Below are 56190 nucleotides of genomic sequence, written 5' to 3'. Positions count from 1 at the left end.
AAGGCCCTCGACCAGCTCGACGCGGTCATCGCGCTCATCCGCAACAGCCCCTCGGCCGACTCCGCCCGCACCGGCCTCATGGAGCTGCTCGAGGTCGACGAGGTCCAGGCGACGGCGATCCTCGACCTGCAGCTGCGCCGGCTGGCCGCCCTCGAGCGGCAGCGGATCATGGACGAGCTGGCCGAGATCGAGGCCCGCATCGCCGACCTGCAGGCGATCCTCGACTCCCCGGATCGGCAGCGGCAGATCGTCCGCGACGAGCTGGCCGAGATCGTCGACAAGTACGGCGACGACCGGCGCACCCAGTTCGTCGCCAACGAGGGCGACGTCTCGGTCGAGGACCTCATCGCCGAGGAGGAGGTCGTCGTCACCATCACCCGCACCGGCTACGCCAAGCGGACCAAGAGCGACCTCTACCGGTCGCAGCGCCGCGGCGGGAAGGGCGTGATGGGGGCGGCCCTCAAGCAGGACGACCTCGTCGACCACTTCTTCGTGGGCTCCACCCACGACTGGATCCTGTTCTTCACCAACAAGGGCCGGGTCTACCGGGCCAAGGCCTACGAGCTGCCCGAGGCCAACCGCACCGCCCGCGGCGCACACGTGGCCAACATCCTGGCGTTCCAGCCCGACGAGCGGATCGCCCAGGTCATGCAGATCAAGGACTACTCGGTCGCGCCGTACCTGGTCCTGGCCACGGCCAACGGGCAGGTCAAGAAGACGCGGCTGTCGGACTTCGACAGCCCGCGCAGCGGCGGTGTCATCGCGATCAACCTGCGCGAGGGCGACGAGCTGGTCGGGGCCGCGCTCATCGACCCCGACCTGGACCTGCTGCTGGTCACCCGGGCCGCGATGTCGATCCGGTTCAAGGCCGACGACGCGACCCTGCGGCCGATGGGCCGGGCCACCGAGGGCGTCCGCGGGATCTCGCTGTCCCCCGGGGACCGGCTGCTGTCGATGATCGTGGTCGAGGAGGGCGTCGACGTCCTCGTCGCCACCGAGCGCGGCTTCGCCAAGCGGACCGGCATCGAGAACTACCCGCCGCAGGGCCGCGGCGGGAAGGGCGTGCTCACCGCCGACCCGAAGGCCCGCAAGGGTGCCCTGGTCGGGGCCCTGTCGGTGCGGCTCGGCGACGAGCTCTACGCCATCACGTCCGGCGGCGGGGTGATCCGGACGCCGGTCAACGGCGTGCGCCACAACAAGGATCGCGCGACCATGGGCGTCAAGCTCATGAACTTGCCCGAGGACGTGACGATCGTGGCGATCGCCCGGACGACGGACAACGACGAGCCCGCCGCCTAGGGTGAGACCGGGAGCACGGTGGGGCGTGACGGCAGGTCACGCCCCACCCCCGGCTCCCAATGACGGACACGACCGGCGCCCGGGCGCCTCCGGCACCGCGCCGGGGCACCCGGACGCGAGAGCGCGGCGAGGGCCGCAGGCGAACGGGAGAACGGCATGAGCGACCGGCCGCAGGCGGTGCGCACCGGGGTCCGCCCGGAAGGCGCAGCCGGAGCGGACGGAGCCCCGGCGACGGGTTCGGCGCCCGTCACCGGTCAGACCCCCGGTCCGTCCGGAGCCTCGCCCGCGGGCGCGAGCGCGGCCGGCGGGGGCGCGTCCCTGACCAAGCCGGTCACCGGCGGGCTGGCCGCGCAGCAGGCCCCGCCGCAGCCGCCGTCCGCTGCCCCGCAGCAGGTCGCGCAGCAGCACCAGCGGCCGGCCGACGCGACGATGCCGCCGCCGTCGGGTGTCACGCAGGTGGCACCGCCGGCCACGGCCGCCCCGCGGCCCCCGCAGCAGGCGCCCGCGCAGCAGGCCGTGCCGCAGCAGGCGCCGCCCCAGCAGGCGGGCCAGCAGGCCGGCCGGCCCGCCGCCAAGGGCCGTGGCAACCGCGGTCCGCGCCGGGCCCGGCTGCAACTGCGGCACATCGACACGTGGTCGGCGCTGAAGATCTCGCTGGTCCTGTCGATCGCGCTGTTCTTCATCTGGATGGTGGCGGTCGGGGTCCTCTACGGCGTCCTGTCCGGCCTGGGCGTCTTCGACACCCTCAACGACCTGTTCGGCCAGCTCGGCACGTCCTCGGGCGGCGAGGGCGGCGGCGACGTCATCACGCCGGGCATCGTCTTCGGCGGCGCGGCGGTCATCGGCGCCATCAACATCGTGTTGATGACGGCGCTGGCCACGATCGCGGCGTTCATCTACAACCTCTGTGCCGACCTCGTGGGCGGTCTCGAGGTCACCCTCGCCGAGCGGGACTGAGCGGCCGGGGCCCCGCCCGCCGGGGCCCCGGACCGGCCTTGTAAGCTGGTCGAGGTCCACGGGCCTGTAGCTCAGGCGGTTAGAGCGCATCCCTGATAAGGATGAGGCCGGAGGTTCAAGTCCTCCCAGGCCCACCCGTGAACCGGTGCCCACGGCACCGCGGCAGCGCGGCCCCGTCCGTGGCCGCGGTCGTTCCCAGGAGGTACCGAGTGCTCAAGCAGCTGGCCCTGGTCGCCGCGGCGGCCGGCGCCGTCGCCGCCCTCCGTCGTCGCTCCGCCGGCACCGGCAAGGCCGAGGCCGACCTCTGGCACGAGGCCACGAGCGGCCCGGACGCCGTCAGCCGCCCCACCACCCGCTGACCCGCGGCCCCGTTCCGGGGCCACTCCGGGCAGCACCCCCGGGGACGTAGCTCAATTGGCAGAGCACCGCCTTTGCAAGGCGGGGGTTAGGGGTTCGATTCCCCTCGTCTCCACTCCTCCGACGCGCTCCTGACCTGGCCCGGCCCGCCCGGCGGCGGGGATGGGAGAGTGGGGGCGTGACCGAATCGACCTCGCCCGCCCGCCGCGCGGTGCTGCACACCAACCACGGCGACATCACCGTCGACCTGTTCCCCGACCACGCGCCCAAGACGGTCGCGAACTTCGCGGACCTGGCCGAGGGCCGCCGTGAGTGGACGCACCCGGCCACCCGCGCGAAGACCACCGACCCGCTCTACGACGGGACGATCTTCCACCGCGTCATCAGCGGGTTCATGATCCAGGGCGGGGACCCGCTCGGTCAGGGCTTCGGCGGCCCCGGCTACCAGTTCGGCGACGAGTTCCACCCCGAGCTCGCCTTCGACCGCCCGTACCTGCTGGCCATGGCCAACGCCGGGCCCGGCACCAACGGCTCGCAGTTCTTCATCACCGTCGGCCCCACGCCGCACCTCAACCGCAAGCACACGATCTTCGGCGAGGTGGCCGACCAGGCCAGCCGTGAGGTCGTCGACCGCATCGCCACCGTGCGCACCGGCCGCAACGACAAGCCGGTGGAGGACGTCGTCATCCAGTCGGTCGAGGTGCAGCGCAGCTGACCAGCTCCCCACCCGACGAGGGCACCGGCGGCGCCGCACCGCCGCCGGTGCCCCCGCCGGCCACCTGTTACCGGCACCCCGACCGGCCCACCGGCATCCGCTGCACCCGCTGCGACCGGCCCATCTGCCCGGAGTGCATGACGCCGGCGTCGGTTGGCTTCCAGTGCCCCGACGACGTCCGCGCGGGCAACGCGGGGGTGCGCCGGCCGCGGCCGGTCTCGAGGTGGAGCGCCGCGCGCCGGCGCTTCGGCCCCGTCACGGCCACGCTCGTGGCGGTCAACCTCGTCGTCTTCGTCGTCACCGCCGTCTCGGCGGTCTCGGTCGGTGAGAGCCCGCTGGACAACTTCCGCTCGCCGGTCTTCGCCGACTTCTCGCTCGTCCCCGTGCTGGTCGACGTCTACGGCCAGGACTGGCGGCTGATCACCGGGGCGTTCCTGCACATCGGGATCACCCACCTGCTGCTCAACATGCTCAGTCTGCTGCTCTTCGGCCCCGAGATCGAGGCCCGGCTGGGTTGGTGGCGCTACCTGTCGGTCTACCTCCTCTCCGCACTCGGTGGCGCCGTGGCCATCGAGCTGTTCGGCGACCCCGCCCGGCCCGTCGCCGGCGCCTCGGCGGCGATCTACGGGCTCCTCGGCGCCCTGGGCGTGCTGATGGTCGCCGCCCGCCAGGACTTGCGTGGCCTGCTGACCCTGCTGGCCATCAACGTCGTCATCAGCTTCCTGCCCAACGTGTCCCTGCTCGGGCACCTCGGCGGCCTGGTCGCGGGCCTGGTCGCCACCACGCTGCTCGTGCTCACCCGGCGCCGCGTCGCGCTGCAGGCCGCCGCACTGGCCGCCCTCGCGGTCGTGCTGGTCGTCCTGGTCCTCGTGGTGCCCGTGCCGGTGACCGTCCTGGGCTGACGGCCCGCGTCACCCCGGGCGCAGCGCCTCCAGGGCCAGCGCGACGGCGGCCGGGTCGGCGCCCAGGTCGCGGCGGCCCAGCAGGACCAGCGTGCCGTCGTCGTCCGGGCCGCTGGCGGTGTCGAGCTCGAGCAGCTGCGAACGCACCCCCAGCCGGCGGGTGTCCCGCAGCCGCACCCTCAGGCCCGGCCAGGCCAGCCGGGTGTGCCCGGCCAGGGTCCGGACCACGACGCCGCCGGGACCGGCCGACAGCCGCGGCCGGAGGACGACGTCGCGCAGCACCAGCGCGAGCAGCAGGACCCCGGCGGCGCCGACCAGCACCCGGCCGGCGGTGTCGAGGGTCAGCGCGGCCAGCACCAGCAGCACGCCGCCCGTCCCGAGCACGACCGTCTCCGCCGTCCGCGCCGACCACTGCACGTCCCCACCCTCCCAGGCCGGTGGACACACCGCCGTCGGCTCCGTCCACAGGGACGCGGGGCTGGGGACGAGGGGTCGTCACTGGGGATATGCCCTGTTCGGCGCGCGTGTCGACTCCTCGACAGCACCCACCCGCTCGCGGTGCGTGACCGTCCGGTGCCTGCGGTCATGTCGACTCGTCCACAGCTGGGTACACAGCTGGGGACAAAGCACAGACCTGTAGTTATGCGGCCGTCCTCCAGGCCACACGAGTCCCACCTCTGGCATAGGCGCAGGTCAGCGCGGTGCTGTCGAACAGGCGTTCTCCACATGTGGTGGACAACCCTGGGGGCGGAACGTCATGTCGATCTGTGGATCCACCGACGGCCTGTGCACAGCGGTCCACACCCCCCGGCCGGGCCCGGCGCAGGGCTGGTGTAGGGGTCCCGGGACGCACCAGGCCCCCGTCCCGGGAGGGACGGGGGCCTGGTGACGTGCCGGAACGGGGCGGCAGAGGCCCGGTGTCAGCGCCAGCGCATCGACATGACGAGCCCGACGACCATCGCCCCGAAGCCGATGGCGAAGTTCCACGCCGACAGCGAGACCATGAAGGGGATCCGGTCACCGGCCACGTAGTAGACGACGATCCACAGCAGGCCGAGCAGCATGAGCGTGACCATGAGCGGCGCGTACCAGCGGGGGCTGGGCTGGACGGCGCGGGCGGCCGCGGAGCGCGACTGCAGCACGCCCTCCGGCGGCGTGTAGACCGACTTCTTGCGGACCTTGGACTTGGGCACCGGGACCGACTCCTGCTGACTCGCTCGGGGTGCCGGTCCGTCGCGACCGGCACGATCGCCTCCCAGCCTAAGCTGCGAGACGACCACCCCGGTCGCGCCGACCGTCCTGCCGGGCGTCGCGCCGTCCCTCCCGTCCTCCTGGAGCCCCCGTGACGCCCTCGGAGTCCCCGGCCGCGGGACCGGGACCGGTCCGGCGCCGGCGGACCGCCTGGGGCGCGCTCGTGCCGGTGGTCGCGCTGGCCGCGGGGCTGCTGTTCGCCACCTCGGGCCAGACCGCGCAGGGGTCGGACCTGCGCGCCGGCGACGTCACCGAGCTCTCGGCGCTCATCGCCGAGCGCAACGAGGTCATCGCCGAGCAGGAGACCCAGCTCGCGGAGCTGCGGCGGCAGGGCCAGGTGCTCACCGACCAGGCCGCCGGCCGCGACGGCGCGGTCGCCGCCGCGCAGGCCGACGGCGATCAGGGCTCGGTCTCGGCGGGCGTGGTGGCGCTGCGGGGCCGGGGGGTGGAGATCACCCTGGACGACGCCCCGCGCCGGCCCGACGGCAGCCTGCCGGCCGGTGCCCGTCCCGACGACGTCGTCATCCACCAGTCCGACGTCCAGGCCGTGGTCAACGCCGTCTGGGCTGCCGGTGCCGACGGCGTGGCGATCATGGACCAGCGGCTCATCGCGACCAGCGCCGTCCGCTGCGTGGGCAACGTGCTGCTGCTGCACGGCCGGACCTGGTCGCCGCCGTTCGTCGTGACCGCCGTCGTGGACCCCGCCGCCGTCCGGGCCCAGCTCGACGCCTCCCCGCAGGTGGCGGTCTTCCGGCAGGCGGTCGAGGACTTCGGTCTCGCCTTCGCCGTGCGGGACCGGCCGGAGGTCCTGCTGCCGGCCTACACCGCGCCGCTGGACATGGCCTACGCCACAGCCGCTGACGGCTGAGCCGCGCGCGTGTACACAGGGACCGTGAGCCGCCCGGTCCTCGTCGTCGACAACTTCGACAGCTTCGTCTACAACCTGGTCCAGTACCTCGGCCAGCTCGGTGTGCAGTGCGTGGTGCGCCGCAACGACGCGGTGACGGTCGACGAGCTCGCCGACCTCGACGTCGCCGGGGTGCTGCTGTCCCCCGGCCCGGGCACGCCCGCCGGTGCCGGTGTGACCGTGCCGATGGTGCGCGCCGCCGCCGAGGCCGGCACCCCGGTGCTCGGCGTGTGCCTGGGCCACCAGGCCATCGCGGAGGCCTTCGGCGCCGAGGTGGTCCGCGCGCCCGAGCTGCTGCACGGCAAGACCAGCGAGGTGGTGCACGACGGCGTGGGCGTCCTGGCCGGCCTGCCCTCGCCGTTCACCGCCACCCGCTACCACTCCCTCGCCGTCGACCGGGAGACCGTCCCCGCCGAGCTCGAGGTCACCGGCACCACGCCGTCGGGCATCGTCATGGCGCTGCGGCACCGCGAGCTGCCTGTCGAGGGGGTGCAGTTCCACCCCGAGTCGGTGCTCACCGAGGGGGGCCACCGGATGCTGGCCACGTGGCTGGCCGCGTGCGGCCTGGCCCCGGACGAGGCCGTCGTCGAGGCCGCCGCGGCCGGTGCGCGTCGCCTCTCCGCCGCCGTCTCCTGACGCCCCGGTGACGCAGTGAGGGCCCCTCCCGTCCGGGAGGGGCCCTCACTACGTCTCAGGGACGATCAGTTCCCGCTGGGGGTCTCCGTGCTCGGGTTGCTCGGGGTCCCGGTCGGAGGGGCTCCCAAGGTCAGGACGATCTGCTGGTCAGCAGCGACCGCGGTGCCGGGCGGGGGGGTGACGGACACGACCACCCCCACGTCGCCCGGGTCGGTGGCGGGTGTCGTCGCAACCGTCACGTTGGTGAAACCGGCAGCCTGCAACGCCTGCTGAGCTGCCGCCTGCTGGTCACCGACGACGTCGGGGACCTCGATCGGTGCCGGTCCGCCGGACACCTGCAGGGTGATCTGGTCGTCGGCGGCGGCCTGCTGGCCGGCCGCGGGAGCGGTGGCGACGACGGTCCCGGCCGGCTGGTCGGAGTCGACCTCCTCGGTCGTGACGTTGGTGAACCCCTCCGCGCGCAGCGCCTGGGTGGCCGCGCTCTGCTCCTGGCCGGTGACGTCGGGGACGGCCGCGGTGCCGTCGGAGACCGACAGCGTCACGGTGGTGTCCGGGTCGACCGCCGTCCCCTCCTCGGGGTCCACCGCGACGACCGTGCCCTCGGCCTCGAGCGAGTCGGCCTGGTCGGAGTTGACGTTGCCGGTCAGGCCGGCGTTCTCCAGCGCCGTCCTGGCCCGGTCCTCGTCGAGGCCGACGACCTGCGGCATCGTCGCGGTGTCGGGGGCGACACCGACGGTGAGGGCCACCGTGGTGTCCTCCGGGACCTGCGCCCCGCTGTCCGGGTCGCTGTCGAGCACCGTGCCGACGGCGGCGTCGTCGTCGGTGACCTGCTGGGTCACCTCGCCGACGGTCAGGCCGGCCTCCCGCAGCGCCGCCTCGGCGTCGGCCTGCTGCTCCCCGACCAGCGCCGGGACGGTGACCTGCGTGGTGGTGGCCTCCGGTGCCGGGTCGTCCTCGCCACCGGAGTCGACCAGCAGCGCGACCCCGACGACGGCGCCGATGAGCACCAGGGCCCCGACGACGGCGGCGATGACGCGGTTGCGCCGGCGCCGGCCGGCCGCCTCGTCGTCGTCCCAGTCGCCGGCGCCGTAGCCGGCCGGGGTGGCGCCGAGGATGGTGGTCTTCTCGTCGTCGCCCATGACGGGGGTGGCCTCGACCCGCTGCCCGGCCAGCGCCCGGAGCAGGTCGTTGCGCATCTCCGCGGCCGACTGGTAGCGGTTGGCCGGGTTCTTGCTCAGCGCCTTGAGGACGATCGCGTCGAGGTCCGGCGGCACCCGCGGGTTGATCGACGACGGCAGCCGCGGGTCCTCCCGCACGTGCTGGTAGGCCACCGACACCGGCGAGTCGCCGGTGAACGGCGGCGCCCCGGTCACCAGCTCGAACAGCAGGCAGCCGACCGAGTAGACGTCGGAGCGGGCGTCGACCGACTCGCCGCGGGCCTGCTCGGGGGAGAGGTACTGCGCGGTGCCGATGACGGCGGCCGTGGAGGTCATCGTCGCGGCGGAGTCGGAGACGGCGCGGGCGATGCCGAAGTCCATGACCTTGACCGAGCCGTCGGGCGTGATCATCACGTTCCCCGGCTTCACGTCGCGGTGCACGATGCCGTTGCGGTGGCTGAAGTCGAGGGCGGCGCAGATGTCGGCGGTCAGGCTCATCGCCCGCTCCGGCGCCAGGACGCCGTCGCGGCGCAGCACGTCGCGCAGGGTCTCGCCCTCGACGTACTCCATGACGATGTAGGGCGTCGCGCCGGTGCTCGTGCGGTCCTCGCCGGTGTCGTACACCGCCACGATCGCCGGGTGGTTGAGCGACGCGGCCGCCTGCGCCTCCCGCCGGAACCGCACCTGGAACGAGGGGTCGCGCGCCAGGTCGCTGCGCAGCACCTTGACCGCGACCTCGCGACCCAGCCGCAGGTCGCGCCCGCGGTGCACCTCCGCCATGCCGCCGCGGCCGAGCACCCCGCCGATCTCGTAGCGCTCGCCGAGAACCTGGGGGGTGGTCATCGGTGGTCCTCTCGGGCGGTGCGGTGGTGCGGCGCGGGCGGACCCGGACACGGAGGAGCGGCGGGGCCGTCCCCGGTCCCGGCGGGCAGCCTAACGGCGGGGGAGCCCGTGACGCGGGCACCGCGGAGGAGCGGTGTCACTACTGCGTACCGCCGGCCCCGGCAGCCCCAGCGGACGCCGGGCCGGGCGTCCAGGACCCGGCCCCCGCGCCGGCTCCGGCCCCGGTCCCCCCGCCGGTGTCCGGGTCGGTGCCGGTCCCGTCGGTCGTCCCGTCGTCCCCGGTCGTGGGGTCCGCCGTCGGTGGCGGCGCCGTGGTGCCGCCCTGGGTCGCCGGCGGACTGCTCGGCGTCGTGGTCGACGGGGCCGACGACGAGCTGCTGCTCGCCGACGACGAGGTGGAGGACCGGGTCGGGCCCGACGACTGGGTCTGACCGCCGCCCCCGCCGCCGTTGCCCTGGCCGCCGGTGCCGTCGCCACCCTGGTCGCCGGTGTCCTCACCGCCCTGGTCGTCGCCGCTGCCGGAGTCCTCCGGCTCCTCGGCCACCTCGGGGCTGTAGTCCTGCTGGGCCACCGACAGCGTGACGGTGGTGCCGCGGGGGACCGGGATGCCCGCCGGGTCGACCGCGGCGACGTCCCCGGCGCTCAGCTCGATCCCTGCGGCGGCGAGGTCCTCGTCGGTGGCGTCGACACGGGCGACGTCGAGGCCCGCCTCGCGCAGCACGGCCTCGACGTCGTCGGCGTCCTCCCCGAGGTACTGCGCGGCCGCGGGGATGGTGACGAGGTCCTGGGTGGGGTCGGCCGAGCCGCCGGTCGGCGCGCTGCTGGTCGCGGTGGGGTCGGCGGTGGTGCCGCCCTCGCCCTCGCCGTTGCCGGACAGGAGGAACCAGGCGCCGGCGACGAGCGCCGCGACCAGCGCGAGCGACGCCAGGACCACCGCCCACCGGCGGTTGCCGCCGCGCGGCGCGCCGGCCGCGACCCGGCCGCGGTCGTCGTCATCGTCGACCGGCGGGCCCTGCAGCGGCGGCATGGTGCGCGCCCCGGCCGCGTGCCGGCCCCCGGTGCGCGGGCCGGCCACCGCGGCGGCGCCGGCGGCGGCACCGGCCACCGGCCCGCCCAGCACCCGGGTGCCGTCGCCGTCGACCTCCGGGATCACCTCGGTGGTCGCCGCCGCGAGGCCGGTGGACGGCGCCCCGGTCGCCGCGGTCGCCGGGCCTAGCCCGTTGCCGCCGGCCACCGAGCGGATCGCGGCGGCGAAGGCGGCGCCGTCGGCGAACCGGTCGCGCGGGTCCTTCGCCAGCGCCCGCTCGATGAGCAGGCGGACCTGCGGGGGGATCTCCGCCGGCAGCGGCGGGGGCGTCCGGTTGATGTGCGCCAGCGCGATGGCGACCTGCGAGGTGCCGTCGAAGGGCCGCCCGCCGGTGAGGCACTCGTAGCCCACCACGCCCAGCGAGTAGACGTCGGAGGCGGCGGTGACCTCCATGCCCTGCGCCTGCTCGGGGGAGAGGTACTGCGCGGTGCCCACGACCATGCCGGTGCGGGTCAGCGGCGTCGCGTCGCGGGTGCGGGCGATGCCGAAGTCGGTCAGCTTGACCACGCCGTCGGGCCGGACGATGAGGTTGCCCGGCTTGATGTCGCGGTGCACCACCCCGGCGGCGTGCGCTGCGGACAGGCCGTCGGCGGACTGCCCGAGCACGTGCAGCGTCCAGTCGACCGGCAGCCGGCCCTCCTCGTGGAGGATCGTCACCAGCGGCTTGCCCTCGACCAGCTCCATGACGAGGAACGCCAGCTGGTGCCCGCGCTCGTCGGTGCTCTCGCCGTAGTCGTAGACCGAGGCGATGTTCGGGTGCGAGAGCGCCGCGGTGTGCCGGGCCTCGTTGCGGAACCGGGCGACGAAGCTGGGGTCGCCGGTGAACTCGCTGCGCAGCACCTTGGCGGCGACGACCCGGTCCAGCACCCGGTCGCGGGCGCGCCACACCTCGCCCATGCCGCCGGTGGCGATGGGCTCGGTGATCTCGTAGCGGCCGGCCAGGATGGTGCCGGTGGACAGGGCCATCAGCCCCCCTGACCCTCGAGGTAGGCCTGCATCACGTCGCCGGCGATCGGTGCGGAGACGTCCCCGCCGGTACCCCCGCCGTTCGCGACGAACACCGCGACGGCGATCTGCGGGTCGTCGGCCGGGGCGAAGCCGACGAACCAGTTGTGGTCGGGGACGTCCCCGGAGACCTGCGCGGTCCCGGTCTTGCCGGCGACGGTCACCCCCGCGATGCGGGCGGCCCGGCCGCTGCCGTTGGCGACGACGCTCTCCATCATCTCCTGCAGCTGGTCGGCGACCTCGGGGGTGACCGGCTCGGAGAACGTCTCCGGGTCGGCCTGGTCGAGGACCGTCAGGTCGGGGGCGCGCACCTGGTCGATCAGGTAGGGCGTCATCAGGGTCCCGTCGTTGCCCACGGCGGCGGCGACCATGGCCGCCTGCAGCGGGGTCATCCGCACGTCGCGCTGGCCGATCGAGCTCTGCCCGAGCGCCGCCTCGCTCTCGATGTCGCCGACGCTGCTGCCGGCCACCTCGAGCGGGATGTCCAGTCCCTCGCCGGTCATGCCGAAGGCCTCGGCCATCTCGCGCACGCGGTCCTCACCGAGGTCGATGCCCAGCTGGGCGAAGGCGGTGTTGCAGGAGATGGTCAGCGCGTCGATCAGCGACTGCTCCTGGCTGCTGCTGCACGAGGAGTTGCCGAAGTTGCGCAGCTGGGTCGAGGTGCCCGGCAGGGTGAGCGTGTCCGGCGCCGGGACGACGGTGTCGGGGGTGTACTCCCCGGTCGCCAGCGCCGCGGCCGACACGATCACCTTGAACACCGAGCCGGGCGGGTAGTTGTCCTGGATCGCGCGGTTCAGCCGCGGGTCGGCCTCCAGCGCGTCGAGCTCGGCGGCGTAGTCGCGGATCGCCTGCGGGTCGTGGCTGGACAGCTGCGCGGGGTCGTAGGTGGGCGTGCTGGCCATGCCCAGCACCGCGCCGGTGGACGGGTCCAGCGCGACGACGGCGCCGGTCACCCCTTCCAGGCCGGCCATGGCGGCCTCCTGGACGCCCGGGTCCAGGGTCAGGACGACGTCGCCGCCGGCCGGGTCGCGGCCGGTGAACAGGTCGGCCAGCCGGCGGGTGAACAGCCGCGCGTCGGAGCCGGTGAGCACGTCGTTGGCCGCCCGCTCCATCTGCCAGCTGTTGTAGATGAGCGAGTAGTAGCCGGTGACCGCCGCGTACGTGGGCCCCTGCGGGTACTGGCGCAGGTACTTCAGCGTGTCCTGGGTGGGCACCGACAGCGCCACCTCGGTGCCGTCGACCACGATCGACCCGCGCTCGCGCGAGTACTCCTCGGTGAGCACGCGGGTGTTGCCGGAGTCCTCGCGCAGCTCGTCGGAGCGCACGACCTGGATGTAGTTGACGTTGACGATCAGCAGCGTGAACAGCACCAGCACGCTGATCGCCACCCGTCGCAGCGGGGCGTTCACGAGCTCACGACCTCGGTCGGGGCCTCGCCCAGCGCCTGCTTCGGCGGGGCGGGCGGGGTGGCCGGGCGGCGGGCGGCGTCGCTGATGCGCACCAGGATGGCGACCAGGCCGAAGTTGGCCACCAGCGACGAGCCGCCGTAGGCGACGAACGGCGTCGTCAGGCCGGTCAGCGGCAGCAGGCCGGTGACGCCGCCGAGGACGACGAAGAGCTGCCAGGCGATGGCGAAGGACAGCCCGCCGGCGAGCAGCTTGCCGAAGGCGTCACGCACGACCAGCGACGTCCGCAGGCCGCGCTCGACCAGGATCAGGTACAGCACGATGACCGCGACCAGGCCGAACAGGCCCAGCTCCTCGCCGAGCGCGGAGGCGATGAAGTCGCTCTTGGCCACCGGCACCTGGTCGGGGCGGCCGCCGCCGAGCCCGGCGCCGAACAGCCCGCCGGTGCCCAGGCCGAACAGCGACTGGACGAGCTGGTAGCCGCCCTCGTCGCGGTAGGCGAAGGGGTCCAGCCAGGTGTCGACGCGGACCCGGACGTGCCCGAACAGCTGGTAGGCGAGGAACGCCCCGGCGGCGAACAGGCCCAGGCCGATGAGCAGCCAGCTGGCCCGCTCCGTGGCGATGTAGAGCATCACCACGAAGATGCCGAACAGCAGCAGCGAGCTGCCCAGGTCGCGCTCGAAGACGAGCACGAGGATCGACACCACCCAGACGGCGAGCACCGGGCCCAGGTCGCGGCCGCGGGGCAGCTCCAGCCCGGCGACGCGGCGGCTGGCCAGGGCCAGGACGTCGCGCTTGTCGACCAGGTAGGCGGCGAAGAAGACGATCAGGCAGATCTTGGCGAACTCGCCGGGCTGGATGCTGAACCCGGCGACGCGGATCCAGATCTTGGCGCCGTAGACCTCCGAGACCGACGCGGGCAGCACCGCGGGCAGCGCGAGCAGCACCAGGCCGACCAGGCCGAGGGTGTAGGCGAAGCGCGACAGCAGCCGGTGGTCGCGGAGGACCACGAGGATGGCGACGAACAGCGCGACGCCCACGGTGGCCCACAGCAGCTGGACGGGGGCGTCCTCGCGGGTGGCCTCGGCGTCGACCTGCAGGCCGGCCAGGTCGAGCCGGTGGATCATCGTCAGGCCCAGGCCCGAGAGCACCGCGACGGCGGGCAGCAGCAGCGGGTCGGCGTAGGGCGCGAAGCGGCGGACCACCAGGTGCACCACCAGCCACAGCGCGGCGAACCAGCCGCCGAAGGTGGCCAGTTCCGGGCGCAGCGAGCCGGTGAGGGTGATGTCGACGATGCACTGCGCCGCGAGGGTGATGAGCACGGCGAAGCCCAGCAGCGCCAGCTCGGTGTTGCGCCGCTTCGGGACGACCGTGCCGGGGAGCGCGGCCCGGGGGTCGGTGGAGGGGCTGCCCATCACTCCGCCTCCCGGCAGTCCACCCCCGGCTCGGGCCCCGTGGTCGAGGAGGACGTCGAGAGGCTCGGCGACGTCGGGGAGGACTCGGACGGGGGGACCGGCAGGCCACCCTCGGTGGGGAGCGGGGACAGGTCGGACGGCGCCGCGCTGGAGGCGGGGCTGTCGGAGGACCGCTCCTCGGTCACCCCGGCCGGGCACTCGGGGACGGCGGCCGCGTGCAGGTCGTCGACGATGCGCTGGGCGTCGTCGACGTCGTCGGCGTCGATGCCCTGCCGGACGCTGTTCTGGTCGTAGGACGACAGGTCCTCGAGCGGGATGTCGGTGACCTCGTCGACGCGGTAGAGGTCGAGCCCGAGCAGGTCGGCGTTGAACCCGCGGAAGACCGCCACGTGGTCGCTGCCGTCGGCGGCCGCCGCCACGCCCACGAACCAGTGCGTGAGGACCCACAGCCAGGTGGCGATGCCGGCGCCCACCAGGAGGAGCACCGCGCCCCCAGCGACGAACAACCGCCGCCGGGAGCGGCGACGGTCGGGGGGAGCAGCGGCCGTGGGTGCGGTCGGCGCGGGTGGCGGGACCGGCGGCGGATCGGCGAGGGCCGCCCGCCCCGCGGCCGAGCGGGGGTCGACCTCGCGCTGCCCGCGGTTGTCGCCGGCGGCGCCGTCGACGACCGGGTCCATGCTGCCCGAGCCGTTGTCCTCGACGACGTCGGCGACGATCACGGTGATGTTGTCCGGGCCGCCGCTGCGCAGCGCGAGCTCGACCAGCCGGTCGGCGGTCGACTGGGGGTCGGGGTCCTCGAGCGCGTGGGCCAGCGTCTCCTCACTGACCACACCGGACAGCCCGTCGGAGCACAGCAGGTAGCGGTCGCCGGCGCGGGCCTCGCGCATCGACAGGTCGGGGTCGACGTCCTGGCCGTTGAGGGCCCGCAGCAGCAGCGAGCGCTGCGGGTGGTGGTTGGCCTCCTCGGGCGTGATCCGGCCGTCGTCGATGAGCGTCTGCACGAACGTGTCGTCGTGGGTGATCTGGGTGAGGACGCCGTCGCGCAGCAGGTAGGCGCGGGAGTCGCCGACGTGGCACAGGGCGATCCGGCCGCCCGCGAACAGGACGGCGGTGAGCGTGGTGCCCATGCCCTCCAGCTGCGGCGACTCGCGGATGACCTCGCGCAGGTGCTCGCTGCCGTCGAAGACCGCCTCGCGCAGCGCCTGCAGCATGTCGCCGCTGGGCGCGTCGTCGTCGAGGTGCTCGAGGGCGGCGATCACGACCTTGCTGGCGACGTCGCCGGCCGCGTGGCCGCCCATGCCGTCGGCCACGGCCAGCAGCCGGGGCCCGGCGTACACCGAGTCCTGGTTGTTGCCGCGGACCAGACCGCGGTCGGAGCGGGCGGCGTAGCGCAGCGCGAGACTCATCGGACCCTGCTCACGTCTGCTCGGTCGCTCCCCGTGGTCGTCGCGCCCGTCGTCGGCGCGTGCGTCGTCGTGGTCGTCAGCGAGGTCATCCGCGCAGCTCCAGGGCGGTCTGGCCGATGCGGATCGGCTGGCCGGGAGCCACCAGCAACGGCCCCTGCACCCGCTGCTGGTCCAGGTAGGTGCCGTTGGTGGAGCCGAGGTCCTCGACGTACCACTGTCCACCCCGGTTGGTCAGCCGCGCGTGCCGGGAGCTGGCGAAGTCGTCGGTGAGGACGAGCGTGGAGTCGTCGGCGCGGCCGATGAGGATCGGCTGCTCCCCGAGGGTGATCTTGGTACCGGTCAGCGGGCCGGCGGTCACGACCAGCGTGCGCGGGCCGCGTCCGCGCCGCCGGCCGGGGGCGGCGGCGCGCGGGGGCACCGAGGCCACCCGCCCGGCGCGGCCGCCGAACAGGTCGGCCCGCACCACGCGGAACGCGGCGAAGATGAACAGCCACAGCAGCAGCAGGAACCCGAAGCGGAACAGCTGCAGGACGATCTCGGCGGTCACGACCGGCGCCCGCTCACGTGCCGTCCTGCCGGTACACCAGCACGGAGTGCCCGATGCGGATGACGTCGCCGTCGGACAGTGCCTGCCGGCTGATCCGGCGGCCGTTGACCAGCGTGCCGTTGGTCGAGCCGAGGTCCTCGGCGACGGCGGTGCCGCTCTCCAGGACGACGTCGACGTGCTTGCGGCTCACGCCCGTGTCGGGCAGCCGGATGTCGGCGTCGGTGCCGCGGCCGATCACGTTGCGGCCGGTGGTCAGCTCGTGCCGGGTGCCGGGCCCGTCGACGACGAGCACGTGCGTCACGCCGGGCCGGGAGCCGGCGCGGCCGACCACCGACGGGTGCTGCCGGCCGGTGTCGGTGGCGACCCGCCCGGGCAGCGGCGGCAGCGGCGGGACCGCGCCGGAGCCGGTCATCGGCGGGGGCGGCGGGACAACGGCGCCGTCGGCGCGGGAGCCCGGCCGCGCGGGGTCGGCGACGTGCGAGCTGACCTCGAAGACCCCGGTGGGCAGGTCGTCGTCGCGCTCGAGGCGGACCTGCACGGTGCCGAAGACCTGCCAGCCCTCGCCCTCGATGTGCTCGGAGACCATGTCGGCGAGCTGGGCGGCCAGCTGCTCGGACCACTCGGCGAGGTTCTCGTAGTCGGTGGGACCCAGCCGCACGTCGTAGACGTTGGGCGCCAGCACGCGGCCCTCGCCCATGACGGAGCGCTGCTCGTCGGCCTCCCGCTGCAGGGCCTTGGCGATCTCGGCGGGGTGGACCTTGCCCTTGAACAGGCGGGCGAAGGCGACGCCGACCATCCCCTCGAGGCGTCGCTCGAAGCGCTGCAGCACGCCCACAGTCGCTCCTCCACCTCACCCGGTACCGATGGTCCTCCCGACGATCCTAGCCGTGCCGACGGGCGGTGACCGGCCCGCGACGCGACGCGCCACGCGGGCCGCCCGCCGCGACGGGGCCCCCTCCGCCGGCTGCGGCCGGCCGGCTGCTAAGGTCGTTCCTCGCCAGGGCAAGTGGCGGAATGGCAGACGCGCACGGTTCAGGTCCGTGTGTCCGGAAGGACGTGGGGGTTCAACTCCCCCCTTGCCCACCAGCACGTCGAGACCCCGTCCGGACCACCGGGCGGGGTCTCGCGCGTCCGGCCCGGTGCCCGGTCCCGGGGATCAGAGGTCGCGGCGGCTGACCACCCGGGCAGCGGCGGCCAGCAGGACGGCGGTGTAGGCGGCCAGCACCAGGACGCCCGCGACCGGTGGGAGGTAGCCGGCCGGGTCGCCGAGCTGGAGGACCGCCTGCCCGGCCTGGCTGGGGAGCCACGGTCCGACCGCGTCCGCGATGGCGGCCGGCAGGAGCCCGACCAGCACCGGGAGCAGGAACAGCGCGCCGGTGAGCAGCACCACGGTCGCCGCGGTCGAGCGCAGCAGCGTCCCCACGGCCAGGCCGAGCAGTGCCACGAGGACCAGGTAGGCCGCTGCGCCGAGGACGGCTCGGGGGACGCCGGCGTCGGTCAGGCCCACGGTGAGGCCCTGCCCGCGGAGGATGCCCAGGCCGACGGCGGTGCCGACGGTGGTGGCCAGGACGGCGACCGGCACGGTGAGGGTCAGCAGGAGCAGCGCCTTGGCGGCCAGCAGCACCCGCCGTTGCGGTACGGCGAGGCCGGTGACGGTGATGGCGCGGGAGGAGAACTCGGCGGTGACCAGCAGCGCGCCGAGCAGGGCCAGGGCGACCTGACCCATGAACACGCCGCTGAGCGCCTCGGCCACCGGCTCGACCCGGGCCCGCTCGGCCGGTGGCAGCGACCCCAGGTCGCGGGTCAGGGGGATGAGCACCGCCAGGCCGAGCATGATGCCGAGGAAGGTCCCGAGCGCCGTCCAGGTGGACGGCAACGACCGGGCCTTGACCCACTCGGCGGAGACGGCCCGCACCAGCTGGCGGCGCCGCCCCGGTGCGGCCCGCGCCAGCCGGTCGGCGAGGACGGCGGCCCCGGCGGCCGGGCCGGCGTCGGAGGCGCTCACGCGGCGGCCCGCCCGGCGCCGGCACCCGTCGCCGCGTTGCCCGGGACGTCGGTCGCGGGTGGCCGGCCGCGGTACTGCGCCACCTCCGCGGTGAGCTGCAGGTAGGCGTCCTCGAGCGACCCCTGCCGGGCGCTGAGCTCCAGCAGGGTCACCCCGTGCTCGGCGGCGATCCGGCCGACCTCGTCGGTGCTGACGGCGCGCACCCACAGCGCACCGCGGCCGTCGTCGGCCGGCGGCCCGTCGGGAGTGACCTCCAGGCCGCGCGCCCGCAGCAGGTCGGCGAGAGCGCGCGGGTCGGGCGTGCGGACGCGCACACCCGACCCCTCCGCGCGGGCGGTGACGTCGGCGACCGTGGTCTGGGCGAGCAACCGCCCGCGCCCGATGACGACCAGGTCGTGCGCGGTCACGGCCATCTCGCTCATCAGGTGCGAGGACAGCAGCACGGTGCGGCCCTCGCCGGCCAGCTCCCGGAGCAGCTCCCGGATCCAGATGACGCCCTCGGGGTCGAGGCCGTTGACCGGCTCGTCGAGGACCAGGACGGCAGGGTCGCCGAGCAGGGCGCCGGCCAGGCCCAGGCGCTGGCTCATACCGAGGCTGAAGCCCCCGACCGGGCGGCGTGCCGCGTCCTCCAGCCCGCAGGTGGTCAGGACCTCGCCGACGCGGCCGGCGCCGATGCCGTTGCTGCGCGCGAGCGCCAGCAGGTGCGCGCGGGCGCTCAGCCGGGGTGCGACCGCCCGGGCGTCGAGCAGGCTGCCCACCAGGTGCAGCGGTGCGCGGAGGTCGGCGTAGCGCCGGCCCGCGACGGTCGCGGTGCCGGCGTCGGCCCGGTCCAGGCCGAGCAGGATCCGCAGGGAGGTGGACTTGCCGGCACCGTTCGGGCCCAGGAAACCGGTCACGGTGCCGGGACGGGCGGTGAAGGAGAGCCCGTCCAGCGCGCGCGAGGGCCCGTAGTGCTTCACCAGCCCGTCGACCTCGATCACCGAGGGGGCCCTGCCGACCCAAGTGCTTCCATGATGGAAGTAGTAGCATCCCGCGGGTGGACGCGCAACGGGCGGGGGACCTGGTGGCCCTGCTGCGCGAGTTCACCCTGGTCAGTGACCGCTTCGCCGACGTCGTCGCCCGGCGGCACGCGCTGCACCGCACCGACCTCGAGGCGCTGGGGCACCTGTGGGGGGCCCAGGCCCGCCGCGACCCGCTGACCCCGAGCCGGCTGGCCGCGGCCCTGTCGCTCAGCGCGCCCGCGACCTCGGCGCTCATCGGCCGGCTGGAGCGGGCCGGCCACGTGGTCCGCGTCCCCGCCGAGCACGACCGGCGCAGCAGCGTGCTGGTGCTCCCCGAGCGGGCGCGGGACCTGACCGCCGCTGCCTTCCGCCCCCTGGGTGGGCGGTTGCGCGGGGTGGCCGGCGACCTGCCGCCGGACGAGGCCGAGGTGGTCGAGCGGTTCCTGCGGGCCTGCGTCGACGCGGCCGAGGCGGCCACGGCCGACGCCGCGGCCACCGGAGAAGCCCCCGGAGAGACGACGGCCGGCTGAGGCGCGCGCCCCTACCGGCCGCGCCCCAGCCCCGCCTCGCGCGCCCGCACCACCGCCTCGGCGCGGTCGCGCACCGCCAGCTTGGCGAAGATCGACGTCACGTTGTTGCGGATGGTCTTCTCCGACAGGAACAGCCGGGAGGCGATCGCGGTGTTCGGCAGCCCGGCGGCGATCAGGTCCAGGACCTCCCGCTCGCGGTCGGACAGCTCCGGGAAGGGCTTCGCGACCACGCCGGACCCCGCGGTGAAGAATGCCCGCAGCCGCCGGGCGACCTCCGCGCCGTAGACCGCCTGCCCGGCGGCGACCGACTCCAGCGCCCGGCCGATCTCCGCCTGGCCGGCGCCCTTGAGCACGTAGCCGAGCGCGCCGGCCTGCACGGCCGCGAACACGGCCTCGTCGTCGGCGACCATGGTGAGCACCAGCACCCGGGCCTCCGGCCACTGCTCCACCAGCTGCCGGGTCGCCTCGATCCCCGACAGGCCGGGCATCTGCACGTCCATCAGGACGACGTCCGGGCGCTCCCGCAGCGCCGCCTCGACGGCCGCGGTCCCGTCCGGGGCCTCGGCGACGACGTCGACGCCGAGGTCCTCGAGCAGGACCCGCAGGCCCTGGCGGAACACGGGGTGGTCGTCGGCGACGACGGCGCGCACGGGGTCCTCCTCAGTCGGCTGCCGGCAGCGGCAGGACGGCGTGGACGCGGGTGCCCGACGGCTCGCCGGGACCGACGGAGCAGGACCCGCCCAGCTCGGCGGCGCGCTCGCGCATCGACAGCAGGCCGACGCCGGCGACCGGCCGCTCGGGCAGCCCGCGGCCGTCGTCGGTGACCTCGACCTCGACGGCGTCCGCGCAGGCCCGGACGTGCACGGCGACGGTGCGCGCGCCCGCGTGGCGGACGGCGTTGTGCAGCGCCTCCTGGGCGATGCGCAGCGCGGCGACCTCGAGGGCGGCGGGCAGTCCGGTCAGCTCGCCCTCGCCGGTCACCGTCACCCGCGGTCCCCCCTCGACCAGCGGCGCGGCGCCGGCGCGCAGCGCGCCGAGCAGCCCCAGGTCGTCGAGCGTCGGCGGGCGCAGGCCGTGCACCAGCCGCCGGACGTCGGCGACCGCGTCGGCGGCCTGGCTGCCGGCGGCGGCGACCAGCGTGGCGGCCCGGGCGGCGTCGTCGCGCCGCAGCGCGGACCCGGCGGTGTCCAGGGTCATCACCACCGCCGACAGCTGCGGGCCCAGGCCGTCGTGCAGGTCCCGCCGCAGCCGGCGGCGCTCCTCCTCGCGGGCGGTGACCAGCCGCTCCCGTGACTCGGCGAGGTCGCCGGTGAGCCGCACCGCGTAGGCGGCGGCCGCCAGCCGCCCGGCGAGGTCGGCGAGCACCCGGTCGTCGGCGGGGTCCAGCCCGGCCGCGGCGGCCCGCGGCGCCACGAGCAGCTCGCCCACCGGCTCGCCGTGCAGCGCCAGCGGCACCCGGCGGGCGCCGTCGGGCACCCGGCCCGACTCCTCCCGGACGACGGCGCCCCCGGGCAGCGGCACCTCGACCGCCGCTCCGCGCAGCCGCAGCCCGGTCGCCACCGCGGCGGCGCCGTCGCGCAGCGCCTGCCGCGGGGAGGCGGCGGCACCGAGGGCGGCGTCGACCCGGGTGAGCAGCGTGTAGGGGTCCCCGCGGTCGCCGTGGAGCAGCCGGTCGACCAGGCGCTGCACGTGCAGCCGGGCGGGGTGGAAGGCCAGCGCCACCGCGAAGGCGGCGAGGAAGGGGGCCCATCCGCGGCGGTCGCCCAGCAGCGCCCCGGCCCAGCCGACCACGGCCGCGTACACCAGCGCGGTCAGGCCGAGCAGCACGCCGCCGACGACGGTGCGGTTGACCAGGACGTCGATGTCGTAGAGCCGGTACCGGAACGCGGCGACGGCGAGCCCGGCCGGCACGAGCAGCACGGCCAGCGAGACGCCCCACCACGGCGCGAGGAAGGTGGCCGCGATCGCGGCGACGACGCCGTAGCCGGCCCAGGCCAGCTGTCGCCGCTGGACGCCGTCGGCACGGCGGACCCGGACCGCCAGCGAGGCGACGCCGGCCAGCACCAGCGTGCCCAGCAGGACGGGGAAGGCGGGGACGCCGAACGGGTCGCCGATGCCGAGGGGCAGCGCCAGCGCGGCGGTGGTGAGGACCGTCAGCGCCAGGGCCGCCGCGTGCGGGAGCCGCCACCAGCCGGGCAGCGGCCGGCCGGAGGGGAGCACCTGCGGCAGGACCGTCGTGACCAGCAGCAGCGCCGGCACCCACACCCAGCCGCGCACCCAGCCGGCCGGCCCGGTCTGGCCGGCCGCGGCCCACCAGGACGTCGCCAGCACGTACGCCGACGCCGAGCAGCCGACGGCCACCAGCAGCCAGCCCAGGCGCCGCGCCTGCGGAAGCCCCACGAGCAGAGCGCCGGCGACGGCGAAGCTGGGGCCGGCCACCGGCTCCGGCGTCCGGAAGAGCTGCGGCAGCCAGTCCCCGCCGCGCAGGACGGGCAGGGCCAGGGCAGCGGCGGTGGCGAGCACCGCGGCGACGGCGAGCAGCCGGGCCGCCGGGAGGGCGACCCGGCTGCCGCGCCGGTTCCGGTACACGTCGGGGGACCGTAGGGGTCGGGGTCGGTCCCGGTCAGGAGGCGAGGCCGCGCCGCTCGCCCGAGCGGGCGATGTGCACCGCCAGCCCCAGGGCACCGGCCAGCCACAGGTAGTGCGGGTCGACCGGGCCGACCGCGCCGACGGAGAAGTCGAGCACGATGAACACCAGCCAGGCCGCCGGGATCCACCGCGGGACGACGCCCGAGCGCAGCAGGCCGACGGTGAGCGTGACCATGCCCAGCGTCGTGCCCAGCAGGAAGGGCGCGAGGAACAGCGCGAGGAACACCGGGTGCGCCTCGGCGGCGTACAGGAGCTCGGCCGCGCCGTCGAGGTCGCCGGACTCCGACGCCGGCAGCTGCAGGTAGCCCATGAGGTGGATGCCCACGAAGCCCCACGTGCCGGCCAGCAGCAGGGCGCCGGCGGCGTACGCGGTCTTGCGCATGCGGGTGGCCAGCAGGCCCGCGGCGGCCAGGAAGGCGATCGCCATGAACGGGATGGCGAGCGTGCCGGTGACCAGGCGGGTGGTGAACAGGGCGGTGTGCTCCCCGACCAGGGCGAGCTGGTCGACGATCTCCTCCGGGCGTTCGGGCAGGAACTGCAGCAGCGCCGCCTCGGCGGTGTTGAGCACGGCGCCGACGACCAGGCCGGTGACGGCCAGGCGGCGGCCGACGGGGCCGAGGGTGCGCGCGGGCGCCGGCGCGGCCGGGGCGGGGGTGGGGGCGGTGGTGTGCACTTGAGGGACCTCCGGGTCCGCTGCGGCGGGACGTCCCCGCCGGTGTGCCCTCACCGTCTGCTCGGACCGGTCCCGGGCACACGGGAGCGGTGTCCCCTCCTGACCGGGACCGCGACCGGGAACCGTGACCCTTTCGTGACCTCCCGCCGTCGCGCATCGTGGCCTCCCACCGGGTCAACTGGTCAGGGACACCACGGGAGCGGGTGGACATGGGCGCCGACCGGGACGAGTTCACGGCGTTCGTCGTGGCGCACGAGGCAGCGCTGCTGCGCACCGCCTACCTGCTCACCGGCGACCGCGGCCACGCCGAGGACCTCGTGCAGACGGCGCTGGCCCGGACCTACCGGCACTGGAGCCGCGTGCAGCGGGCCGACGTCCCGATCGCCTACGTGCGGCGGCTGCTGCTCAACTGCCACCTGGACTGGCGGCGCCGGCTCTGGCACGGCGAGCAGGTGCTCGAGACGCTGCCCGACCGCACCGCCGGGGACTGGCAGGACGCGTACGCGCTGGGCGACGAGCTGCGGCGGGCCCTGGACCAGCTCTCCCCGCGGGCCCGCGCGGTGCTCGTGCTGCGCTTCTACGAGGACCTCACCGAGACCGAGACCGCCGCCCTGCTCGGCTGTTCCCCCAGCACCGTGCGCACGCACACCGCCCGCGGCCTGGCCGCCGTGCGCCGGGTGCTCGGCCCCGAGACCGCCTCCTCGACCGACAGGAACCCGTCGTGACCCACCCCGACCTCGACGTCCGCGACGCCCTGCACCGGCTGGCCGCCGAGGCCGGCCCGCCGCGCGGGGCCGACGCCGCCGACGCGGCCGTCGCGCTGGCCCGTCGGCAGCGGCGGACGCGGGCCGCCTGGGTCGCCGGGGCGCTCGCCGTCGCCCTGCTCGGGGCCGCGGCGCCGGCCCTCGTGCCCGACGCCGGCCCCGGGGCGGGGGAGGTCGCCGGCGCCGGGCAGCGCACGCCGCAGGCCGCGCCGCTCCTGTACGACCTCCCCACCCGCGGCTCGCTCGCCGTCGACGAGGACTTCGTCGCCGGGGTGGCGGCCATCGACTGGTCCGCGCCGCTCGGCCCGGGCGGGACCGAGCTCAGCCCGCCGGAGTCGGCACGGCACGTGGCCTTCGCCGGCGAGCTGCCCGACGGCCGGCGCTGGGCGCTGGTCATGGGCGAGGACGAGGGCCAGCTGCTGCACGCCTGGTTCGGCGGCCCGCCCGGCGCGGCGCCCGGCGAGCTGACCCTGCTCGCCCCGCCCGAGCGCAGCGGACGGGGTGCGACGGTGGCGCTGCTCGACACGACCGGCGTCGCGCCGGTGCTGGCCGTCGTCACCCGGCCCGGCGAGGGGGGCCGCTACTCGCCCGGCACGGTGCGCTTCGGCGACGGTGCGATCGGCCGGGAGTGGACGGAGCTGCCCGAGGACGACGGCGCGCTGGTCGCCGAGGTGCCCGCGCCGGTGTACCCCGGTTCGGAGGTGGTCGAGCTCGTCCGCGACGGGTCCACGACCGGCCTCCGCTACATCTCGCGGACGGAGGGGACCCCCGCCCCGGTGTCGTGGGCGTTCGCCTCGGCCGCCGATCCCTCGCTGTCGGCCGACCCCGCCGTGGAGGAGCGCTTCGTCGCCTGCCTGCTGCCGCACGGGTTCGTGCTGCGCTTCGCGGCCGACGGCGGCCTCACCTACACCTACCCGATGGCGGTGGGACGGCGCAGCGACGTGGAGCTGGTCCAGGCCCGGGCGGGCTGGGACGCCGTCGTCGACGACTGCGCCGCCCGGGCGCGGACGGGGGAGTGAGTACCGGTCAGGCGGTGCCGGCGCTCTCCTGCACGAACGCGGCGGAGTCGTAGTAGGTGCGGACGCCGGTGAGCGGGCCGTCGTGGGAGCCGTCGCTCTCGATCACGGTCACGCCCTTGTAGCGGAAGGGCTTCCCGCTGCGCAGCGTGCCGCGCGACTCCCACTCCAGCGCCGCGGTCCTCTCCCCCACGGTGCTGGAGGTGAACGTCGTCTCCAGGTCGCCGAAGACGTTGCGGTAGTCCTCCCAGAAGCGCTTGGCGCCCTCCGGCCCGCGGGCCTCGTGGTCCTCGTTGAGCTTCATGAGGACGGCGTCCTCGCCGGTCAGCTCGACCATCGGCTGCGCGTCGCGCTCGGCGTCGAGGTGGTGCAGGGCGGCGGTGAAGCGCTCGGTCAGGGTGTGCACGGCGTCCTCCGGGTGCGTGGCTGGGGTCGGGGGACCCCTACCCGGGCGGTCCGGACGACACCCGCCCGGATCAGGCGGGGAGGCGCTGCTGCCGGTCGCTGCGCCCCGGACGCCGCTCGCCGAGCGTGCGGGCCAGCAGCACCACGCCCCACGGACCCACCACCCACACCGGCCACGGGTACTGCAGGTCGCCGGTGGCCAGCATCGAGACCAGCCAGATGCCGACGACGACCACCGCGGTGACCGCCCACTGGCTCCAGGCCGCGCGCAGGTCGGCGCCCCACGCGCCGTGCCACGGACCGCAGGTCACCGCCCGCGCGACCGGGGCGGGGCGGCGGTCCGGCTGCCGGGCCGCGGCGGGCAGGTCCGCGGTGAGGTCGGCCAGCTCGCCATAGGTGCGGGCGGCGTGCGCGCGGGCCGAGCGGTCCTCGTAGTCGGCCAGGGTCAGCCGGCCGTCGGCCAGGCCCTGGTCCAGGCGGGTGACCACGGCGGCGCGGTCGGCGTCGGCGGCGAGCAGGTGCGGCTCGGGCATCGGGGGCTCCTCGTCAGGCGGTGTGCCCGAGTCTTCCCGCGGTCCCGGGGCGTGCCCATTGACAGACGTCATCGATCGCCCGTGCGTCCTGCACACGGTCAGCCGTTCGCCGGGGTGGCCTCCTTGGCCAGGTGCTTGCCGATGACCATGCGCTGGATCTGGTTGGTGCCCTCGAAGATCTGCATGACCTTGGCCTCGCGCATGTACCGCTCGGCGGGGTGGTCGCGGGTGTAGCCGGCGCCGCCGAGCACCTGGACAGCGTCGGTGGTCACCCGCATCGCGGCGTCGGTGGCCACGAGCTTGGCGATGCTCGCCTGCCGGGAGTAGGGCAGCCCGGCGTCCTTGCGGCGCGCGGCGACCAGGTAGGTGGCGCGGGCGGACTCGACGGCGGCGGCCATGTCGGCGAGCAGGAACGCCACGCCCTGGTGGTCGACGATGCGCCGGCCGAAGGCCTCCCGCTCCATCGCATAGGCGACGGCGACGTCGAGGGCGGACTGCGCCAGCCCGACGGCGACGGCGCTGACCCCGAGCCGCCCGGAGTCGAGCGCGCCCAGGGCGATGGACAGGCCGCGGCCGGGCTCGCCGACCATGCGGCCGGCCGGCACGGCGACGTCGTCGAGGCGCATGGCCGCCGTCGTCGAGCCAGTCAGGCCCATCTTCTGCTCGGGCGGGGCCGCGGTGAACCCGGCCAGGTCGGGGGTGAGGTGGAAGCAGGAGATGGCGCGCTCGCCGTCGTCGGGGGTGCGCAGGAAGGTGGAGTAGAAGTCGGCGTGCCCGCCGTGGGTGACCCACGCCTTCTCGCCGGAGGCGACCCAGCCCTCGCCGTCGCGGACGGCGCGGGCGCGCATGGCGGCGGGGTCGGAGCCCGCGTGCGCCTCGGACAGGCAGTAGGCGCCCAGCAGCCGGCCGCCGACCATCTCCGGCAGCCACTGCTCGCGCTGCTCGGGGGTGCCGAAGCGGTCGATCGGGCCGCAGGCGAGGGTGTGCACGCTGACCCCGAGCGCGACGGTGGCCCAGCGCATCGCCAGCTCCTCGACCACCTGCAGGTAGACGGCGTAGGGCTGGCCGCCGCCGCCGACGTCCTCGCCGAAGGGCAGCCCCAGCAGGCCGACCTCGCCCAGCTTGGCGAACACCTCCCGCGGGAAGCGCTCCTCGCGCTCGTACTCCGCGGCCCGGGGCGCCAGTTCGGCGTCGGCGAGCTCGCGGGTGAGCGCGATCAGGTCGGCGGCCTCCTGGGTGGGCAGCTCACGGTCGACGGCCACGGGGTCCCCTTCGTCGCGGACGGCAGTACTGCGAACGGTACCGCGGTACTGTTCTCCGTCCAGGCGTGAGGTAGGGAGACGTGGTGACCACGACGGAGCAGCGCGAGCGGCGGCTGACCGTGCGCCAGGCCGAGCTGCTCGACCAGCTGGAGGAGCTGTTCCTGGCCGAGGGCTTCGCCGGGTTCACCCTCGAGGACCTCGCCGTCCGGCTGCGCTGCTCGAAGACGACGCTGTACGCGCTGGCCGACAGCAAGGAGCAGCTCGCCGTCCGGGTGGTGCGGCACTTCTTCCGCCGGGCCACCGCCGAGGTCGAGGCGCGCACCGCGACCGAGGACGACCCCGCGGAGCGGGTGACGGCCTACCTGGAGGCGGTGGCGCGGGCGCTGACCCCGGCGTCGCGGGCCTTCCACCGCGACCTGGAGGCGTTCCCGCCCGGGCGCGCGGTGTACGAGCACAACACCGCCGTCGCGGCGGAGCGGGTGAGCGCGCTGATCGCCGAGGGGGTGGCCGCGGGCCGGTTCCGCGAGGTGCACCCCGCGCTGGTGGCCGACACCGTCACCACGCTCATGCTGCGGATCGGCCGGGGGGACACCGCCCGGGTCACCGGCCTGGACGACGCCGCCGCCTACCGGGAGCTGGCCGGCCTGCTGCTGCACGGGATCAGCCGGTGAGGGTCATCCCGGCGGCCTGGGACGACGCGGACGTGCAGCGGCTGACCGCCGCGCAACAGGCCGAGCTGCGCGCGCGGTACGACGGCGAGGGCGAGCCCGGGACGCCGCCGTCGGCGGCCGACGTCAGCGTGGTGCTGGCGGCACTGGAGGCCGCGGCCCGGTCGCGCGGGTGGACGACGCTGCGGCTGGAGACCGGTCCGCGCCAGCCCGAGGCCATCGCGCTGTACGAGGGCGCCGGGTACCGGGCGATCCCGGCGTTCGGTGCCTACGTCGACCATCCCGACGCCGGGTGCTCGCTGTACTACGAGCGGGTGCTCGACGGGTCGTGAACCCGATCCGCCACTCCGGACATGGAGGGGTGTGACGAGCCCACCCTGCGCTGCCAGATCATCGCCGGTCGTGACCGCCCTGTCCCGCCCGGCGGAGCAGCCGGACGCCGTGCCGCTGCGCGCGCTGCCCTCCGCCCTGCCCACCGACGCGGAGCTGGTCGCGGCGTCGCTGGCGGACCCGGAGCGCTTCGCGACGCTGTTCGACCGGCACGCGACCGCGGTGCACCGCTACCTCGGCCGCCGGGTGGGCGAGCTCGCCGACGACCTGCTCAGCGAGACGTTCCTCGTCGCCTTCCGGCGCCGGGCCGGCTACCGCCCCGAGCACCTCGACGTCCGGCCGTGGCTCATCGGGATCGCGACCAACCTCGTGCGGGGCGCCGCCCGGGCCGAGCGGCGCCGCTACCGGGCGCTGGCCCGGGCGGCCGGCGAGCGGGACGTGCGGCCCGACGACGACCCGGACGGCCGGCTGGACGCCCAGGCGCTGCGCGGACCGCTCGCCGCCGCGTTGGCCGGGCTCCAGCGGCGCGACCGCGACGTCCTGCTGCTGGTCGCCTGGGGTGACCTGTCCTACGAGGAGGTCGCGGCCGTCCTCGACGTGCCGGTGGGGACGGTCCGCTCCCGCCTGCACCGCGCGCGCCGCCAGACCCGAGCTGCTCTCGAGGAGATCCGGTGAACGAGACCACCCTGCTCCGCGCGGCGGGGCCCGAGGCGCCGGCCCTGACGCCCGCCGCCCGTGCGGCGGCCCGCGCCGCGCTGCTCGAGGAGATCGGCACCGCCCGGACCGGCCGGCGCCCCCTGCGGCCGCCGGGCCGGCGGAGGTCGCTGCGCGTCGGTGCGGGGCTGGTGGCCGTCGCGGCCGCCTGGGCGACGGCGGTGGTGGTCGCCGAGCCGACCTCCCCGGCCCCGCCGCGCCCGGCTCCGTCCGTCGCCGCGCCGGCACCGGGTGCGATCGTGCTGGTCGCCGCCGAGGCGATCACGTTCCCGGTGTCCCTGGACCCGGTGCCCGAGGGGCTGACGCCGTCCTACAGCCACCGGGGCGGGATGCCGCAGTACGGGAGCACGCCGCCGTATTCCATCGCCGACCACACGTCCCCTGGCGGGGACCGGGTGCTGCTCGGCGTCTACCCGGAGGACCCGCGCACGTCGGAGGACTACGGCTTCTGGCACGAGGGAGTTCCGGACGGCACGGCGACCGTCGACGGGGTGGAGGCGTCCGTGTGGCGGCACGACGGCGTGGTCACCCTCCTGTGGAAGCGCCGGGACGGGCAGTGGATCCAGCTCTCGGGCGAGGGCGTCCACGCCGACACCGGGGCGCTGGTCGCGGTGGGGGAGACGGTCGTCGACCGGCCGCAGCCGGTGGGCCTCCAGTTCGGGCTCGCGCCGGCGGGCTGGTCGGTCGGCGGTTACGAGGAGAGCCGCAGCCTGGACCTGGTCAGCGACACCGACCCCGGCCTGTCGCTGCGGCTCAGCGCGGTGGGCCACGAGTACCCGGGGACGATCGACGGGCTCCTCGACGGGCTCCCGCTGGCGGCGCCGGTGGAGACGGTGACGGTCCAGGGGCGGCCCGGACGGCTGGCGCTCGTCGAGGGTGACGCCGGTGCCTCTCCCTCCTGGATGCTCCTCGGCCGGCTCGCCGACGGGCGCTTCTTCCAGCTCCTCGCCCCGCAGGCGCTGACCCGGGAGCAGGTCCTCCAGATCGGCGAGCAGGTGACCGCCGCGGCCTGACCGCGGGCATGCCGGCACGGCCGTCCGCGGGGGGTGCGGGCGGCCGTGCCGGCGTGCGCGGGTCGGTCAGGCGGCGGGGGCGAGCGGTGCGGGGACGGTGATCTCGGTGCCGTCGGGGCGCCAGGTGCGCCATCCCCCGCCGGGTTGTCGTTCGACGCGGAAGCCGTGGTGGACCTGGGTGTGGTGCCGCTCGCACAACAGCGCCGAGTTGTCGAGTGAGGTCTCGCCGCCGTCGATCCAGTGCACCAGGTGGTGCACGTCGGCCCAGTGACTCGGGGCGTCACAGCCGGCGAAGACACAGCCCCCGTCGCGCAGCTCGACCGCGCGGCGCAGCTGCCGGCTGACCAGCCGCCGGCTGCGCCCGAGGTCCAGCGGCACCCCGTCGGGTCCGAACACCACCCGGGAGATCGCCCCGTCGCAGGCCAGCCACCGCGCCCGCGCCGCGGAGATCCTCGCCCCGAACCCCATGGTGGCGGCGCCGGGCCCGGTGGCGGGGTCGGCCAGGTCGTCGAGGTCGACCCGCACCGCGACGTGCGGCTTGACCGTGCGCAGCACCGGCAGCTGACCGGACGCCAGGCTGGTGTCGGCCAGTTGCACCAGCGCGTCGCCCTGCCGCTGGGCGCGGGTGCGCTCGTCGCCGGCCGGGCGGTCGCGCTGCACGAACGGCTCCAAGGCGGCCTGGAACTTCTCCCCGCCGACGGCGTCGAGGTGCCGGCGGAACGACAGACTGCCGTCGCCGTGCTTCGACAGCGTCAGCGACCGGCCCTCGGTGGGATCGGGTTCAGGTCCGTCGGGGTCGCAGGCGTGCTGGTAGTGCTGGACCACCGCGACCAGCGCGGCGTGGTCCTGCTCGACCGCCACGCCGGTGAGCACCCCGTCGACCTCGCCCAGGTCGATCCCGGCGGCGGCGAACGCCGCCCGCCGCTTCGGGGTGAGCAGCCCGGCGGCCTCGGCGACCTGCGCCGCGGTCACCCAGCCCGCGTCATGGGCCTCGGCCAGCACGGGCAGGTGCTCCAGTGCCCGACCATTCGTGACCAGCCGGGCGGCGTCTGATCCGGACAGCCGGCAGTGCCCGCGCAGCCAGGACGCCATGCTCTTCTGCCCGTCCCGCTCGGGCGCCTGGGCCAGTTCCGCGGCCCGCACCCGGCGGGCCAGCGCGGCGTCGATCCGGTTGCGCTCGGCGATGAGCGCGGCCACGTCGTCGAGGACGTCACCGGTCTCCCACCCGCTCGAACGCATGATCGAATACTAGCTCATCGAGAATCCCCCCACCACTCGAATCACCAGGTCAGTGCCCTGCTCAGAGATCAGGTGGAGGGCTTGACGACCGTCTGGAGACCGGGAGTCGGGCACGGGCGCTCCGCCGGGCCCCAACGCCCTTCCGTGACCGTCGGTGCTCGCTTGCCGAGGACGCGGCCGGCGACAGGCCCGGCGGCCGAGATCGGCGATGTCGTGGTCATGAGCTGCTGATGGCCACGAGACCGCCGATCTCGCGATCCCGAGCGGGACCACTGGGCTGACGGAGCGCCGGTGTGGTGGGCTGCCGGGCATGAGCGTCCCGCCGATGACCGCGTGGCCCGCGACCGAGCCGGCGGAGGTGGAGCTGGTCAGCGGGGACGCCCGGCTCGCCGTCGACCTGCGTGGCGGTGGGCTGCGCGCGCTGACCGTCGGCGACTGGGGCGTCCTCGACGGCTACCCCGCCGGCACGGTGCCCACCGGGCGGCGCGGGGGCGTGCTGCTGCCCTGGCCCAACCGGCTCCGCGACGGGCGGTGGACCTGGGAGGGCCAGCAGCTCCAGCTCGACACCGCCGGCCCCGGCAAGCCGGCCGCGCACGGGCTGGTCACCTGGCAGCGGTGGTCGGTCCTGGCCCGGCACTCCGACGCGGTGAGCGTCGGCACCGTCGTCGAGGCGCGGCCGGGCTACCCGTTCCGGCTCGCGGCCGCCGTCGACACGCACCTGACCGGCGACCGGCTGGCCGTCACGGTGCGGGTCCGCAACGCCGGCGAGCGTCCCACGCCGCTCGGTGCCGGCATGCACCCCTACCTGTCGGTGGGCGCCACGGCCGACGGCGGGATCGGCGACGCCGAGCTCACCGTCCCGGCGCGCACCACCCTCGACCTCGACGGCGGCCTGCCCACCGGCACCCGGCGGCCCTTCGACGGCGACGTCGGCCGGATCGGCGACCGGCCCCTCGACGACGCCCTCACCGACCTGGTCCGCGACGACGACGGCCGGGCCCGCGTCCGGCTGCGCGGCCGCGCCGGCACCCTCGAGCTCGCCGTCGACGAGGCGTGGCCGTGGCTGCAGGTCTACAGCGGCGACACGCTGCCCGAGGGTCAGCGGCGCCGCAGCCTCGCCGTCGAGCCGATGACCTGCCCGCCCAACGCGCTGGCCGACGGCGTCGACCTCGTCGTCCTCGGCCCGGGGGAGACCTGGTCGGGCACGTGGACCCTCGCCTGGACGGCGGCCTGACGTGCGCGTGCTCGAGCTGTGGCGCTACCCGGTCAAGTCGCTGCAGGGGCAGCGGCTCGACGCCGTCGACGTCGGCCCGCAGGGGCTGGCCGGCGACCGGCAGTGGGCGCTGTTCGACCGCTCGACCGGCTTCGGGCTGACCGCCCGCCGGGTGCCCGACCTGCTCTTCGCCGCCGGCCGGCTCCGCGACGACGGCGGCGTCGAGGTGGTGCTGCCCGACGGCACCGTCACCACCGACGACGGCGTCCTCTCCGACTGGCTGGGCCGGCCGGTGACGCTGCGCGCCGCCGAGGCCGAACGCGGCCCGCGGCACTACGAGAGCCCCGACGACGACGAGGACGTCTGGGACGCCTTCGAGGGCGCGACCGGCGCGTTCCACGACAGCTCGCGCATCCGGGTCTCACTGGTCTCCACCGGCACGCTGGGCACCTGGGACCGCCGCAGGTTCCGTGCCAACGTCCTGCTCGACGGCGCCGGCGAGGACGCCCTGGTGGGCAGCACCGTGCGCCTGGGCACCGCCGTGCTCGACGTGCTCAAGCCGGTGAGCCGCTGCGTCATGGTCACCCGGCCCCAGCCCGGCGGGATCGGCCGCGACACCACCGTGCTCAAGACCATCCACCGCGAGCGCGGCAGCATGCTGGCCGTCGGGGCGCTGGTCCCGGTGCCCGGCCGGGTGGCGGTGGGCGACGAGCTCGTCCTCGCCTGATCATGGGACCGTGCGCACCGTCGAACTCCGCCCCGGCGAGGACTCCATCCGCCTCGGCCAGCTGCTCAAGCTCGTCGACGCCGTCCCCACCGGCGCACAGGTGAAGGACGTGCTGGTCACCGGCGCGGTCCGGGTGAACGGCGAGCCCGAGGACCGGCGCGGCCGGCAGGTCCGCCGCGGCGACGTCGTCTTGATCGACGGCGGCGAGGACGTGCGCGTCGCGTGAGACCCGACGAGCGTTCCACGTGGAACGGACTGCCGCCGCCCCCGCTGCTGGTGCCCCGCTGGCCCGCGGCGGCCCCCACCGGACCCGACTTCGCGGCCATCCGGGCCGAGTTCGACGTCCCCGAGGAGTTCCCCACCGGCGTGCTCGCCGAGGCCGAGCGGATCGCCGCGGACCGGCCGCTGCCCGACCTCGACGCCACCGACCTGCCGCTGGTGACCATCGACCCGCCGGGCAGCCGCGACCTCGACCAGGCCGTGCACCTGGCGCGCGACGGCCGCGGCTACCGGGTCAGCTACGCCATCGCCGACGTCGGCGCGGTCGTCACGCCCGGCGGCGCGCTCGACGCCGAGGCGCGCCGCCGCGGCCAGACCCTCTACGCCCCCGACCGGCGCACCCCGCTGCACCCGACGGTGCTCAGCGAGGACGCGGCCAGCCTGCTGCCCGGCGAGCTCCGCGCCGCCGCGCTGTGGACCGTCCGCCTGGACCCCGACGCCGGCGTCCGGTCGGTCGAGCTCCGCCGCGCGCGCGTCCGCAGCCGCGCCCGGCTCGCCTACCCCGACGTCCAGGCCCAGGCCGACGCCGGGACCCTGCCCGACGCCGTCGCCCTGCTGCCGGAGCTCGGGCGGCTGCTGCAGGAGCAGGCGGCCGCCCGCGGCGCGATCGAGCTGGGCTCGCCCGAGCAGGAGGTCGTCCGCACCGACGGCGGCGGCTGGACGCTGGTCACCCGCGCACCCCTGGCGGTCGAGGGCTGGAACGCGCAGATCTCGCTGCTCACCGGGCGGGTGGCCGCGCAGCTCATGGTCGACGGTGGCGTCGGCCTGCTGCGCACGCTGCCCCAAGCCCGCCCCGAGGACGTCGCCCGGTTGCGCCGGCTGGCCCCCGCGCTGGGCGTCGACTGGCCGGCGGGCGCGGGTCCCGGCCGGGTGCTGGCCGCGCTGGACCTCACCGACCCGCGGCACCTGGCCTTCCTCGAGGAGGCCGCCGCCCTCCTGCGCGGCGCCGCCTACACGCCCCTCGACGGCGACCCGCCCGCCGACGCCGGACACGCGGGCGTCGGCGCCCCGTACGCGCACGTGACCGCGCCGCTGCGGCGGCTGGTCGACCGGTTCGGCACCGAGGTGTGCCTGGCGCTGGCGGCGGGCCGGGGGCCCGACCCCGCCGTGCGGGCCGTCCTGCCGGAGCTGCCGGCACTCATGGCCGCCTCCGACCGGCGCACCCGCGCGGTGGAGCGGGCGGTCGTCGACGCCACGGAGGCCTGGCTGCTGGCCGGCCGTGAGGGAGAGGAGTTCGACGCGGTGGTGGTGGACGCCGACGGCGGTCGCGGCACCGTCGTCCTCGACGAGCCGGCCGTGCGGGCGCGCTGCGCGGGCGCCGGCCTGGAGCCCGGCTCGCGCGTGCGGGTGCGGCTGGAGGAGGCCGACGTCGCCCGCCGGTCGGCGCGCTTCGCGGCGGTGGGCGCATGAGCGCCCCCGCGACCCGCGCGCCGTACCTGGCCGACCGGCTGCAGGGCTTCGGCACCACGGTGTTCGCCGAGATGAGCGCGCTGGCGGCGGCCACCGGGTCGATCAACCTGGGCCAGGGCTTCCCCGACACCCCCGGGCCGGCCGAGGTGCTCGACGTCGCCCGGGGTGCCATCGGCACCGCGCACGACCAGTACCCGCCCGGCCCCGGCACCCCGGAGCTGCGCAGGGCGATCGCCGCGCACGTCGAGCGCTTCCGCGGCCTGACCTACGACCCCGACGCCGAGGTGCTGGTCACCGCCGGGGCCACCGAGGCGCTCACCGCGGCGATGCTGGCGCTGGTCGAGCCCGGCGACGAGGTCGTGGTGTTCGAGCCGGTCTACGACAGCTACGCCGCTGCGGTCGCGATGGCCGGGGGCGTGCTGCGGCCGGTGCCGCTGACCCCGCCACCGGCCGACACCGACAGCGCCGTCTGGACGTTCGACCCCGCCGACCTGCGCGCCGCCGTCTCACCGCGCGCCCGGCTGCTGCTGCTCAACACCCCGCACAACCCCACCGGCAAGGTGTTCTCCCGAGCGGAGCTCGACGCCGTCGCCGAGGTCGTGCTGGACGCCGGTCTGCTGCTGGTCACCGACGAGGTCTACGAGCACCTGGTCTTCTCCGGCGCCGAGCACGTCTCCCCGGCCACGCTGCCCGGGCTGCGCGAGCGGACGCTGGTGGTGAGCAGCGGGGGCAAGACGTTCAGCACCACGGGCTGGAAGGTCGGCTGGACCTGCGGCCCGGCGCCGCTGGTGGCCGCCGTCCGCACCGCCAAGCAGTTCCTCACCTACGTCAACGCCGGCCCGTTCCAGCCGGCCATCGCCGCCGGGCTCGGCCTGCCCGACGCCTACTTCACCCGCATCGCCGCCGACCTCGAGCGCCGGCGCGACGTCCTGGTGGGCGGACTGCGTGCGGCCGGCCTGCCCACCATCACCCCGGAGGCCACCTACTTCGCGATGGTCGACGTCCGCGGGGTGCGGGCCGACGGCGACGGCCTGGCGTTCTGCCGCGCCCTGCCCGAGCGGGCCGGGGTGGTCGCCGTCCCCGCGGGGGTGTTCTGGACCGCGGGGCACGCCGACCTGGGCCGGCACCTGGTCCGCTTCGCGTTCTGCAAGCGCGACGAGGTGCTCGCCGAGGCCGTGAGCCGGTTGACGAGGATGGGGCCATGAGGTTCGGAGTGGTGCAGCACGACATCGTCTGGGAGGACCGGGAGGCCAACTACGCCCGGCTGGCGCCGCAGGTCGCCCGTGCGGCCGGCGCCGGGGCGGAGTTCGTGCTCCTCAGCGAGACGTTCTCCACCGGCTTCTCCATGACGCCCGGCATCGGCGAGCCCGAGGACGGCCCGTCCGCGGACTTCCTGCGCGCCCAGGCCGCCGAGCACGGGGTGTGGGTGGCCGGGAGCTGCCCGGAGATCGCCGCCGACGGCGACCTGCCGTTCAACTCGTTCGTCCTGGCCGGGCCGGACGGCACCACCCACCGCTACCGCAAGCTGCACCCGTTCACCCACGGCGGCGAGGCCGAGCGGTTCCGTGCCGGCGAGGCACCGGTCACCGTGACCGTCGGCGGCCTGCGGATCACGCCCTTCGTCTGCTACGACCTGCGCTTCGCCGACGTCTTCTGGACCGCCGCCGAGGACACCGACGTCTACCTGGTGACGGCCAACTGGCCGGCGCCCCGCCGGCACCACTGGACGACGCTGCTGCGCGCCCGCGCCATCGAGAACCAGGCGTACGTGGTGGCCTGCAACCGCGTGGGCACCGCCGGCGACGGCCTCGAGCACGCCGGCGACAGCCAGGTGGTCAGCCCGATGGGGGAGCTGCTGGCGACCGCCGCGGGCGGCGAGACGCTCCTGCTGGCCGACGTCGACGCCGCCGAGGTCGCCGCCACCCGCAAGCGGTTCGCCTTCCTCGCCGACCGCCGCCCCTGAGGCGGCGGCCGGCGAGTCCGGTCAGCGCACCTGCGGCGACGCCTGCGGGTACCCCTGCGGCGCTGCCTGGGGCGACGCCTGCGGTGCCGTCCGGGGTGACGAGGTCTCGTCGACGACGATCTGCTCGCGCTGCACCTGGTCGGTGATCCGCTCCTGGCCCTCGACCAGCTCGGTGCGCAGCCGCACCCGCTCGACCGGCACCACCTCGACGTTCACCACCGGCCGCTCGGCGTGCAGCACGATGTCCTCGGGCAGGCCGCCGGCCATCCCGCCGGTCATACCGCCGGCCACCCCACCCGGGGCGCCGCCGGCGGTACCACCCGGCGCGCCCGCCGGGACGAGGGACTCGCCCGGACCGGGGTCGGGGGCGTCCAGGGGCACCTCCTCGATGCGGATCTCCTCGCGGCGGATCGGCACGGTCACCTGCACCTCCTCGGTGACCACGTACTTGACCACCCGGACGCGGGTGGTGGCGACCTGCCGGGTGCCGACCCGCAGCTGCTCCTCGCTGCGGGTCATGGCGCCGTCGGAGGCCTGCCGGGCGACGTCGGCCCCGGCGTGGGCGGCCGCGTGCTGGGTCGTGTGCTGATCGGCGTACGGGGCGGCGTGCTGGGGGTGCGGGGGCGGCGCGGCCTGGCCGGTGGTGGTGCGGACGTCGGTGGCCGGCGGGGGGACCGGGCGGGTGGCCGGGTCGACCACGGACATCGCCGGCCCCGCGGCCCCCGGCGTCGCGGTCCCGGGCGCGGTGGCCCCCGGGGCCGCGGCTGCCGGAGCGCCCCCGCCCGCCGGCACCCCCGAGGCCGGCGGGACCGGGGCGCCCGTCCCCGGGCCGGTGCCCACGCCCGTCCCCGTCCCGATGCCGTAGTGGCGGCGCAGCTCGGCCTCCTCCTCGGGGCTCAGGTGGTCCCCGCCGACCGACGGCGCGTGCTTGACCGCCTCCTTGCTCACGGGCACCTGCAGCAGTCCGTCGGCGAAGGTGGCCTCGGTCGCCGGGACGATGGAGTGACGGGTGCCGAACAGCCCGGTGCTGACCGCGACCCAGGTCGGTGCGCCGGTGCGGTCGTCGACGAAGAAGCTCTCGACGGTGCCGATCTTCTCGCCGTCCGGACCGTGTGCCGTGCTCCCGATCGCCGCGGACAGGTCTCGCTCGCTCAACACGGTGCTCGCCTCCTCCGGATCGCCTGCTCTGGCGGTCCCACCTGCCGGGGAGTGCCCGGTCCGGCGTGCCACGACACCCCGGTGACGCCTACGGTCGACACGGGAGCAGACCCGGCTGAGGAGGACGACGTGGGCAGCGTGCAACTCGAGGTCGAGCGCAAGTTCGAGACCGGGCCGGACGTCGATCTGCCGGACCTGGCCGGGGTCGGCGGCGTCGCCTCGGTCGGCGATCCGCAGACGTACGACCTGGACGCCACCTACTACGACACCCCGGACCTGCGCCTGGCCCGCGCGCGGATCACGCTGCGCCGGCGCACCGGCGGCACCGACGCCGGCTGGCACCTCAAGCTGCCCACCGCCGTCGCGGGCTCCCGGCGGGAGGTGCACGCCCCGATCGGCGTACGCCGCACGGTCGTGCCCCGGGCGGTGACCGAGCCGGTCACCGCCGTCCTGCGCGGGGTCCGGCCCGAGCCGGTCGCGACCCTGCAGACGACGCGGCAGGTGACCGACCTGCTCGACGGCGAGGGCCGGGTGCTGGCCCAGGTCGCCGCCGACACCGTCACCGGCACCGCGCTCGCGCCCGACCCCGGGTCCCCGGCCGAGGTCACCACCTGGCGCGAGCTCGAGGTGGAGCTCGTCGACGGCGACCGGGACCTGCTCGACGCCGTCACCGAGGCCCTCGTCGCCGCCGGCATCCGGCCCTCGGACTCGCCGTCCAAGCTCTCCCGGGTGCTCGGCGACCGGCTCGCCGCGCTCGGCCCGGCCGTGCCGCGCCCCGCCGCGTCGGCCGAGCCGGAGCCCTCCGGCAGGAAGGGGAAGAAGGGCCGCAAGGCGCGGGCCGGCGACGGCGGGCAGACGGCGGCCGACGTCGTCCTGGGCGCCCTGGCCGCGCAGGTCGAGGCGCTGCAGGTCGCCGACATCGGCGTCCGCACCGGCGACCCCGAGGGCGTCCACGACCTGCGCGTGGCCTGCCGCCGGATGCGCAGCATCCTCGCGGCCTTCCGGCCCGTCCTCGACCGCACCGCCACCGACCCCGTCCGCGACGAGCTGCAGTGGATCGGCGCCGCGCTCTCCGGCGCCCGCGACGGCGAGGTGGCCCTCGAGCACCTGCGCGCGGTCGTCGACGCCCAGCCGGTGGAGCTGGTCCGCGGGCCGGTGTCCGCGCGGCTGCGCTCCACCGAGGTGGCCGACGTCGAACGGGGCCGCAAGGCCGCCGTCCGCGCGCTGTCGGACAGGCGGCACCGGGCGTTGCTGGACTCGCTGCACGCGCTGCTGGCCGACCCGCCGCTGGCCGAGGCCGCCGGTGAGCCCGCGCGGGCGGTGCTCACCGACGCGGTCAGGCGGACCGGCAAGCGGATGCGGGCGCGCATCGAGGAGGCCCGCGAGCGGGAGCAGACCGACCCCGGCGCCCACGAGGAGGAGACCGAGCACGCCCTCCACGAGGTCCGCAAGGCGGCCAAGCGGGTGCGCTACACCGCCGAGGTGGCGGCCCCGGTGCTCGGCGCGCCCGCCGAGGCGCTGGTCGCCTGCATGAAGCAGGTGCAGGACGTGCTCGGCGAGGCGCAGGACACCGTGGTCACCCGCCTGTGGTGCACCCGGCTGGCCACCGCGGCCTCCGGCGCGGGGGAGGACACCTTCACCTACGGCCGGCTGCACGCCCTCGAGGAGGCCCGTGCCGAGCACGCCGACCTCGCCTTCTGGGTGCTGGAGCCGACGCTGCGCGCGGCGGTGAAGGCGGCCGCGAAGGGCTGAGCGCCCGCCGTCCGGGAACGGAGGGCCGCGCCCGCACGTCTCCCTGCCGGGTACGTGCCGACCGCCTGCCCGCCGCCCGTCCGAAGCGAGGTCCTCCAACTGTCCCTGATCGCCCTGCTCGGCTTCGGCACGGTCGTCCTCGTGGCGATGCTCCTCCTGCACGCCTACCTGTGGTGGCGGCTGGTCCGCAGCACCACCCGGCCCGGCCGGCTGCGCCGGCGGCTCACGCTGCTCACCGTCGTCCTGGCGCTGCTGCCGGCCGCGGCCGTGCTGCTGCGGCGCGCGCTGCCGTTCGCGGCGGAGGCACCCCTGGCGTGGGTCGGCTACAGCTGGCTGGGCATCGCCTTCTACCTCTTCCTCGCGCTGCTGGTCCTGGAGCCGGTCCGCCTGCTGCTGCGGCTGCGCGAGCGCCGGCCGGCCCCCGCGCCCGTCCCCGCCGCGGTCCCGGAGCCCGTCCCCGCCGGCGGCCCGGCCGCGGACCCGCCTCCCGCCGTGCCGCCGGCCCCGGCCCCCGAGCGGCCCGCGGACCCCTCCCGGCGGCTGTTCCTCGCCCGCGGCCTCGCGGTCACGGCCGGCGCGGTCGCGCTGGGCACGGCCGGCACCGGCGCGTACCTGGCCAACTCCGCGCCCGTCGTGCGCCGGGTGCCGGTCACCCTGCCCCGGCTGGACCCGGCGCTGGACGGGCTGCGCATCGTCACCTTCTCCGACGGGCACCTGTCGGCCACCTACGGCGGCCGGCGCTTCGAGCGGGTGGTGGAGACGGTCAACGCCCAGCGGCCCGACGTGGTCGCCATCGTCGGGGACCTGGTCGACGGCGAGGTCGACGAGCTGCGCGGGGAGGCGGCGCCGCTGGCCGACCTGGTGAGCGAGCAGGGCGTCTTCTTCGTCACCGGCAACCACGAGTACTTCGTCGACACCGGCGCCTGGCTGCGGCACCTGCCGACCCTCGGCGTCGAGGTGCTCCGCAACGAGCGGGTGCCGATCACCCGCGGCGGTGCCTCCTTCGACCTGGCCGGCATCGACGACCGCACGGCCGCGTCCTCGGGCGTCCCCGGGCACGGCGCCGACCTCGAGGCCGCGCTCGACGGCCGGGACGACGCCACGCCCGTGGTGCTGCTCGCCCACCAGCCGGTCCAGGTGGAGCAGGCGCGGGCCGCCGGGGTGGACCTGCAGCTGTCCGGACACACGCACGGCGGGCAGCTGTGGCCCTTCGACTACGCCATCCGGCTCGACCAGCCCGCCGTCGAGGGACTGTCCCGCCACGGCGACACCCAGCTCTACGTCACCGCCGGTGCGGGCAACTGGGGACCCCAGATGCGGGTCGGCGCCCGGCCCGAGGTGACCGTGATCGAGCTGCGGGCACCGCGGGGCTGACCGGCCCGGGGTTCACCCGGTCGGGAGACGTCTCATACGACATGACGTCCGCAGACGTCTTCCGCGCCTACGCTGGCGGGCGTGACGGCAGCAGCGGGGGGACCGAAGTACCTCTCGGTCCGGGAGCACCTCCGGCGCCGGGTCGCGGCGATGCCGGAGGGGGCGCTGCTGCCCCCGGAGCCGGTGCTGTGCGCGGAGTACGGGGTCAGCCGGATCACCCTGCGCCGCGCCGTCGACGGCCTGGTCGCCGACGGGCACCTGGTCCGCGAGCAGGGCCGCGGCACCTACGTCACCCGGCCGGCCATCCGGCACGAGTACCGCGAGAGCTTCGTGCACCGGATCGCCGGGTGGAGCTCGGTGATGGCCGAGCAGGGCGCGCAGGTGGGCACCACCGTGCTCCAGCAGCGGGTGGTCCCCGCGCCGGCGCCGGTCGCCGCCGAGCTCGCCCTCGACGTCGCCCAGGACGTCGTCGAGCTCGAACGGCTGCGCAGCGTCGACGGGGCGCCCAACCACGTGGCGCACAGCTTCCTGCCCGCCGACCGCTACCCCAAGGCCGCCGTCGAGGACTTCAGCGAGGGGTCGCTCTACGAGTTCCTCCGCCGCGAGTACGGCGCCGACCTCGCCCGCGCGCGGATCGTCGTCGACGTCGGCACCGCGGCCCCCGACGAGGCCGAGCTGCTGCAGATCGCCGCGGGCTCGCCGCTGCTCGTCGTCCGCACCACCGTGCACGACGGCGAGGGCCACCCCCTGGTGCACAGCTTCTCCCGGCTGCGCCCCGACGTGAGCCAGGTCGAGTTCGAGGTCTCGGTCACCGGCCGCTGAGCGCGGCCAGGCGGGGCTCGAGGTCGAGCACCATCCGGACGAAGCCGGCGCGCCGTGCGGCGTAGCCGAGCAGCTCGTCGGTGACCGGCTCGAACAGCACGTGCAGCGGCATGCCGGTGCACGGGTAGCGCAGCAGCGCGGCGAGCAGCACCGCCGTCTCCAGCTCCTCGGCGGACACGTGCACCCCCTCGGCGGCCAGCCCCCGCACGTAGGCGGCGACGGCCGGCCCGAGGAGGCCGGGCACCTCGCCGGCCGGTCCGGCCCCGCACTCCGCCCGGCCGAACAGCAGCGGCACGAGGTCGTACCCGGCGGGCGCCGGTCCGGCCATCGCCCAGTCGACCAGGACGAAGGTGTCCGGTGCCGCCGCGGGGCGCAGCAGGTTCATCGGGGTCGCGTCCCCGTGGCTCGGGAGCACGGGCAGCGGCGCCAGGCGGGCGTGCAGGCAGGTCACGCGCGCGGCCAGCGCGCAGACCTCGTCCCGCAGGGCCACGACCTCGGGCACCTGCATGACCGGCGCGGCCCAGGTGCCCTCGTCGAGCAGCCAGGGGACCGCCCACGTGCCGAGCTGCTCGTCCCGGTAGACGGAGAGGAAGTCCCCGCCCGGCATCGCCGGCCACGGCCGTCCCCGGCGGCGGGCGGCCAGCCGGCCCAGGGCCTCGGCGGCGCGCACCGTGTCCGCCACGGTCCAGGGCGCGTCCACGGGCCCGGCGTCCACGAGCCACAGGGTGAGCCGGTCGCCGGGCTGCTCGCGCACCGCCACCACGTCGGGCGGGCGCAGGCCCGGCGGCGCGCAGTCGGCGACGCCGGCGGCGAGGACGTCGGCCTCCAGCCGCCACGGGATGACGGTGTCCAGGCGCGCCCGTTCGGCGTCGGGGATCTCGGGCGGCAGGCCGTACCGCGCCGCCTGGAGCTCCTTGGCGACCAGGTCCAGCACCACCGGCGCACCCGACCCGCCGGGGCCCTCGACGTGGCCCTCGACGCGCACGCGGGTGAGGCCGCGGGTCGTCGGCGCGCTGATGTCGTGCGGCAGCGGGCGACAGGTGACGCCGTCCACCGCGAACCCGGGCTCGGCGGTCCAGCGGCGCAGGTCGGGCAGCAGCTCGTCGACGGTCGCCCCGCCGGGCAGCGCGGTCACCTCGGGCGCCGGAGGCCGGGGAGACGGAGGGCGGCGAGACGCGGGCGGCGCGGGTGGACCGGTCGGCAGAACGCCAGCCAGGGGGAGGTCGTCATCGCGGACTCCGTGGGAGAATCGTCAAGCCGCTTGTCTGACGAGATGATGGTGAAGCACCTTGTCCGATGCCGTCAACGGGGTACCGCCGCTGATCACCGCCCTCCTCGAGATGGCGATGATCCGGATCCGCGACGACCTCTACACGCTCAGCGACACGCAGTTCCCGGGGCTGCGGATGCGGCACTACCGGCTGCTGTCGTTCGTCCCGCCGGAGGGGGAGCGGCTGAGCCGGATGACACTCGACAGCGGGCTGTCCAAGCAGGCGCTGGCCCAGGCGCTGGCGCCGCTCGAGGCCGGCGGGTACGTCGAGGTGGTGCCCGACCCCGGTGACCGCCGGGCCCGGCTGGTGCGGCTGACCGACCGCGGCCGCGCGGTGAACGCCGCCGTCCGCCGCCGGCTCGACGCGCTCGAGCGGGACTGGGCGCAGCGGGTGGGGGAGGAGCGCTACGCCGTCGCGCGCGGCGTGCTCGCCGACCTCGTGCCCCGGCCCGGCCGGCCGGAGCCGGCCGGTGACCCGGTTACCGTCGAGGGGTGACCACGGCCAGCGGCAGTCGGGAGGTGGCCGCCCCGCGCAGCCGGGTGTGGCGAGCGCTGGCCGTGCTCGAGCCCTACTGCGCCGTGTGCGACGTCTCCTACGTCGTCGACGGGCAGGGCCCCGGCCCCGGGACCCGGTTCGTCTGCGTCCCGGGCCGGCTGGCCGAGGGCGAGACCCCCGGCTCGGGCGCACCCCGCGGGGAGATCGTCGAGTGGGAGCCCGAGCGGGCGGTCACCACCCGGCTGGAGCTCACGCCCGAGACCTGGACGACGCGCATCGAGCTCGCCGACGCCGGCGACGGCGCCACCGCGGTCACCATCACGCTCAGCCACGAGCCGCGGCGCCCGCGGCTGGCCGACCGGTTCACCCGCTCGGCGTTGCAGCGCATGGTGCAGCAGACCGTGGACGGCGAGCTGGACAAGCTGCCGGCCCACGTCGAGCAGGTCGCCGCCAGGTGAACGTCCCCCGTGAGGGTGCGCACACGGGTCGGCGGTGCGGATGCGGGTAGGGCAGCGGCAGACGCGCCCGGCGACCGGCCGGGCGCCGCACCCCACCGGAGGAGACACCATGATCGGCTTCCTCGTCGCCGGGCTCGTCATCGGCGCCCTGGCCCGCCTCATCGTCCCGGGCCGCCAGCGCCTCGGGATCCTCGCCACCCTCGCACTGGGTGTGGTCGGCTCGCTGATCGGCGGACTCATCGCCCAGTTGTTCCACACCGGCACGATCTGGGAGCTCAACGTCCTGGGCTTCGTGTGCGCCGTGATCGCCGCCGTGCTGCTCATCGGGGTCGCCGAGAGCCTCACGGGGCGCAACCGCCGCGCCGTCCGCTGACCCCGCGCCGGGGGAGCGGGCGGGCTCAGAGCTCGACCGACTCCCCCGGCGCCAGCCGGGCGTAGGGCGTGGGGGTGCCGGGACCGCGCTCGCCGAGCAGGCTGCCCACCAGGCCGAGCCCGGCGTCGTTGAGCAGGCCGTCGTGCACGGCGTAGGCCTGGTCGGCGCCCACCGCGCGCACGTAGTCGATGACCTCGGCGGCCTTCGACCAGGGCGCGTGCAGCGGCAGCAGCAGGATCGGCACCGGCGTCCCCGGCACGGTCAGCGCGTCGCCGGGGTGGAAGACCTGCCCACCCACGAGGAAGCCGACGTTGCGCACCCGCGGCAGCTCCGGGTGGATGACCGCGTGCCACTCGCCGTGCACCGAGACGTCGAAGCCCGCCACCGTCAGCGCGTCGCCGTCGCCGACCGCGTGCACCCGGCCGCCGGGCCCGTCGAGCTGCCCGGCGACGGACGGGTTCGTCCACACCTCCAGCGCCGGGTCGGCGTCCAGCGCCGCGCGCAGCCGGTCGGCGGCGAGGTGGTCGGGGTGTTCGTGGGTCACCAGCACCGCCGTCGCCCCCTCCAGCACCGCGGGGTCGGTGAACACGCCGGGGTCGATCACCAGCCGCCGGTCGCCGTCACTGACGACCACGCAGGCGTGCCCGTGCTTCGTGAGCTCCATGGGGGCATCCTGCCGCCGGCCCGGCGGGCGTGCCGCCTCACCCCGGAGGGGGAGACCGGGCCACCCCGGCTGGCGCGCCGGCGCGGGCCTGCCGACCTCACCGGCATGGCCCCCACCGCCTTCGCCGCCACCGCCTACGCCGCCGCCCGCAGCCGGGCGCACGGCCCCACGTCCGCCCTGTGGCACGCCGTCGAGCTGCACCGGCCGGCGTCCGAGGTCGACGGCGCCTGCGAGCTCACGCTGTGCGGCACGCTCGCGCGGGTCGCCGTCGACGAGCCGTGGCCGTCGTCGTCGCGTGACGTCTGCGGCTCCTGCGCCACCCTCGCCGGCGCCAGTTGAGCCGCTAAGCTCCCTGGGCCAGCTCGGCGCGCAGCCGGGCCAGCAGGTCCGAGCGGGTGCCGGCGCCCAGCCGCTGGCGCATCCGCGAGACGTGGTGCTCCACCGTCTTGGCCGAGATGTAGAGCTGCCCGCCGATCTCCCGGTAGGTCTGCCCGGCCACGACCAGCCGCGCCACCTCCCGCTCCCGGTCGCTGAGCTGCCCTCGCGGCGCGGGGACACCGGGGGCGGGCGTCCCCTCGGGGTCCGTCGCCGGCGCGGCCGGCTCGCAGCCGGCGCCCTCGGCGACCGAGCGGGCGCACGCCAGCAGCACCGCGCGGGCCCGGAGGTCGGTCACCCGGGCCGCGGCCTGGCCGGCCAGCCGTGAGCCGTCCCACCCCAGCCCGACGGCGGTGAGCTCCTCGGCGGTGGCCACGACGGCGGCGGGGTCGATCTCGTCGCTGAGCACCTGCAGCCAGGTGCGCCCGGCCCGGGCCAGCGTGGCCGCGTAGGGGCTGGTGCGGGCCGCGGCGACCAGGGCCGCCGCGTGCGGCCGCAGCCCGTCGCGGTCCTCGGCGATGATCGCGGCCTGCGCGCCGCTCCAGTGCAACGGCACCGCCCACAGCTGCGGGTCACCGAGGCGGCGCAGCAGCGTCTGGGCCGCCGTCAGCTGCGAGCGCAGCCGCTCGCCGTCGCGCAGCCGGGCCGCGGCCACCACCAGCTCGCCCAGCGGCAGCAGGGTGAACAGGTCGACCGGGTGCCGGACGACGGCCTCGCGGGCCCGCACCCAGGCACCCACCAGGGCCGCGGCGTCCCCGTCGCGCCGGGCCAGCCCCACCTCCAGCCCCTGCAGGAAGACGTCGTCGCGGGGCTCGAGCGGACCGGCGGCGGCCTCGCGTGCCTGCGCCAGCAGGTCGCGGGCCCGTGTCATCCGGCCGGCCAGCATCGCGATCCAGGCCAGCAGCAGCAGGTGCCGCGGCCGGCTCGAGGGGCCACCGAGGTCGGCGGCGACCGCGCGCTGCAGCACCGACTCGGCCACCGGCAGCTCCCCGCTGTGCAGTCCCACCAGCGCGGCCAGGGCCGCCGGGGTGTCGGGGAGCAGCGCGGCGCGGCCCAGCGGCTCGAGCAGCGCCGCCGAGCGGGTCAGCGTCGACAGGGCCGCGGCGATGCCGTCGGCGGCCTCCGCGCCCGTGCGCAGCGACTGCACGACGCCCTGGGCCATGAGCTCCTCGCCCACCGACAGCACGCTGGCCAGCCCGAGACCGGAGCCGGGACCCTCGAGCACCGCGGCGGCCTCGTCGGCCGCACCGGTCGCCAGCAGGGCCAGGGCCGCCGAGCCGGCCCGCTCCCGGCCGGCCAGGCGGTACAGCTCGGCGGCGCGGGTCAGCAGTCCCCGCTGGGCCAGCACCGTCGCCGTCACCCCGGCGGCGCGGGGACGGTCGGCCGCGGCCGGGTCGGCGAGGGCGACGTCGGCCCACTGCAGCGCGCCGTCGAGGTCGCCGGTGAGCGCTGCGGCCTGGGCCCGCCGGGTGGCCAGGGCCGCCGCGGGCGCGCCGGCGTCGACCGCCTCGGACCACAGCTCGCCGGCCAGGACCGGATCGGCCGCCAGCGCGGCGTCGCCGTACCGCTCGAGCAGGTCCGCCGCCCGCGGGTCGCGGACCCGGCCGGCGGCCAGGCGGCGGGCGAGCTCCAGCGGCTCCTCGCCGCGGTCGAGCAGCAGGCCCAGCAGCCGGCGGCGGGTGCGGCGGGTGACGTCCGGCGGCACCGACCCGAGCAGCACCGACGCCACCAGCGGGACGACGGCGCCGCCGCCCTGCAGCAGGCCGGTGGCCCGGGCGGCGGTGAGCAGCTCGGCGGCGCGCTCCGCCGGGATCCCGAGGACCCCGCCCAGCACCTCGTCGTCGACGGGGGCGCCGGCCGCGACGGCGTGCAGCAGCCCCCGGGTGTCGTCGTCCACGGCGTCGAGGTCGGCCCGGACCCGCGCCGCCACCTCCTCGGGCACGGCCCCCCGGAGCGGCTCCGCCGCGCCGTGCACCGCCCGGCGCGAGGCCAGGGCGGCCAGCAGGGCGAGCGTGAGGCCCGGGAGGCCGCCGGCCTGCACGGCGACGGCGTCGACCAGCGTGCGGGTCGCGGCGGTGCCGAGCCGCTCGCGGGCCCAGTCGGCCACCTGCGCGCGGTCGGCGGGCCCCAGCAGCACCGACCGCCGGTCGGCGCCCATCTCGGCCAGCAGCGCGGCGAGGGGCGCCGGCCGCGGCCACGGGCGGAAGGCGAGGACGACGCGGCCGTGCGGGTGCCGCAGCAGCGGACGCAGCCGGTCGGCGACCTCCTGCGTCAGCCGGTGGGCGTCGTCGACGACGACCGCGAACTCCCCGGCGGGCAGGTCGACGTCGCCGGCGCGGCCGTCGAGGACGGTCACGCCGGTCCGGGCCCAGGCACCGGCCAGCTCGGCGAGCAGCCGGGTCTTCCCGGTGCCGCCGGCGCCGCGGACGAGCAGGGGACCGGAGCCGGCCGCGAGGTCGCGGACGCGGGGGTGGACCGGCCCGGTGGGCGCGCACGGGGCGGCGGTCACGGGGTCTCCGTGGACGTGGCGGGGGCCTCGGCCGTGACCACCGGGTCGGCGACGGGCTCGGGCTGCGGCTCTGGCTCCGGCTCCGGCTCCGGTTCGGGCTCGGTGGTCGGCTCCGGCTCGGTCGTGGGTCCCGGCTCGGTGGTGGAGTCGGTCGGGGTCGCCGGGGAACCGGTGCTGCCGGGCCCCGAGGGCGTCTCGGCGGAGGCGGTGGGCGGCGTCGTCCCGGGGTCCGGTGCGCCGGTCGTCGTGCCGCCGGTGGGGCTGCCCGCCGCCGTGCCGCCGCCGGTCGACGGGCCGGTGCCCGACGGGGTCGCGGTGGACGGGGCGGTGGTGGACCCCGGGGTCGCCGACGCCGTGCCCGGGGCCGAGGTCCCGGGCGCGGTGGTGCCCGGCGCGGTGGTGCCCGGCGCGGTGGTACCCGGCGCGGTGGTACCCGCTGCGGTGGTGCCCGCTGCCGTCGTGCCCGCTGCGGTGGTGCCCGGTGCCGTGGTGGCTGCCCCGGGGTCACCGGCTCCCCGGGCGCCGGACCCGGAGCCGGCCGGCCCGGCCGCCGGACCGTCCGCGTCGGACCCGCCGCCGGCGTCCGCCGGTCCCCCGCCGTCCGCGGGGGCGCCGGCTCCCTGCGCGCCCTCCGCGACCCCGGGCGCGGGCGCGCCGGTCCCGGCCTCCTGGGCGGCGGCGACCCCGGCGCCGGGGGCGGCCGCGGTGTCGGTGCCCCCGAGCACTGCGGCCAGCGCCGCCGGCGCGACCGCCAGGAGCACCACGAGGGCCGCGACGACGGCGTACCGCTGCAGCCGGTGCGCGGCGGCGGTGCGGCCGGGCCCGCCGGACGGGCGCGACGGCGGACCGGAGCGAGCCGGAGGGCGCCGCCGCGTCGGCGGGGCGGTGGGCGCGACCGTGACCAGCGGCGCGGGCCGGACCTGGGCGTCGGCCACCTCCTGCGCGGCGGCCGTGGCGCGGAGGGCCTCCGCGGCCAGGATCGCGGCGCCCAGCGCGGCCGTGACCGCGGGGTCGGGGTCGATGACCAGCGGCCGGTCCAGCTCGCCGGAGAGCACCTCGGCGACCAGCGGCACGCGGACCCCGCCGCCGGTCAGGACGACCGCGTCGAGGTCGGCGACGGCCAGGCTGGCGGACCCGGCCGCCGCCGCCACCGCGGCCGCCGACGCCTGCGTCCGGTCCAGCAGCAGCTCGTCGAGCTCCTCCCGGGTGATCCGGACCGGTCCGTCCTCACCGGACCCCGCCGCGTCGAGCCGCACGGCGGTGGCCGACGAGAGCTCCTCCTTGGCCGCGACGCAGGACGCGCGCAGCGCCGCCGGCGCGCCGACCGCCCCCGCCAGGGCGGGGCGGACCAGCGCGAGGACCGCGTCGTCGACGTCGCGGCCGCCCCACGGCTCGGGCGGGGGAGGGGCGGCCAGGTGGCCGAGGCCGCAGGGGTCGTCCGGCGCGGGACCGACCACCGCCAGGTCCAGGGTGCTCGCGCCCAGGTCGTAGACGGCCACGGTGGGCCGGTCCGGCAGCCGGCCGGCGGCCACGTGCTGCGCGGTGGCGGCCACGGCGCCCGACAGCAGCGTGAACCGCGGGACGCCCGCCTCCTCCAGCGCGCCGGCCAGCGCCGCGCGGCGGTGCCCGCCCCAGGACGGCGGCACGGTGACGACGGTCCACGCGTCGGGGTGGCCCTCGCGGGCGGCCGCGGCGTCCCGGACCCGCTGCACCACCGCGGCCAGGAGGTCGGCCGCCGGGACCGGGCGGTCGCCTGCGTACACCGGCGTCGTCGTGCCGGTGCGGGCGACCAGGCCGTGGAGCGTGCCCGCCTCGACGGGCGGCAGGGGCAGCGGCTCGGCCGACGTCGCGTCGTCCCCGCAGACCGCGGCGGCGACCGTGTGGTCGCCGACGTCGATCCCCAGCCCGTACTCGCGGTTGCGCACAGGTCCCCCAGGCATGTCCCCCGGCCGGCCCGCCACTGGGCCGGAGAGTCGCCCGGACCGTATGTCCCACGGGTCACACCTGTCTCGGTTCTCCCGGGCACGGGTGCGGCATCCGAGCGGAGAAGGGGCGCGACACCCCGCATCCCCTAACGGGGAGTCAGCGAGCACCCCCAAGGGCGCGAGGGAGGGAGGGGGCGGTCCCCCGATGCCCGGGCCGCCCCGCCGCGGATGGACTGCGCCTCGCCAGCCGGCCGACGACGGGCGGCCCACACTGCGGAGGACTCCCCATGACCGACCTCGCCAGCTCGCTGATCGACTTCATCCTCAAGCTGCTGGGCGACCCCGAGGCCGCCGAGGCCTACGCCGCCGACCCCGAGGGCACTCTGGCCGAGGCCGGGCTCGACGCCACGCCGGCCGAGGTCGACGACCTCGTGCCGATGGTGGCCAGCTACGCGCCGGTCAGCTGGGCCGGAGGCGGGCACGGCGGCGGGCACTCCGGCGGCCACGGCGGCGGGTACGACCGTGACCACGACGGCGACCACGGCGGCGACCACGGCGGCGGGCACGGCTGGCACGGCGGGCGCGACGACGACGACCACGGCGGCTGGTCCGGCGGCAGGGACCGGTGCGACGACGACGACGAGGGCGTGAGCCCGGCCCCCGCCCCGCCGGCCGGCGACGACGACTGCGACGACGACCACTCCGGTGGCGGGCACGGCGGAGGCCACGGCGGCGGTCACGGTGGCGGTCCCGGTGGCGGTGGGCACGCCCCGGCGCCCGCCGAGCCGGTGGTGATCACCCACCTGCAGACGATCAACTACAGCTACACCGACGTGGACGTCGAGATCGACGCCTCGCACAGCATCTGGGTCAGCGGCGACGCGCAGGCCATCTTCGGCGACGACAACGTCGTCGTGGGTGGCGACGGCGTGGCCGCCGGCGACGACGTCAAGGGCGTCGTGGTCGACAACAGCGAGGACAACTCGGTCGACGTGGACGTCGACGTCGTCAACTCCGGCAACGTGCAGGAGGGCGACGGCAACGTCGTCGGCAACGGCAACACCACCGACAACTCGTCGACGGTCACCGACTCCTACAACCAGGACAACGACGGCGTCGACGACTCGTTCAACGGCTCGTTCAACGGCAACCAGGACAACTCCGGCCAGGACAACTCGACCACCGACAACTCCGTGAACGACTCGTTCAACGGCAACGACCTGTCCGACGACGACGGGGTCGACGTCGACGTGCAGGACTCGTTCAACGGCAACGACCTGTCGGACAACTCGGTCGACAACTCCGGCCAGGACAACTCGGTCGACAACTCCGTCAACGACTCCCTCAACGGCAACGACCTGTCCCAGGACAACGACGGGATCGACGACTCGCTGAACAACAACGACCTGTCCGACGACGACGGCGTCGACGTGGACGACTCCCTCAACGACAACGACCTGTCCGACGACGACGGCGTCGACGTGGACGACTCCCTCAACAACAACGACCTGTCCGACGACGACGGGATCGACGACTCCCTCAACGACAACGACCTGTCCGACGACGACCTGATCGACGTGGACGACTCGCTGAACGGCAACGACGTCCTCAACACCGTGGAGAACGCGCACTGACCCACCCGGCCGGCCCCGGCCCCGGTGTCCCCCGCGGACGCCGGGGCCGGGCGCTGTCCGGCCGGGGGAGTCCGGGGTGGTAGGACGGGGGAGGACCAGGAGGTGGGCGTGGTCACACCCGAACAGCTCGTCGAGCGGGCGCTGGTGCTCGCGCAGGCGTGCGAGCGCCCGGAGCTGCACCGCCGGCTGACGCTGGCCGCCGAGCGCTCGCGCACCCCGGGCGTGCGCGTGCTGGTGGTCGGCGAGCCCAAGCAGGGCAAGAGCTCGCTGGTCAACGCGCTGGTCGGCGTGCCGGTGTGCCCGGTGGCCGACGACGTCGTCACCGCCGTCCCCACGGTGGTCCGGGCCGGCGCCGAGCCGCGGGCGACCCTCGTGCGCGGGGACGGCACCGAGCGGGAGACCGTGCCCGTCGAGACGGTCGCCGCGGCGGTCACCGGCGCGGGCGCCCGCGGCCTGGTGCAGGCCGAGGTGGAGCTCCCGCGCCGGCTGCTCGAGGGCGGGCTCGAGCTGGTCGACACCGCCGGCGTGGGGGGCGTCGGGATCGCGCACTCGCTGGCCACCCTGGACCTGCTGCCCACCGCCGACGCCGTCGTCTTCGTCTCCGACGCCAGCCAGGAGTTCACCGCGCCGGAGATGGCCCTGCTCGACCAGGCCGCCGCGCTGTGCCCGGTCGTCGTCTGCGTGCTCACCAAGACCGACGTCTGCCCCGACTGGCGCGTCGTCGAGGAGATCGACCGGCGCCACCTGGCCGACCGCGGGCTCGACGCGCCGCTGTTCGCCGTGTCCTCGGCGCTGGCGCTGCTGGCGGTGCAGCACCGCGACCGGGAGCTGCACGCGGAGTCGGGGATCGCCGCGCTGGTCGACCACCTGCGCCGGGAGGTCGTCGACCGGGCCGGGACGCTGGCCCGCCGGTCGCTGCTGCACGACCTCTCCGCCGTCACCGAGCAGCTGTCCCTGGCGGTGCGCAGCGAGCTGGCCGTCCTCGAGGACCCCGCCGGCCGTGAGGAGCTGCTGCGGGAGCTGGAGGAGGCGCGGGCGGCGGCCGACGAGCAGCGGCGCCGCTCGTCGCGCTGGCAGCAGGTGCTCGCCGACGGTGTCACCGACCTCATGGCCGACATCGACCACGACCTGCGCGACCGCTCGCGGGTGGTGGTCCGGGAGGCCGAGGAGGTCATCGCCGCCCGCGATCCCGGCCCGGCCTGGCCGGAGATCGCCGCGTGGCTCGACGAGCGGGTCGCGGCCGCGGTGGCCGACAGCTACGTCTGGGCCGAGCAGCGGTCGCAGTGGCTGGCCGAGCGGGTGGTCGAGCAGTTCGAGCGCGACGGCGGCGGCGTGGTCCCCGCGCTGTCGGTGGGGGCCGCCGGCGAGGCGCTCGACCACCTCGTCGACGTGCCCGTCATCGACGACGGCGCCATGACGCTGCGCGAGCGCACCCTGGTCGGGCTGCGCGGGTCCTACACCGGTGTGCTGATGACCGGCCTGGTCACCAGCCTTGCGGGCATGGCCATCATCAACCCGCTGTCGCTGGCCGCCGGCGTGCTCATGGGCCGCAAGGCCTACACCGACGACCAGAAGCAGCGCCGCCAGCGCCGCGAGAGCGAGGCCCGGACGGTGGTGCGACGGCACCTCGACGAGGTGGTCTTCCAGGTCGGCAAGCACCTCAAGGACCGGCTGCGCGCGGTGCAGCGCACGCTGCGCGACCTGATCACCGACACCGCCGACGAGGTGTCCCGGTCGCTGTCCGACGCGGTCGCGGCCGCGCAGCGCTCGGTGCAGGCCGCCACCGCCGACCGCGACGCCCGCACCCGGGTCCTGCGCCAGCGGCGTGACCAGCTCGACCGGCTCGCCGCCGACGTCGCCCGGCTCGCCCGTGCGCCGGTGGCCGTGCCGTGACGGACGCGCCGGCCGCCACCGACGCCGTCCGGGCCCTGCTCGACGACGCCGTCGCGGCCTTCGGCGGGCAGCCGGAGGTCGCCGCGCGGCTGGCCGAGGCGCGGCGGCGGCTCGACGAGCCGCTGCGCCTGGCGCTGGTCGGCCGGGTCAAGTCGGGCAAGTCCACCCTGCTCAACGCCCTGGTCGGCGCCCGCGTCGCGCCCACCGACGCCGGCGAGTGCACCCGGGTGGTGACCCTCTACCGGTACGGCGCCACCCCGCGCGTCGTGCTGCACGGCACCGACGGCGGCTCCCGGCACCTGCCGGTGCGCCGGGCCGGTGGCGGGCTGCGGCTGGAGCTCGGCGGCACCCCGCCGGAGGAGGTCGCGTCGCTGGAGGTCGACTGGCCCTCGGCCGACCTGCTCCCCGCCACCGTCGTCGACACCCCCGGCACCGCCTCGCTGTCGACGGGCACCAGCGCGCGCACCCACGCCTTCCTGGCGGCCGACGACGGCCTCTCGGGCGCCGACGCGATCGTCTTCCTGACCCGGCAGCCGCAGCCGGAGGACCTCGCCGTCCTCGCGGCCTTCCAGGAGGCCACCGGCGGGCGCACCGCCACGATCACCGTGCTGTCCCGGGCCGACGAGGTGGGGGCGGGGCGGCTGGACGCGCTGGAGGCGGCCGCCTCGGTGGCCCGGCGGATGTCCACCGACCCGGCCGTGCAGGCGGTCAGCTCCGCGGTGGTGCCGGTGACCGGGCTGCTGGCGCTGGCCGGCCGCACCCTCCGGCAGGGCGACTTCACCGTGCTGCGCTCGCTGGCCGGCGTCGAGCCCGGCCGGGTCGTCAGCATGCTGCTCACGGCCGACCGGTTCGTCCGCGCGGAGGTGCCCGGTGCGCCGTCGCGGGAGGTGCGGGAGGGGCTGCTCGACCGGCTGGGGCTCTACGGGACCCGGCTGGCGGTGACGCTGGTGCGCGCCGGCGTCCCCGACGCGCCGGCGCTCGCCGAGGAGCTGCTGCGCCGCAGCGGCCTGGTGGAGCTGCAGCGGCTCATCCGGGTGCAGGTCACCGAGCGGGGCGCGCTGGTGCGCGCCGGGACCGCGCTGCGGCTGCTCGGCGCCGTGCTCGCCGAGCACCCGGGAGTCGGCTCGACCCGGCTCGGCGCGGAGCTCGAGCGGATCCGGCTGTCCCTGCCCGACCTCGACGAGCTCGAGCTGCTGGCCCGCTCCCGGGGGCCCGCCGCGGTGCTCCCCGCCGGTGCCGAGGCCGAGGGGCGCCGGCTGCTCGGCGGGGAGGGCACCGGCCCCGCCGCCCGGCTCGGCCTGCCCGCGGACACCCCTCCCGCGGCCCTGCGCGCGGCGGCCCACGGCGCGCTCGGGCGCTGGCGCGCGGCCGCGGCCGACCCGCTGGCCGACCGGGCGACGGCCGACGCCGCCGACGTCGTCGTCCGCTCGTGCGAGGCGCTGCTCGCCGCGCTGGACGGGTGGTCAGCGGGCGCGTCGGTACCAGGCGCGGGCGGAGCGGAGGAACAGCGGGACGACCGCGACGAGGAACAGGCCGGCCGCGGCGACCAGGGCGACCCGGTCGAGGTCGGCGTCGCCGGCCGCCACGCTCTGCGTGACGTCGAGGACGAGCAGGGTCGGTAGCAGGGTCGCCAGCAGCGCCCACCGCGCCCACGACCGGCGCCGCAGCACCAGCGCCAGCCAGAGCAGCGAGAGCAGCACCAGCAGCCCGACCGCGCCGACCAGGGTGAGGACCAGGGCCTGCACGCCGTCGGCGACGAGCTCGGGGGAGGCCGTGGGGTCCTCGGCGGTCGCGGTGGCCGTCAGCCGCGCGTCGAGCGCCGCGCGGTCGAGCAGCATCGCCACGACCCCGACGGCGGCCGCGAGGCAGCCGGCCCACCACAGCGCCGCCGCCACGGAGACGGCCCGGGGCCGCTGGGGCTCCCGCGGGGCGAGGGGGAGGGCCACGGAGCTCACGGTCGCGGGCCGCGGCGGCGGCTCCCGGTCGGCCGCCCGGCCCGGCGCCGGCCGGGCGGGCAGCGGCCGCTCCCCCGGGTCCGCGGGCGTCCCGCCGTCCCCCGGTGTGCCGGCCCGCGCCATCGGCCCGCGCTCCGTCACCGGCCGGTGAAGCGCGGCGGCCGCTTGGCCAGGAACGCCTCGACCGCCTCGGCGTGGTCGGCGGTCTGCCCCAGCCGGGTCTGCAGCCGCGCCTCGAGCGCCAGCGAGTCCTCCAGCCGGTCGGTGGCCGCGCTGGCCAGCACCGTCTTCACCGCCCGGTAGGCCGCCGTCGGTCCGGCCGCGAGCCGCTCGGCGAGGGCCCGCGCCTCGCCGGCCACCTGCTCGGCCGGGACCACGCGGTGCACCAGGCCCCACTGCAGCGCGGACTCCGCGGGGAACGGGTCGGGCAGCAGCAGCAGCTCGGTGGCCCGGCCCAGGCCCACGCTGTGCACCAGCCGGGCGGCCAGCCCGGAGTCGCTGGACAGCCCGATGCCGGTGAACGCGGTGGTGAACTTCGCACCGGCCGCGGCCACCCGCAGGTCGCCGGCCATCGCGATCCCCAGTCCCGCCCCGGCACAGGCCCCGTTGACGCCGACGACGACGGGCACCCGCAGCGCCGCCAGCGCCAGCAGCAGCGGGTTGTACTCCTCCTCGACCACCGACAGCGAGGTCGACGCGTCCCCCCGCAGCGCCTCGACGTGCTCACCGAGGTCCTGGCCGACGCAGAACGCCCGGCCCGTGCCGGTCAGCAGCACCGCGCGCACCGACTCGTCGGCGGCGATCGCCTGCACCACCTCGAGCAGCTCCCGGCGCATCGCGCGGCCGAGTCCCGGTCGCTGGAGGGTGACCGTCGCGACGCCGCCGGCGTCCTCGCGGGTCACCGTGGTCGGGGTCACCGTTGTCTCGGACATGCGGCCACCCTGCCACGCGCCCGCGGCACCGCGGCCCCGGGTGACCGGCGCGACACCCGGTCCGGGAGGCCGGCGGGCGGCGGCGGCGTTGACCCGGAGGACCCGGCGATCCCCGCCGCACCGGAGGTCGTTCACCCGCTGGTCGGCGGGTCGATACGGAGCCGTGACGCACGGGACTCCCCGGACGGGTGAGGCGGCTGTAAACATGTGTGGTCGCGGACGGCCCGGGCACTCCGGCGGGGGGTGCGGCGTCCCGGGTGGACGGCGTCGGCAGCAGGGCCGACAGGGATGGGAGAGCTCCCGTGGTGGAACCGGG

General features: G+C 76.5%; 55 protein-coding genes and 3 tRNA genes (2 of these 58 cut by a window edge). 34 read left to right on the top strand and 24 right to left on the bottom strand.

Annotated elements, in window-relative coordinates; genetic code table 11:
* From gyrA to ACI79V_RS02490, 7 genes are all read left to right on the top strand, one after another.
* On the top strand, positions 1-1299 hold the 3' portion of the coding sequence (gene gyrA, locus ACI79V_RS02520) for a DNA gyrase subunit A (RefSeq protein ID WP_456875776.1). The gene continues 1170 nt to the left of window position 1, outside the view; only the last 1299 of its 2469 coding nucleotides appear in the window; the start codon falls outside the window, past its left edge; it ends in the stop codon at positions 1297-1299.
* A gap of 156 nt (positions 1300-1455) precedes the next feature.
* Positions 1456-2256 carry a DUF3566 domain-containing protein gene (locus tag ACI79V_RS02515; RefSeq protein WP_456886541.1) on the top strand — a complete coding sequence of 267 codons (801 nt, stop codon included), beginning with the start codon at positions 1456-1458 and terminating at the stop codon, positions 2254-2256.
* 60 nt (positions 2257-2316) lie between these two features.
* Positions 2317-2390 (top strand) — tRNA-Ile (locus tag ACI79V_RS02510).
* 75 nt (positions 2391-2465) lie between these two features.
* Positions 2466-2615 carry a DLW-39 family protein gene (locus ACI79V_RS02505; protein WP_456875778.1) on the top strand — a complete coding sequence of 50 codons (150 nt, stop codon included), beginning with the start codon at positions 2466-2468 and terminating at the stop codon, positions 2613-2615.
* A gap of 40 nt (positions 2616-2655) precedes the next feature.
* A tRNA-Ala gene (locus ACI79V_RS02500) sits at positions 2656-2728 on the top strand.
* Positions 2729-2791: 63 nt separating this feature from the next.
* Positions 2792-3328, top strand: coding sequence for a peptidylprolyl isomerase (locus ACI79V_RS02495; RefSeq protein WP_456886540.1), 537 nt, complete (start codon positions 2792-2794; stop codon positions 3326-3328).
* A 137-nt stretch (positions 3329-3465) separates the two neighbouring features.
* Positions 3466-4230 (top strand): rhomboid family intramembrane serine protease, encoded by a 765-nt coding sequence (locus tag ACI79V_RS02490; protein WP_456886538.1) that lies wholly within the window; start codon positions 3466-3468, stop codon positions 4228-4230.
* 9 nt (positions 4231-4239) lie between these two features.
* Here ACI79V_RS02490 and ACI79V_RS02485 read toward each other — a convergent pair whose 3' ends face one another.
* Together ACI79V_RS02485 and crgA are read right to left on the bottom strand one after the other, a co-directional pair.
* Complete coding sequence (locus tag ACI79V_RS02485; RefSeq protein ID WP_456886536.1) at positions 4240-4647, bottom strand: PH domain-containing protein; 408 nt, start codon at positions 4645-4647, stop codon at positions 4240-4242.
* A 503-nt stretch (positions 4648-5150) separates the two neighbouring features.
* Positions 5151-5423: a cell division protein CrgA gene (gene crgA / locus ACI79V_RS02480; protein ID WP_456875782.1), complete on the bottom strand. Its 273-nt coding sequence runs from the start codon at positions 5421-5423 to the stop codon at positions 5151-5153.
* 149 nt (positions 5424-5572) lie between these two features.
* Here crgA and ACI79V_RS02475 point away from each other — a divergent pair, with 149 nt between their 5' ends.
* Positions 5573-6349, top strand: a complete 777-nt coding sequence (locus ACI79V_RS02475) for a DUF881 domain-containing protein (RefSeq protein WP_456886534.1) — start codon at positions 5573-5575, stop codon at positions 6347-6349.
* 24 nt (positions 6350-6373) lie between these two features.
* Entirely contained in the window at positions 6374-7024 is a 651-nt protein-coding gene (locus ACI79V_RS02470) for an aminodeoxychorismate/anthranilate synthase component II (RefSeq protein WP_456886532.1), read from the top strand.
* A 65-nt stretch (positions 7025-7089) separates the two neighbouring features.
* On the opposite strand, the gene pknB is transcribed toward ACI79V_RS02470, so the two are convergent.
* The 7 genes from pknB to ACI79V_RS02435 all read right to left on the bottom strand — a co-directional run bounded on the left by pknB (position 7090) and on the right by ACI79V_RS02435 (position 16725).
* Positions 7090-9024: a Stk1 family PASTA domain-containing Ser/Thr kinase gene (gene pknB / locus ACI79V_RS02465; protein ID WP_456886531.1), complete on the bottom strand. Its 1935-nt coding sequence runs from the start codon at positions 9022-9024 to the stop codon at positions 7090-7092.
* Positions 9025-9163: 139 nt separating this feature from the next.
* Positions 9164-11077, bottom strand: coding sequence for a serine/threonine-protein kinase (locus ACI79V_RS02460; protein WP_456886529.1), 1914 nt, complete (start codon positions 11075-11077; stop codon positions 9164-9166).
* On the bottom strand, positions 11077-12525 hold the full coding sequence (locus tag ACI79V_RS02455; RefSeq protein ID WP_456886527.1) for a peptidoglycan D,D-transpeptidase FtsI family protein: 1449 nt from the start codon (positions 12523-12525) through the stop codon (positions 11077-11079). Before ACI79V_RS02455 ends, ACI79V_RS02460 begins: the two co-directional genes overlap by 1 nt.
* Positions 12522-13937 (bottom strand): FtsW/RodA/SpoVE family cell cycle protein, encoded by a 1416-nt coding sequence (locus ACI79V_RS02450; protein ID WP_456875788.1) that lies wholly within the window; start codon positions 13935-13937, stop codon positions 12522-12524. The genes ACI79V_RS02455 and ACI79V_RS02450 overlap by 4 nt, the downstream gene beginning before the upstream one ends.
* Positions 13937-15343 (bottom strand): PP2C family protein-serine/threonine phosphatase, encoded by a 1407-nt coding sequence (locus ACI79V_RS02445; RefSeq protein ID WP_456886525.1) that lies wholly within the window; start codon positions 15341-15343, stop codon positions 13937-13939. The genes ACI79V_RS02450 and ACI79V_RS02445 overlap by 1 nt, the downstream gene beginning before the upstream one ends.
* 85 nt (positions 15344-15428) lie before the next feature.
* Positions 15429-15890 (bottom strand): FHA domain-containing protein FhaB/FipA, encoded by a 462-nt coding sequence (locus ACI79V_RS02440; protein WP_456886523.1) that lies wholly within the window; start codon positions 15888-15890, stop codon positions 15429-15431.
* A gap of 13 nt (positions 15891-15903) precedes the next feature.
* Positions 15904-16725, bottom strand: coding sequence for an FhaA domain-containing protein (locus ACI79V_RS02435; protein ID WP_456886521.1), 822 nt, complete (start codon positions 16723-16725; stop codon positions 15904-15906).
* Between the two features lie 165 nt (positions 16726-16890).
* On the opposite strand from ACI79V_RS02435, the gene ACI79V_RS02430 reads away from it, so the two are divergent.
* A tRNA-Leu gene (locus ACI79V_RS02430) sits at positions 16891-16976 on the top strand.
* Positions 16977-17046: 70 nt separating this feature from the next.
* Here the strand turns inward: ACI79V_RS02430 and ACI79V_RS02425 are convergent.
* Complete coding sequence (locus ACI79V_RS02425; RefSeq protein WP_456886519.1) at positions 17047-17895, bottom strand: hypothetical protein; 849 nt, start codon at positions 17893-17895, stop codon at positions 17047-17049.
* Positions 17892-18875, bottom strand: a complete 984-nt coding sequence (locus tag ACI79V_RS02420) for an ATP-binding cassette domain-containing protein (protein ID WP_456886517.1) — start codon at positions 18873-18875, stop codon at positions 17892-17894. Before ACI79V_RS02420 ends, ACI79V_RS02425 begins: the two co-directional genes overlap by 4 nt.
* A 56-nt stretch (positions 18876-18931) precedes the next feature.
* Here ACI79V_RS02420 and ACI79V_RS02415 point away from each other — a divergent pair, with 56 nt between their 5' ends.
* Complete coding sequence (locus tag ACI79V_RS02415) at positions 18932-19426, top strand: MarR family winged helix-turn-helix transcriptional regulator (protein ID WP_456886515.1); 495 nt, start codon at positions 18932-18934, stop codon at positions 19424-19426.
* Between the two features lie 11 nt (positions 19427-19437).
* Here ACI79V_RS02415 and ACI79V_RS02410 read toward each other — a convergent pair whose 3' ends face one another.
* Genes ACI79V_RS02410 through ACI79V_RS02400 form a run of 3 tightly spaced genes read right to left on the bottom strand, consistent with a single transcriptional unit; the run spans position 19438 to position 22748 of the window.
* Entirely contained in the window at positions 19438-20076 is a 639-nt protein-coding gene (locus tag ACI79V_RS02410; protein WP_456875795.1) for a response regulator, read from the bottom strand.
* A gap of 10 nt (positions 20077-20086) precedes the next feature.
* A complete protein-coding gene (locus ACI79V_RS02405) occupies positions 20087-22015 on the bottom strand; it encodes a histidine kinase (protein ID WP_456886514.1) in 1929 nt (642 codons plus the stop codon).
* Positions 22016-22049: 34 nt separating this feature from the next.
* Positions 22050-22748, bottom strand: coding sequence for a hypothetical protein (locus ACI79V_RS02400; protein WP_456886512.1), 699 nt, complete (start codon positions 22746-22748; stop codon positions 22050-22052).
* Between the two features lie 209 nt (positions 22749-22957).
* On the opposite strand from ACI79V_RS02400, the gene ACI79V_RS02395 reads away from it, so the two are divergent.
* Positions 22958-23473 (top strand): SigE family RNA polymerase sigma factor, encoded by a 516-nt coding sequence (locus ACI79V_RS02395; RefSeq protein ID WP_456886510.1) that lies wholly within the window; start codon positions 22958-22960, stop codon positions 23471-23473.
* Positions 23470-24531: a hypothetical protein gene (locus ACI79V_RS02390; RefSeq protein ID WP_456886508.1), complete on the top strand. Its 1062-nt coding sequence runs from the start codon at positions 23470-23472 to the stop codon at positions 24529-24531. The genes ACI79V_RS02395 and ACI79V_RS02390 overlap by 4 nt, the downstream gene beginning before the upstream one ends.
* A gap of 7 nt (positions 24532-24538) precedes the next feature.
* Here ACI79V_RS02390 and ACI79V_RS02385 read toward each other — a convergent pair whose 3' ends face one another.
* The 3 genes from ACI79V_RS02385 to ACI79V_RS02375 form a co-directional block, all read right to left on the bottom strand.
* The gene (locus ACI79V_RS02385) at positions 24539-24934 is read right to left on the bottom strand and encodes a nuclear transport factor 2 family protein (RefSeq protein ID WP_456886506.1); all 396 of its coding nucleotides are present in this window, start codon (positions 24932-24934) and stop codon (positions 24539-24541) included.
* A 70-nt stretch (positions 24935-25004) separates the two neighbouring features.
* Positions 25005-25466, bottom strand: coding sequence for a DUF1707 SHOCT-like domain-containing protein (locus ACI79V_RS02380; RefSeq protein WP_456886504.1), 462 nt, complete (start codon positions 25464-25466; stop codon positions 25005-25007).
* A 98-nt stretch (positions 25467-25564) separates the two neighbouring features.
* The gene (locus ACI79V_RS02375; RefSeq protein WP_456886502.1) at positions 25565-26728 is read right to left on the bottom strand and encodes an acyl-CoA dehydrogenase family protein; all 1164 of its coding nucleotides are present in this window, start codon (positions 26726-26728) and stop codon (positions 25565-25567) included.
* Between the two features lie 83 nt (positions 26729-26811).
* Here ACI79V_RS02375 and ACI79V_RS02370 point away from each other — a divergent pair, with 83 nt between their 5' ends.
* The 4 genes from ACI79V_RS02370 to ACI79V_RS02355 all read left to right on the top strand — a co-directional run bounded on the left by ACI79V_RS02370 (position 26812) and on the right by ACI79V_RS02355 (position 29453).
* A complete protein-coding gene (locus tag ACI79V_RS02370) occupies positions 26812-27399 on the top strand; it encodes a TetR/AcrR family transcriptional regulator (protein ID WP_456886500.1) in 588 nt (195 codons plus the stop codon).
* A complete protein-coding gene (locus tag ACI79V_RS02365) occupies positions 27396-27728 on the top strand; it encodes a GNAT family N-acetyltransferase (RefSeq protein ID WP_456886498.1) in 333 nt (110 codons plus the stop codon). The genes ACI79V_RS02370 and ACI79V_RS02365 overlap by 4 nt, the downstream gene beginning before the upstream one ends.
* 70 nt (positions 27729-27798) lie before the next feature.
* Positions 27799-28401, top strand: coding sequence for an RNA polymerase sigma factor (locus ACI79V_RS02360; protein ID WP_456886496.1), 603 nt, complete (start codon positions 27799-27801; stop codon positions 28399-28401).
* Positions 28398-29453, top strand: coding sequence for a hypothetical protein (locus tag ACI79V_RS02355; RefSeq protein WP_456886494.1), 1056 nt, complete (start codon positions 28398-28400; stop codon positions 29451-29453). Before ACI79V_RS02360 ends, ACI79V_RS02355 begins: the two co-directional genes overlap by 4 nt.
* Positions 29454-29519: 66 nt before the next feature.
* Here ACI79V_RS02355 and ACI79V_RS02350 read toward each other — a convergent pair whose 3' ends face one another.
* Positions 29520-30692, bottom strand: a complete 1173-nt coding sequence (locus ACI79V_RS02350) for a DUF222 domain-containing protein (RefSeq protein WP_456886492.1) — start codon at positions 30690-30692, stop codon at positions 29520-29522.
* 310 nt (positions 30693-31002) lie between these two features.
* Here ACI79V_RS02350 and ACI79V_RS02345 point away from each other — a divergent pair, with 310 nt between their 5' ends.
* From ACI79V_RS02345 to ACI79V_RS02320, 6 genes are read left to right on the top strand one after another with little or no spacing between them, the layout of a single operon-like run.
* Positions 31003-31926: an aldose epimerase family protein gene (locus ACI79V_RS02345; protein ID WP_456886490.1), complete on the top strand. Its 924-nt coding sequence runs from the start codon at positions 31003-31005 to the stop codon at positions 31924-31926.
* 1 nt (position 31927) lies between these two features.
* Positions 31928-32632 carry an MOSC domain-containing protein gene (locus ACI79V_RS02340; protein ID WP_456886488.1) on the top strand — a complete coding sequence of 235 codons (705 nt, stop codon included), beginning with the start codon at positions 31928-31930 and terminating at the stop codon, positions 32630-32632.
* Between the two features lie 10 nt (positions 32633-32642).
* Positions 32643-32858: an RNA-binding S4 domain-containing protein gene (locus ACI79V_RS02335; RefSeq protein WP_456886486.1), complete on the top strand. Its 216-nt coding sequence runs from the start codon at positions 32643-32645 to the stop codon at positions 32856-32858.
* Positions 32855-34321, top strand: coding sequence for an RNB domain-containing ribonuclease (locus ACI79V_RS02330; protein WP_456886484.1), 1467 nt, complete (start codon positions 32855-32857; stop codon positions 34319-34321). Before ACI79V_RS02335 ends, ACI79V_RS02330 begins: the two co-directional genes overlap by 4 nt.
* A complete protein-coding gene (locus ACI79V_RS02325) occupies positions 34318-35526 on the top strand; it encodes a pyridoxal phosphate-dependent aminotransferase (protein ID WP_456886482.1) in 1209 nt (402 codons plus the stop codon). The genes ACI79V_RS02330 and ACI79V_RS02325 overlap by 4 nt, the downstream gene beginning before the upstream one ends.
* Positions 35523-36284, top strand: coding sequence for a nitrilase-related carbon-nitrogen hydrolase (locus ACI79V_RS02320; protein WP_456886480.1), 762 nt, complete (start codon positions 35523-35525; stop codon positions 36282-36284). Before ACI79V_RS02325 ends, ACI79V_RS02320 begins: the two co-directional genes overlap by 4 nt.
* Positions 36285-36305: 21 nt before the next feature.
* On the opposite strand, the gene ACI79V_RS02315 is transcribed toward ACI79V_RS02320, so the two are convergent.
* Positions 36306-37442: a PRC-barrel domain-containing protein gene (locus ACI79V_RS02315; RefSeq protein ID WP_456886478.1), complete on the bottom strand. Its 1137-nt coding sequence runs from the start codon at positions 37440-37442 to the stop codon at positions 36306-36308.
* A gap of 129 nt (positions 37443-37571) precedes the next feature.
* Here ACI79V_RS02315 and ACI79V_RS02310 point away from each other — a divergent pair, with 129 nt between their 5' ends.
* The 3 genes from ACI79V_RS02310 to ACI79V_RS02300 all read left to right on the top strand — a co-directional run bounded on the left by ACI79V_RS02310 (position 37572) and on the right by ACI79V_RS02300 (position 41390).
* Entirely contained in the window at positions 37572-39194 is a 1623-nt protein-coding gene (locus ACI79V_RS02310) for a CYTH and CHAD domain-containing protein (protein WP_456886476.1), read from the top strand.
* Between the two features lie 147 nt (positions 39195-39341).
* Positions 39342-40568 carry a metallophosphoesterase gene (locus tag ACI79V_RS02305; RefSeq protein ID WP_456886787.1) on the top strand — a complete coding sequence of 409 codons (1227 nt, stop codon included), beginning with the start codon at positions 39342-39344 and terminating at the stop codon, positions 40566-40568.
* Between the two features lie 81 nt (positions 40569-40649).
* Positions 40650-41390 carry a GntR family transcriptional regulator gene (locus tag ACI79V_RS02300; RefSeq protein WP_456875814.1) on the top strand — a complete coding sequence of 247 codons (741 nt, stop codon included), beginning with the start codon at positions 40650-40652 and terminating at the stop codon, positions 41388-41390.
* On the opposite strand, the gene ACI79V_RS02295 is transcribed toward ACI79V_RS02300, so the two are convergent.
* Positions 41377-42525: a phosphotransferase gene (locus ACI79V_RS02295; protein WP_456886474.1), complete on the bottom strand. Its 1149-nt coding sequence runs from the start codon at positions 42523-42525 to the stop codon at positions 41377-41379. The two genes, ACI79V_RS02300 and ACI79V_RS02295, sit on opposite strands and share 14 nt — an antisense overlap.
* A 154-nt stretch (positions 42526-42679) precedes the next feature.
* Here ACI79V_RS02295 and ACI79V_RS02290 point away from each other — a divergent pair, with 154 nt between their 5' ends.
* The 3 genes from ACI79V_RS02290 to ACI79V_RS02280 all read left to right on the top strand — a co-directional run bounded on the left by ACI79V_RS02290 (position 42680) and on the right by ACI79V_RS02280 (position 43987).
* The gene (locus ACI79V_RS02290; protein WP_456886472.1) at positions 42680-43156 is read left to right on the top strand and encodes a MarR family winged helix-turn-helix transcriptional regulator; all 477 of its coding nucleotides are present in this window, start codon (positions 42680-42682) and stop codon (positions 43154-43156) included.
* Entirely contained in the window at positions 43153-43614 is a 462-nt protein-coding gene (locus ACI79V_RS02285) for an SRPBCC family protein (RefSeq protein WP_456886471.1), read from the top strand. Before ACI79V_RS02290 ends, ACI79V_RS02285 begins: the two co-directional genes overlap by 4 nt.
* Positions 43615-43723: 109 nt before the next feature.
* On the top strand, positions 43724-43987 hold the full coding sequence (locus ACI79V_RS02280; RefSeq protein WP_456886469.1) for a GlsB/YeaQ/YmgE family stress response membrane protein: 264 nt from the start codon (positions 43724-43726) through the stop codon (positions 43985-43987).
* A gap of 25 nt (positions 43988-44012) precedes the next feature.
* Here the strand turns inward: ACI79V_RS02280 and ACI79V_RS02275 are convergent, their stop codons facing one another.
* A complete protein-coding gene (locus tag ACI79V_RS02275) occupies positions 44013-44651 on the bottom strand; it encodes an MBL fold metallo-hydrolase (protein ID WP_456886467.1) in 639 nt (212 codons plus the stop codon).
* Positions 44652-44756: 105 nt separating this feature from the next.
* Between ACI79V_RS02275 and ACI79V_RS02270 the strand changes: the two genes are divergently transcribed.
* On the top strand, positions 44757-44990 hold the full coding sequence (locus ACI79V_RS02270; RefSeq protein WP_456886466.1) for a hypothetical protein: 234 nt from the start codon (positions 44757-44759) through the stop codon (positions 44988-44990).
* Between the two features lie 4 nt (positions 44991-44994).
* Here the strand turns inward: ACI79V_RS02270 and ACI79V_RS02265 are convergent, their stop codons facing one another.
* A complete protein-coding gene (locus ACI79V_RS02265) occupies positions 44995-47535 on the bottom strand; it encodes a LuxR C-terminal-related transcriptional regulator (protein ID WP_456886464.1) in 2541 nt (846 codons plus the stop codon).
* Positions 47532-49475, bottom strand: coding sequence for an Hsp70 family protein (locus ACI79V_RS02260; RefSeq protein WP_456886462.1), 1944 nt, complete (start codon positions 49473-49475; stop codon positions 47532-47534). The genes ACI79V_RS02265 and ACI79V_RS02260 overlap by 4 nt, the downstream gene beginning before the upstream one ends.
* A gap of 272 nt (positions 49476-49747) precedes the next feature.
* On the opposite strand from ACI79V_RS02260, the gene ACI79V_RS02255 reads away from it, so the two are divergent.
* The 3 genes from ACI79V_RS02255 (at position 49748) to ACI79V_RS02245 (ending at position 54609) form a co-directional block, all read left to right on the top strand.
* The gene (locus ACI79V_RS02255; protein WP_456886460.1) at positions 49748-51094 is read left to right on the top strand and encodes an IniB N-terminal domain-containing protein; all 1347 of its coding nucleotides are present in this window, start codon (positions 49748-49750) and stop codon (positions 51092-51094) included.
* Between the two features lie 108 nt (positions 51095-51202).
* A complete protein-coding gene (locus tag ACI79V_RS02250) occupies positions 51203-52987 on the top strand; it encodes a dynamin family protein (protein ID WP_456886458.1) in 1785 nt (594 codons plus the stop codon).
* On the top strand, positions 52984-54609 hold the full coding sequence (locus tag ACI79V_RS02245; protein WP_456886457.1) for a dynamin family protein: 1626 nt from the start codon (positions 52984-52986) through the stop codon (positions 54607-54609). The genes ACI79V_RS02250 and ACI79V_RS02245 overlap by 4 nt, the downstream gene beginning before the upstream one ends.
* Before the next feature lie 470 nt (positions 54610-55079).
* Here ACI79V_RS02245 and ACI79V_RS02240 read toward each other — a convergent pair whose 3' ends face one another.
* On the bottom strand, positions 55080-55874 hold the full coding sequence (locus ACI79V_RS02240) for an enoyl-CoA hydratase/isomerase family protein (RefSeq protein WP_456886455.1): 795 nt from the start codon (positions 55872-55874) through the stop codon (positions 55080-55082).
* A gap of 302 nt (positions 55875-56176) precedes the next feature.
* On the opposite strand from ACI79V_RS02240, the gene ACI79V_RS02235 reads away from it, so the two are divergent.
* Positions 56177-56190, top strand: partial view of a serine/threonine-protein kinase gene (locus tag ACI79V_RS02235; protein WP_456886454.1) — the start only. The gene runs 1732 nt beyond the window's last position; 14 of the gene's 1746 nt are visible here — the first part of the coding sequence; it begins with the start codon at positions 56177-56179; the stop codon falls past the right edge of the window.

This window comes from Geodermatophilus sp. SYSU D00700 (genome assembly GCF_054050255.1).
The sequence above is the reverse complement of the archived record's forward strand: the minus strand, read 5'-3'. Positions and strand labels throughout refer to the sequence as shown.

What these genes read in the sequence shown, in the direction of transcription:
- ACI79V_RS02395 (WP_456886510.1), top strand. Translation starts at nt 22,958, where the DNA reads ATGGGCGCCGACCGGGACGAGTTCACGGCGTTCGTCGTGGCGCACGAG.
- ACI79V_RS02350 (WP_456886492.1), bottom strand. Translation starts at nt 30,692, where the DNA reads ATGCGTTCGAGCGGGTGGGAGACCGGTGACGTCCTCGACGACGTGGCC.
- ACI79V_RS02280 (WP_456886469.1), top strand. Translation starts at nt 43,724, where the DNA reads ATGATCGGCTTCCTCGTCGCCGGGCTCGTCATCGGCGCCCTGGCCCGC.
- ACI79V_RS02305 (WP_456886787.1), top strand. Translation starts at nt 39,342, where the DNA reads ATGCTCCTCCTGCACGCCTACCTGTGGTGGCGGCTGGTCCGCAGCACC.
- ACI79V_RS02320 (WP_456886480.1), top strand. Translation starts at nt 35,523, where the DNA reads ATGAGGTTCGGAGTGGTGCAGCACGACATCGTCTGGGAGGACCGGGAG.
- ACI79V_RS02380 (WP_456886504.1), bottom strand. Translation starts at nt 25,466, where the DNA reads ATGCCCGAGCCGCACCTGCTCGCCGCCGACGCCGACCGCGCCGCCGTG.
- ACI79V_RS02240 (WP_456886455.1), bottom strand. Translation starts at nt 55,874, where the DNA reads ATGTCCGAGACAACGGTGACCCCGACCACGGTGACCCGCGAGGACGCC.
- pknB (WP_456886531.1), bottom strand. Translation starts at nt 9,024, where the DNA reads ATGACCACCCCCCAGGTTCTCGGCGAGCGCTACGAGATCGGCGGGGTG.
- ACI79V_RS02255 (WP_456886460.1), top strand. Translation starts at nt 49,748, where the DNA reads ATGACCGACCTCGCCAGCTCGCTGATCGACTTCATCCTCAAGCTGCTG.
- ACI79V_RS02445 (WP_456886525.1), bottom strand. Translation starts at nt 15,343, where the DNA reads ATGAGTCTCGCGCTGCGCTACGCCGCCCGCTCCGACCGCGGTCTGGTC.
- ACI79V_RS02515 (WP_456886541.1), top strand. Translation starts at nt 1,456, where the DNA reads ATGAGCGACCGGCCGCAGGCGGTGCGCACCGGGGTCCGCCCGGAAGGC.
- ACI79V_RS02345 (WP_456886490.1), top strand. Translation starts at nt 31,003, where the DNA reads ATGAGCGTCCCGCCGATGACCGCGTGGCCCGCGACCGAGCCGGCGGAG.
- ACI79V_RS02270 (WP_456886466.1), top strand. Translation starts at nt 44,757, where the DNA reads ATGGCCCCCACCGCCTTCGCCGCCACCGCCTACGCCGCCGCCCGCAGC.
- ACI79V_RS02490 (WP_456886538.1), top strand. Translation starts at nt 3,466, where the DNA reads ATGACGCCGGCGTCGGTTGGCTTCCAGTGCCCCGACGACGTCCGCGCG.
- ACI79V_RS02460 (WP_456886529.1), bottom strand. Translation starts at nt 11,077, where the DNA reads ATGGCCCTGTCCACCGGCACCATCCTGGCCGGCCGCTACGAGATCACC.
- ACI79V_RS02450 (WP_456875788.1), bottom strand. Translation starts at nt 13,937, where the DNA reads ATGGGCAGCCCCTCCACCGACCCCCGGGCCGCGCTCCCCGGCACGGTC.
- ACI79V_RS02260 (WP_456886462.1), bottom strand. Translation starts at nt 49,475, where the DNA reads ATGCCTGGGGGACCTGTGCGCAACCGCGAGTACGGGCTGGGGATCGAC.
- ACI79V_RS02275 (WP_456886467.1), bottom strand. Translation starts at nt 44,651, where the DNA reads ATGGAGCTCACGAAGCACGGGCACGCCTGCGTGGTCGTCAGTGACGGC.
- ACI79V_RS02325 (WP_456886482.1), top strand. Translation starts at nt 34,318, where the DNA reads ATGAGCGCCCCCGCGACCCGCGCGCCGTACCTGGCCGACCGGCTGCAG.